This window comes from Alishewanella longhuensis (genome assembly GCF_014653435.1).
GTDB classification, from domain to species: Bacteria; Pseudomonadota; Gammaproteobacteria; order Enterobacterales; family Alteromonadaceae; genus Alishewanella; species Alishewanella longhuensis.
In genome coordinates, this window is record NZ_BNAO01000006.1 from 58,382 (window position 1) to 116,052 (window position 57,671).

Annotated in this window: 44 protein-coding genes and 1 other RNA gene (2 of these 45 running past the window's edge); 17 read left to right on the forward strand and 28 right to left on the reverse strand. The window is 48.3% G+C overall.

Going from position 1 to position 57,671, the window contains the following annotated elements:
- The 4 genes in view from IE163_RS12480 to agaR are tightly spaced (at most 15 nt apart) and all read right to left on the reverse strand, a layout consistent with a single transcriptional unit that may run on beyond the window.
- Positions 1–1,106: the 5' portion of an SIS domain-containing protein gene (locus IE163_RS12480; RefSeq protein WP_189433312.1), read on the reverse strand. 34 nt of this gene lie to the left of the window's left edge; 1,106 of the gene's 1,140 nt are visible here — the first part of the coding sequence; its start codon is at positions 1,104–1,106; its stop codon lies beyond the left edge, outside the window.
- Between the two features lies 1 nt (position 1,107).
- On the reverse strand, positions 1,108–2,385 hold the full coding sequence (locus IE163_RS12485; protein WP_189433313.1) for a class II D-tagatose-bisphosphate aldolase, non-catalytic subunit: 1,278 nt from the start codon (positions 2,383–2,385) through the stop codon (positions 1,108–1,110).
- Between the two features lie 15 nt (positions 2,386–2,400).
- On the reverse strand, positions 2,401–3,774 hold the full coding sequence (locus IE163_RS12490) for a Gfo/Idh/MocA family protein (RefSeq protein WP_189433314.1): 1,374 nt from the start codon (positions 3,772–3,774) through the stop codon (positions 2,401–2,403).
- A gap of 12 nt (positions 3,775–3,786) precedes the next feature.
- A complete protein-coding gene (gene agaR / locus IE163_RS12495) occupies positions 3,787–4,572 on the reverse strand; it encodes a transcriptional repressor AgaR (protein ID WP_189433315.1) in 786 nt (261 codons plus the stop codon).
- Positions 4,573–4,896: 324 nt separating this feature from the next.
- Between agaR and IE163_RS12500 the strand changes: the two genes are divergently transcribed.
- Both IE163_RS12500 and IE163_RS12505 read left to right on the forward strand, forming a co-directional pair.
- The gene (locus tag IE163_RS12500; RefSeq protein WP_189433316.1) at positions 4,897–7,725 is read left to right on the forward strand and encodes a TonB-dependent receptor; all 2,829 of its coding nucleotides are present in this window, start codon (positions 4,897–4,899) and stop codon (positions 7,723–7,725) included.
- A 53-nt stretch (positions 7,726–7,778) separates the two neighbouring features.
- Positions 7,779–9,104 (forward strand): DUF3472 domain-containing protein, encoded by a 1,326-nt coding sequence (locus tag IE163_RS12505; protein WP_189433317.1) that lies wholly within the window; start codon positions 7,779–7,781, stop codon positions 9,102–9,104.
- Positions 9,105–9,190: 86 nt separating this feature from the next.
- Here the strand turns inward: IE163_RS12505 and rnpB are convergent.
- Together rnpB and rsmI are read right to left on the reverse strand one after the other, a co-directional pair.
- An RNA gene (rnpB, locus tag IE163_RS12510) (RNase P RNA component class A) lies at positions 9,191–9,563 on the reverse strand.
- Between the two features lie 43 nt (positions 9,564–9,606).
- Positions 9,607–10,452, reverse strand: a complete 846-nt coding sequence (rsmI, locus tag IE163_RS12515) for a 16S rRNA (cytidine(1402)-2'-O)-methyltransferase (RefSeq protein ID WP_189433318.1) — start codon at positions 10,450–10,452, stop codon at positions 9,607–9,609.
- Between the two features lie 75 nt (positions 10,453–10,527).
- Here rsmI and IE163_RS12520 point away from each other — a divergent pair, with 75 nt between their 5' ends.
- From IE163_RS12520 to dolP, 4 genes are read left to right on the forward strand one after another with little or no spacing between them, the layout of a single operon-like run.
- Entirely contained in the window at positions 10,528–12,390 is a 1,863-nt protein-coding gene (locus IE163_RS12520; RefSeq protein WP_229833558.1) for a penicillin-binding protein activator, read from the forward strand.
- A gap of 22 nt (positions 12,391–12,412) precedes the next feature.
- Positions 12,413–12,757 carry a YraN family protein gene (locus IE163_RS12525; RefSeq protein WP_189433320.1) on the forward strand — a complete coding sequence of 115 codons (345 nt, stop codon included), beginning with the start codon at positions 12,413–12,415 and terminating at the stop codon, positions 12,755–12,757.
- A gap of 11 nt (positions 12,758–12,768) precedes the next feature.
- Positions 12,769–13,356 (forward strand): SIS domain-containing protein, encoded by a 588-nt coding sequence (locus IE163_RS12530; protein WP_189433321.1) that lies wholly within the window; start codon positions 12,769–12,771, stop codon positions 13,354–13,356.
- A gap of 1 nt (position 13,357) precedes the next feature.
- Positions 13,358–13,921 carry a division/outer membrane stress-associated lipid-binding lipoprotein gene (dolP, locus tag IE163_RS12535; protein ID WP_189433322.1) on the forward strand — a complete coding sequence of 188 codons (564 nt, stop codon included), beginning with the start codon at positions 13,358–13,360 and terminating at the stop codon, positions 13,919–13,921.
- Positions 13,922–13,971: 50 nt separating this feature from the next.
- Here dolP and IE163_RS12540 read toward each other — a convergent pair whose 3' ends face one another.
- On the reverse strand, positions 13,972–14,649 hold the full coding sequence (locus IE163_RS12540) for a DUF599 domain-containing protein (RefSeq protein WP_189433323.1): 678 nt from the start codon (positions 14,647–14,649) through the stop codon (positions 13,972–13,974).
- Positions 14,650–14,739: 90 nt separating this feature from the next.
- Positions 14,740–15,192 carry a thioesterase family protein gene (locus tag IE163_RS12545; protein WP_189433324.1) on the reverse strand — a complete coding sequence of 151 codons (453 nt, stop codon included), beginning with the start codon at positions 15,190–15,192 and terminating at the stop codon, positions 14,740–14,742.
- A gap of 128 nt (positions 15,193–15,320) precedes the next feature.
- Here IE163_RS12545 and recQ point away from each other — a divergent pair, with 128 nt between their 5' ends.
- From recQ to IE163_RS12560, 3 genes are all read left to right on the forward strand, one after another.
- Positions 15,321–17,132, forward strand: a complete 1,812-nt coding sequence (gene recQ, locus IE163_RS12550) for a DNA helicase RecQ (RefSeq protein WP_189433325.1) — start codon at positions 15,321–15,323, stop codon at positions 17,130–17,132.
- Between the two features lie 43 nt (positions 17,133–17,175).
- Positions 17,176–18,366: a 7TMR-DISMED2 domain-containing protein gene (locus IE163_RS12555; RefSeq protein WP_189433326.1), complete on the forward strand. Its 1,191-nt coding sequence runs from the start codon at positions 17,176–17,178 to the stop codon at positions 18,364–18,366.
- A 115-nt stretch (positions 18,367–18,481) separates the two neighbouring features.
- Positions 18,482–19,087, forward strand: a complete 606-nt coding sequence (locus IE163_RS12560) for a YkgJ family cysteine cluster protein (RefSeq protein WP_189433327.1) — start codon at positions 18,482–18,484, stop codon at positions 19,085–19,087.
- An 87-nt stretch (positions 19,088–19,174) separates the two neighbouring features.
- On the opposite strand, the gene IE163_RS12565 is transcribed toward IE163_RS12560, so the two are convergent.
- The 3 genes from IE163_RS12565 to IE163_RS12575 form a co-directional block, all read right to left on the reverse strand.
- Positions 19,175–20,194, reverse strand: coding sequence for a zinc-binding alcohol dehydrogenase family protein (locus IE163_RS12565; protein WP_189433328.1), 1,020 nt, complete (start codon positions 20,192–20,194; stop codon positions 19,175–19,177).
- A gap of 26 nt (positions 20,195–20,220) precedes the next feature.
- Positions 20,221–21,582 carry a sensor domain-containing diguanylate cyclase gene (locus tag IE163_RS12570; RefSeq protein ID WP_189433329.1) on the reverse strand — a complete coding sequence of 454 codons (1,362 nt, stop codon included), beginning with the start codon at positions 21,580–21,582 and terminating at the stop codon, positions 20,221–20,223.
- A gap of 144 nt (positions 21,583–21,726) precedes the next feature.
- Complete coding sequence (locus IE163_RS12575; RefSeq protein ID WP_189433330.1) at positions 21,727–22,698, reverse strand: DUF4862 family protein; 972 nt, start codon at positions 22,696–22,698, stop codon at positions 21,727–21,729.
- A 158-nt stretch (positions 22,699–22,856) separates the two neighbouring features.
- Here IE163_RS12575 and IE163_RS12580 point away from each other — a divergent pair, with 158 nt between their 5' ends.
- From IE163_RS12580 to IE163_RS12600, 5 genes are all read left to right on the forward strand, one after another.
- Complete coding sequence (locus IE163_RS12580; protein ID WP_189433331.1) at positions 22,857–23,537, forward strand: thiol:disulfide interchange protein DsbA/DsbL; 681 nt, start codon at positions 22,857–22,859, stop codon at positions 23,535–23,537.
- 260 nt (positions 23,538–23,797) lie between these two features.
- On the forward strand, positions 23,798–26,488 hold the full coding sequence (locus IE163_RS12585; protein WP_189433332.1) for a TonB-dependent receptor: 2,691 nt from the start codon (positions 23,798–23,800) through the stop codon (positions 26,486–26,488).
- Between the two features lie 177 nt (positions 26,489–26,665).
- Positions 26,666–29,233: a glycoside hydrolase family 3 protein gene (locus IE163_RS12590; protein ID WP_189433333.1), complete on the forward strand. Its 2,568-nt coding sequence runs from the start codon at positions 26,666–26,668 to the stop codon at positions 29,231–29,233.
- Positions 29,234–29,305: 72 nt separating this feature from the next.
- Positions 29,306–30,367 (forward strand): sensor histidine kinase, encoded by a 1,062-nt coding sequence (locus tag IE163_RS12595; RefSeq protein WP_229833559.1) that lies wholly within the window; start codon positions 29,306–29,308, stop codon positions 30,365–30,367.
- Positions 30,364–31,173: a LytR/AlgR family response regulator transcription factor gene (locus IE163_RS12600; protein ID WP_189433334.1), complete on the forward strand. Its 810-nt coding sequence runs from the start codon at positions 30,364–30,366 to the stop codon at positions 31,171–31,173. Before IE163_RS12595 ends, IE163_RS12600 begins: the two co-directional genes overlap by 4 nt.
- 7 nt (positions 31,174–31,180) lie before the next feature.
- Here the strand turns inward: IE163_RS12600 and IE163_RS12605 are convergent, their stop codons facing one another.
- From IE163_RS12605 to IE163_RS12640, 8 genes are all read right to left on the reverse strand, one after another.
- Positions 31,181–31,489: a hypothetical protein gene (locus tag IE163_RS12605; protein ID WP_189433335.1), complete on the reverse strand. Its 309-nt coding sequence runs from the start codon at positions 31,487–31,489 to the stop codon at positions 31,181–31,183.
- A gap of 193 nt (positions 31,490–31,682) precedes the next feature.
- Entirely contained in the window at positions 31,683–32,546 is an 864-nt protein-coding gene (locus IE163_RS12610; RefSeq protein ID WP_189433336.1) for a DMT family transporter, read from the reverse strand.
- A gap of 54 nt (positions 32,547–32,600) precedes the next feature.
- Positions 32,601–33,428 carry a MipA/OmpV family protein gene (locus IE163_RS12615; protein WP_189433337.1) on the reverse strand — a complete coding sequence of 276 codons (828 nt, stop codon included), beginning with the start codon at positions 33,426–33,428 and terminating at the stop codon, positions 32,601–32,603.
- Between the two features lie 602 nt (positions 33,429–34,030).
- A complete protein-coding gene (locus IE163_RS12620; protein WP_189433338.1) occupies positions 34,031–35,224 on the reverse strand; it encodes an alpha/beta hydrolase in 1,194 nt (397 codons plus the stop codon).
- Entirely contained in the window at positions 35,224–36,405 is a 1,182-nt protein-coding gene (locus IE163_RS12625) for a BaiN/RdsA family NAD(P)/FAD-dependent oxidoreductase (protein ID WP_189433339.1), read from the reverse strand. The genes IE163_RS12620 and IE163_RS12625 overlap by 1 nt, the downstream gene beginning before the upstream one ends.
- Before the next feature lies 1 nt (position 36,406).
- Positions 36,407–38,500 (reverse strand): lipid IV(A) 3-deoxy-D-manno-octulosonic acid transferase, encoded by a 2,094-nt coding sequence (gene waaA / locus IE163_RS12630; RefSeq protein ID WP_229833560.1) that lies wholly within the window; start codon positions 38,498–38,500, stop codon positions 36,407–36,409.
- A 9-nt stretch (positions 38,501–38,509) separates the two neighbouring features.
- Positions 38,510–39,640 (reverse strand): glycosyltransferase, encoded by a 1,131-nt coding sequence (locus IE163_RS12635; RefSeq protein ID WP_189433341.1) that lies wholly within the window; start codon positions 39,638–39,640, stop codon positions 38,510–38,512.
- A 121-nt stretch (positions 39,641–39,761) separates the two neighbouring features.
- Positions 39,762–40,502 (reverse strand): glycosyltransferase, encoded by a 741-nt coding sequence (locus IE163_RS12640; RefSeq protein ID WP_189433342.1) that lies wholly within the window; start codon positions 40,500–40,502, stop codon positions 39,762–39,764.
- Between the two features lie 239 nt (positions 40,503–40,741).
- Here IE163_RS12640 and IE163_RS12645 point away from each other — a divergent pair, with 239 nt between their 5' ends.
- Positions 40,742–41,695, forward strand: a complete 954-nt coding sequence (locus IE163_RS12645) for a glycosyltransferase (RefSeq protein WP_189433343.1) — start codon at positions 40,742–40,744, stop codon at positions 41,693–41,695.
- Positions 41,696–41,745: 50 nt separating this feature from the next.
- On the opposite strand, the gene IE163_RS12650 is transcribed toward IE163_RS12645, so the two are convergent.
- From IE163_RS12650 to prlC, 7 genes are all read right to left on the reverse strand, one after another.
- On the reverse strand, positions 41,746–42,219 hold the full coding sequence (locus IE163_RS12650; protein ID WP_189433426.1) for a peroxiredoxin: 474 nt from the start codon (positions 42,217–42,219) through the stop codon (positions 41,746–41,748).
- Positions 42,220–42,243: 24 nt separating this feature from the next.
- On the reverse strand, positions 42,244–42,993 hold the full coding sequence (locus IE163_RS12655; RefSeq protein WP_189433344.1) for a class I SAM-dependent methyltransferase: 750 nt from the start codon (positions 42,991–42,993) through the stop codon (positions 42,244–42,246).
- A 74-nt stretch (positions 42,994–43,067) separates the two neighbouring features.
- Positions 43,068–46,628 (reverse strand): ABC transporter permease/M1 family aminopeptidase, encoded by a 3,561-nt coding sequence (locus IE163_RS12660; RefSeq protein ID WP_189433345.1) that lies wholly within the window; start codon positions 46,626–46,628, stop codon positions 43,068–43,070.
- Positions 46,629–46,638: 10 nt separating this feature from the next.
- Positions 46,639–47,529, reverse strand: coding sequence for an ABC transporter ATP-binding protein (locus tag IE163_RS12665; RefSeq protein ID WP_189433346.1), 891 nt, complete (start codon positions 47,527–47,529; stop codon positions 46,639–46,641).
- A gap of 122 nt (positions 47,530–47,651) precedes the next feature.
- On the reverse strand, positions 47,652–48,353 hold the full coding sequence (locus tag IE163_RS12670) for a DNA-3-methyladenine glycosylase I (RefSeq protein WP_189433347.1): 702 nt from the start codon (positions 48,351–48,353) through the stop codon (positions 47,652–47,654).
- A 92-nt stretch (positions 48,354–48,445) separates the two neighbouring features.
- The gene (locus tag IE163_RS12675; RefSeq protein WP_189433348.1) at positions 48,446–48,925 is read right to left on the reverse strand and encodes a hypothetical protein; all 480 of its coding nucleotides are present in this window, start codon (positions 48,923–48,925) and stop codon (positions 48,446–48,448) included.
- Between the two features lie 87 nt (positions 48,926–49,012).
- Positions 49,013–51,100, reverse strand: coding sequence for an oligopeptidase A (gene prlC / locus IE163_RS12680; protein ID WP_189433349.1), 2,088 nt, complete (start codon positions 51,098–51,100; stop codon positions 49,013–49,015).
- 160 nt (positions 51,101–51,260) lie between these two features.
- On the opposite strand from prlC, the gene gorA reads away from it, so the two are divergent.
- Together gorA and IE163_RS12690 are read left to right on the forward strand one after the other, a co-directional pair.
- Positions 51,261–52,616, forward strand: a complete 1,356-nt coding sequence (gene gorA, locus IE163_RS12685) for a glutathione-disulfide reductase (protein ID WP_189433350.1) — start codon at positions 51,261–51,263, stop codon at positions 52,614–52,616.
- Positions 52,617–52,739: 123 nt separating this feature from the next.
- Positions 52,740–54,086 carry a GGDEF domain-containing protein gene (locus IE163_RS12690; protein WP_189433351.1) on the forward strand — a complete coding sequence of 449 codons (1,347 nt, stop codon included), beginning with the start codon at positions 52,740–52,742 and terminating at the stop codon, positions 54,084–54,086.
- 61 nt (positions 54,087–54,147) lie between these two features.
- Here IE163_RS12690 and IE163_RS12695 read toward each other — a convergent pair whose 3' ends face one another.
- The gene (locus IE163_RS12695) at positions 54,148–57,021 is read right to left on the reverse strand and encodes an insulinase family protein (protein WP_189433352.1); all 2,874 of its coding nucleotides are present in this window, start codon (positions 57,019–57,021) and stop codon (positions 54,148–54,150) included.
- 265 nt (positions 57,022–57,286) lie between these two features.
- Positions 57,287–57,671, reverse strand: partial view of a TonB-dependent receptor gene (locus tag IE163_RS12700; protein WP_189433353.1) — the end only. It continues 1,670 nt past the right edge of the window; only the last 385 of its 2,055 coding nucleotides appear in the window; its start codon lies beyond the right edge, outside the window — the gene reads right to left on this strand; it ends in the stop codon at positions 57,287–57,289.

Sequence of the window (57,671 nt, forward strand, 5' to 3'; positions counted from 1 at the left end):
TGTACTACCCGGTTTACCTGACCACCCGGGCAAGGATTATCCGGTGATACGCCAAGTGCCATTGCTTTAAAGCATGCCAACGCCTGACACCACACCACCATAGGTAAAAGTAACCATGCATCACTGAGTTGGGCGTCACTACCCAAAGTCGCTAATGATAAAGACGCCAGAGCCAGAGCTTGTTGATCGTGTTTTAGTTCTGCTGCCAGATCCTGATCATATTGGCGGCTATAGGGTTGAGCACTTTCTAAGAGCAAAATAAAGGTGTCGCCATCGACCAATGATTTGGGCCCATGCCGAAAGCCCAGTGGGCTTTCGTAGTGACTTAAAATGGCACCCGCCGTCAATTCCAGATATTTAAGCGCAGCCTCTTGTGCCAACGCCTGTAACGGGCCACTGCCCAAAAATACCACACGCTTACAAGGTAACAGTGCTTGCTGTTTGATGGTTGCTAATTGCGTACTAAGCACCTGTTCAGCCAGCGCAATAACCGTGTTTAAAGCCGCCGGCTCAGGGTTAAAACTGAGTAAGGTTGCCAGATACATACCACTAAAACTGCTGGTCATGGCGAAACTTTGATCATGTGCTGCGGCAGGTAAGGCATATAAGTAACTGCGGTCAGGCTGTTGTTGGCAAAATTGCGCTAATTTGCCCTCGGCATTACAGGTAATCACCAGATGGGCACACTGCGGCAGTAGCTGTTCGGCTAAGTCGACTGCGGCAATACTTTCCGGACTGTTACCCGAGCGCCCATAAGAAATTAGCAAAGTGGGCGCGCGTGCATCCAAATAGAGGGTGGGATGACTAACCAGATCAGTAGTGGCAATCGCTTCTACCCGCTGCCCTAGTGTTAACTGCTGTTGTAACGTGGCGGCCAGCGCCTTGCCGATGTAGGCAGACGTGCCTGCCCCGGTTAAAATAATCCGCAAATTCGGCTTGGCTAATTGCGCATGTAAAAACGCATTCAGTGCAACACCGCGGCCTTGGTGTTCACTGGCAATTTGCTGCCATAATGCTGGCTGCTGGCTGATTTCCCGTGCGGTCCAATACGCCTTTTTTTGCTGTAATTCCGCTGCAGATAAAGATAAATAATTCTCGGTTGCCATCTTAATGCGCTCCCTCAATTGGCGTTAAGCCACAGGCCTTAGCATAACGCGCCAACACCTGATCGATATGAAATAACAACACACTCTGTGCATCATTGCGGATTAGACCTTGCTGCACCGCCTGATAGGCCTCAGGCAAATATTGCAGCAGTAAAGGTAAAGGCAAGGCATTTGGAAGATTTGCCAGTAGCTGAGTAACGGCCTGTTGCAGCTGCGGCTCAGGCCAATAATAACGCACCCGATCGCTATAGCTATAAAGTAGTTGCCAGTCCGCTTGCGGATAGAAACTTTGCCAATACGCAGGCTTACGCAACATCACTTCCCGGCATGTTGCAATCAGATTGGCACGCGCCGCCACAGGCAATAACTCAGCTTCGATATGGCTTAACGCAAATAAGGCTTCACGTAGTGCAAAAGTTAACTCCGGCCCCACCTTTAAAATGGCAAATTGCCCTTGCACCAGCTGTTGCAGCGCCTGAGTTGTTTGATAATCGGTAGAGTGCGCTTCAAACACCACCTGGGCGTGTTGTCGAATAAAAGCCGACAGCCCGCTTGCCGCGCTGACATCAAATTTATGCACCTGGCTATTGTCAAACTCCACCCCAGGTTGCACCACCACCGCTAACACCTTTTGCCAAACATCCGCTGCCAATCCCTCGGCGGCAAAGGCGTGCTGATGCGTTTGCAATGTTAGCTCAACCGAGCTAACTGCCGTTGCATGCAGCTGCTGCTCTAACTGCTGCACACCACCCGGCGCCGGCACTTCAGTACCTATTACATAACTTAGCGGCTGCTCGGCACGGGCATAGCGCTCGGCTACCGCACAAAGCCTCGCGGCTCGGTTGGCAATGGTTTGCTCACTTAGCACTGCCGGATCATCAGCACAAGGCATACTGGTATCCAGATGGATTTTGCTAAAACCTGCCTGCACATAAGCCGCAATTAAATCTTCTGATTTTTGCATCGCCGCTGCGGCTGGCTCATTGCGCCAACACACCGGCCCCAGGTGATCACCGCCAAATACCAGCTGACTTAGCGGTAAACCTAATTGCCGCGCCAATTGCCGAACATTGGCAATAAAATCGGCTGGGGTTTGCCCGGTATAACCACCAAACTGGTTCACCTGATTGGCTGTCGCCTCAATTAACAGCAAACTCTTATCGCGTTTGGCCCTTAATATAGCGGCCTGCAGCACCAGCGGATGCGCCGAGCACACCGAGTAAATGCCTACGGCCTTACCCTGCTTGGCTTGTTGCATTAAACTAAAAAGTGTCGTCATTCGCCTGCTACCTAGTTAACTAACGATGCCAAGCGGTTTGCCTGTTTGCCAAACACCGCGGGTAAAATCCGGGAAGTCTTTAGAATTACCGCGATCGGCTACGGAGTCGACCGACAACGGCAATACTGCCGACCAGGCTGCACCATCGTAGACATCCTGATCCAGTGGCTCGGCATTACGCAAACAATAGATAATGCGCCAACACATTAAGAAGTCCATACCACCATGACCACCATTTTTCTCGGCTTCGGCCCCCATGCGGATCCATAGTGGATGATCATATTGTTTAAACCACTTTTCCATATCGTAATCCCAGCTATGGAAGTCACCGCTGCCGCCATGTTCTAACGCAATACGATTAGGGAAACCGGCAAAAACGCCATTGGTGCCCTGAATTAAATTATGCCGGCTATATGGACGCGGCGTGGTGGTATCGTGCTGTACCATAATGGTGCGGCCTTTTACGGTTTTTATCAGGCTGGTATTGATATCACCGTGCACATACTTTAATTGATTGCGCGGATGATCGGCTGGGAATTCGCGTTTAGCGTAGGCAGCACGCCCCAGCGCCGGTGAGCTCATCGAGTTCATATAATCAAAACGATCGCCGCGGTTAATATTCATATATTGCGCCACCGGCCCTAAACCATGCGTTGGGTAAATATTGCCGTTATAGCGGGTATGCATATGGGTGCGCCAGGAGCCGGTTTTGCGGTCCATTTCTTTCATTTGCCAGCGCAATTCATGAATATAGGCCGCTTCTCCGTGCAGTAGCTCACCAAAGACGCCCTGACGCACCATATTCAGCACCATCAGCTCTTCGCGGCCGTAGTTCACGTTTTCCAGCATCATACAATTGCGCTGCGTCGCTTCGGCGGTATCCACCAGATCCCACATTTGCTCTATCGTCAACGCCAGTGGGACTTCAACAAAGGCGTGCTTGCCGGCCAGCATCGCCTCTTTCGCCATGGGGTGATGCCAATCCCAGGGGGTGGCGACGATCACAATATCCACATCTTCGCGAGCGAGTAATTCGCGATAGGCATGCTCGCCTTTGCTGTAGAAGGCGACATTAGGCTGACCATAATCGGCCATAATTTTTTGCGCTCGGGCAATCACTAAGGGATCGGTATCGCAAATAGCCGTCACCCGGCTACCTTCAATATTATTAAAGTGGTGAATAAAGCCGACACCCCGTTCGCCGACACCAATAATGCCAACTCTGACCTCATTCATTTGGGGTACAACCAGGCCCATAACCGATTTACCCAGCGCCTTAGGTGTTACGCCTGCACTGGCTTGTGTGCTTTGTGCACAGGCTGCTAAAGCTCCGACAGCAACGGCTCCCATGGAAGCCTTTAAAAATGAACGACGATCAAAATTTGACATAAGCTACCCCGTTTACAAGTTATTTTTTTCTATAATGTGCAATTGCACACCTTGCTTAGTTAACGCCTCGACGTAAGCCTGTGGTATGCCGCTGTCAGTCACCAAGGTATGGATGGCACTGGTGGCGCAAATCACATGAAAGGCTTGCTGGTCGAACTTCGACGAATCTGTTACCACAATAATTTCTGTGGCGATGTCACACATCAGCCGGTTTAAACTGGCTTCTTTTTCAAAATGGGTGGTTAAGCCGCTGCGTAAATCAAAACCATCCACGCCCAGCACCAATTTGTTAAAGTTGTAATCACGTAAGCTTTTTTCGGCGAGGCTGCCATAAAACGACATCGATTTTTTGCGTAGCAAGCCGCCGGTGAGCATCACCTCTACCTCATCACTTTGCGCCAGCTCCATGGCAATGTTTAAGCCATTGGTCATCACAATCAGATCTTTGTGATACCCAAGGTTGGCGGCCACTTGCTGCGTGGTGGTACCCGAGTCCAGAATTACCCTATCGCCATCTTTAATCAGCGCCGCAACCGCTTCTCCCAGCTGTTGCTTTAGCGCCGAATAACAGTGCCGTTTTTCCTTTAGCGACAGTTCACGACTTAACTCACTGTTGACCATGGCGCCGCCGCGCGAGCGCACCAGCAGTTTTTTCTGATCTAAAATGGCCAAATCGCTGCGTACCGTCACTTCTGATACTAAAAAACGTTCAGCCAATTCTTTTACCGACACCTTGCCCAGTTGCTGAGTTAACCGCACGATCTCTTGTTGCCGCTCAATGGTGTTTAACTGTTCCATTTGCCTTCTCATCTATTAGCTAATATCAGGCTGAACATAACATGCCCGATTTTCTTTCGAAAGCTTTCGAAAGCCAGAAGCAGGGTTTCATACCTTTAAGTGCCTGATATTTAGTAAAAAACAGCAGCAACAGCCCGGTCTTTTTACTTTCACTTGTCCCTAGCATGGCAGAAAACAAAACAATTTAAAAGTTTTTTTTAACTTCGATGTTGATTATTGACTAAATATAGCGCTATAAATAAGACAGTGAAAGCAAATAATCTTGCTATAGCTTTCACTTAAAGAAAACTAAAACAACATTACGCAGCAAGACGAGGGAGAGAAATGAACAAACTACACAAACCCGCACTATTGAGTCTGGCAATTAGCGCCGCCCTGGCAGCTATGCCTGTAGCTGCGGCAACCAGCGACGATGACACCAGCAACACTAAAGCCCGGCAAGTCACCGAGCAAGACGTTGAAGTGATTAAAGTTTCCGGGATCCGCAGCAGTATTAAAGAGTCGTTATTTCAAAAGCAAAACGCCAGCAGCGTGATCGACCTGGTGGTAGCCGATGATATCGGTAAGTTTCCGGATGAAAACCTGGCCGAAGCCCTGCAGCGTATTCCGGGGGTGACCATTACCCGTAACGGCGGCGAAGGCCAGAATATTTTGGTGCGTGGTTTGGGCGGCGGCTATAATGTGACGACCTTAAATGGTCGCAAACTTGCCTCGGAATATGCCGGACGCGATTTTAACTTTGACACCATAGCATCGGAGCTAGTCAGCGTGTTAAAAGTATATAAATCGCCCGAAGCCAGTTTGTTAGATGGCGGTATTGGCGCCATTATCGATATCGAAACCCGTAAACCTCTGGCGATGGAAGGCCGTACCATTGCGGCCTCAGCCAAAGGGATCTACGAATCACGTACCGAAGATACCCATCCCCATGCTTCCTTTATTATTGGTGATAAAACTGCAGACGGCCGCTTCGGTGCTCTCTTCTCCGCTGTCTATTCCCGGAAAACCTTGCGGGCAGATACCTACTCAGCCTCTGGCTTTTTTGATGAAGACGAAGGCTGGGGTGTAGACAGTGCTGGTGTGCCGGTCGACACTAACGGCAATGGCATTATCGATGCAGATGAAACCTATGCCTCCAAAATCCCCAGTTATATGTATTTTGCCAATGCCCAGGATGTACGAGAGCGGCTAGGTGCGACGTTAGCACTTCAATGGCAACCTACGGATCAGCTGGATATCAATTTTGATGCGCTGTACTCCCGCTACAATACCGACGGTAACCGTTATCAAATCGGTTTTGTAAACTACGATGAAGAATGGACACCCGGCACGCCGGTGTTTAGCAATGCCACCTTTGATGACTTAGGTCGGGTGGTGGCGATGAGACAAACCGGCGAAAATACCATGGTGGAGCTGCTGAATATTAGCACCCCGCGTAAAACCGATACCTATCAGCTGGGCTTAAATACCAAGTGGCAGCTGAATCCGGAATGGTCAATCACTGCCGATGCCGCCTATTCAGCCGCAAAAAACCAAAACGCCGGTGATAACCGCTTTATTGTGGCCCGTGGCTTTGTTGATGCTATTGATATTAACTACAACACCGGCAACATCTTACCCGATGTGGTGATTAGCCCAGGTTTAACCGCTGATCAGGTCTATGGCGCCCACTACAGCTATAACTCTGGCACTGGGGTAGACGATAAAATTACCGATTTAAAGTTGCTTAGCCAATACCAGCCAATGGAGGGTTTCTTTAGCCGCATTGATACAGGGTTAACCTACCTGAAGCAAACTAAGGCGCAAAACCAGTTTGCCTCTGCCAACCCCAGCCAATTTAGCCGTGGTGGCTTTTACCTGACACGCGATGGCTATAGCTTTGATAACAGCACCGTATTTACCCGAGGCGAATTTGAGCTATTTCAAATCCCCAACAGCGCCTTCGTGGCACCCAACTTTAAAGACTTCTTAAAAGGTGAAGACAGTATTAGCCCTTCACCTTGGCCGAGCTTTAACTATGACGCCTTGCTTGATTACTATCGTAGCTTAAATGCCGAAGCAACAGACAAGAGCATTGTTGCGGTGCCAAATCGCGCCGGTAGCTATCAGGTAGCGGAAGAAGTGACCACCGCCTTTGTGCAATTTACTATTGAAAAAGAGCTCTTTGAGCTGCCCTATATGCTGAATTTTGGCTTACGCGGCAGCAAAACAGAAGTAAGCTCTACCGGTTATGCGTACGATCTATCCAAAGTTGTGCTGGATAGCGCCGGTAAGCCAACCAATAATACCTGGCGACAAACTTCGCCGATGACCTTTACCGATAGCTATACCAATGTACTGCCGAGCATGAATCTTAGGCTAAATTTACAAGATAACCTGCTGTTCCGCTTTTCTGCCGCTGAGGTTATTAGCCGACCAGAGTTGTTTTATCTTCGCTCCTGGATAGCACCAAACTTTGATACCCAGAAAAATGGTTTGCCACAATTGTCACGCGGCAATCCGGGCGTACCAGCAGAAAAAGCCCGTCAGGCCGATATTACATTGGAATGGTATTACGCAGAAAGCAGTGCGCTAAGTGGCGGCTTGTTCTTAAAAGATATTAAATCCTTTATTGAAAACAAAGAAGGCCGTGCCGTGGTTGACGGCAATGAATACTGGTTAGCGCAGCCCGAGAGCGGCCAATATGGCGCAATCGTGCGCGGCATAGAAGTCGCCTGGCAGCATTCATTGGCTGAGATGCTACCCGAACCCTTTGATGGCTTAGGCTTTCAACTTAACTACACCTATGTGGATAGCGAATATGATGATCCGGCCCGCAAAGCACGCAATCTGCCATTTCAGGGGATGTCAAAGAACTCTTACAACGCGGTGCTTTACTATGAAAAATATGGCTTCCAGACTCGCTTAGCCTATAACTGGCGCAGCAAGTTCCTGACGGATCCTGAGGCCTGGGGTGGCGCAGCCTGGATTGCCGATTACGGCCAACTGGATGCCAGTGCCAGCTATGAAATAAATAAGCATTTCACCGTTTACGCGGAAGCCTCTAACCTGACTAATAAACGTTATTGGGGCTATGTAAAACGCGAAGATCAGGTGAATTACCTGGAGCGCTTTGGTACCCAGGTCGCTTTTGGTATTCGCGGTAGCTTCTAAGCTTATTGTGCAAGGTGGTAGCAAGCTGCCACCTTATTTAACGAGAGTCTTTTATGCTGATAAAACAACTTATGACTGTCGCCTTGCTTGGCGGCAGCTTTCTGCTGTCCGGCTGCGGTGGCGACAGCGCCACTCAGGCAGCAGATAGCAACCAGCAAGCCCCAGCCCCCATTTTGCCGCATTCACTCGCACTGGCGGCCAATAGTTGGGTGAAAGCAAACCCTGCAGCAAGCAAAACGATTATGCAGGAAGACGGTATTCGCAACTGGCGCTATGGCGACCAGGTCATTAGTAGCTTTATCCATTTATCGCAAACTGGCGAGCTAGAGCTAGCGATAAGTGGCAAAATCGCCAGCGGCCAAAGTACGATTGAAGTCAGCCTCGCCGGCCAAACCAAGAGTGTGACGCTAAACAGCAGTACCGAGCAGCAGTACGCTATTGGTACATTTAGCATTAGTACGCCAGGTTATCAGGAAATTCAGCTACGTGGCGTAGCCAGCAGCAGCGATACCTTTGGCGAGTTAACTCGCCTGAGCTTTGGCGGTAGCGCAGCCAGCGGCGCCAGCTTTATTCGCGATGAAGTGTATTGGGGCCGCCGTGGCCCCTCGGTGCATCTCAGCTATCAATTACCCGAGGCAACACCGATCCGCTATTTTTACAGCGAAATGCAGGTACCCGCAGGGCAAGATGTTATTGGTAGCTTTTATATGGCCAATGGTTTTGCCGATGGTTACTTTGGTATTCAGGTCAACTCGGCCAGCGAACGCCGGGTGTTATTTTCGGTATGGAGCCCTTATCAAACGGATGATCCCAGCACTATTCCCGCACACTTACAGGTAAAACTGCTGCGTAAAGGCGAGCAGGTAGTCACCGGCGAATTTGGCAACGAAGGCTCTGGCGGACAAAGTTTCCTGCGTTACCCTTGGCAAGCCGGTACGACCTATCAGTTTTTACTGAAAGCCGAACCTCAAGCTGATAACTATACCCATTATACCGCCTGGTTTTTTGCGCCAGATCAAGCAAAATGGCAGCTTATTGCCAGCTTTAGCCGACCGGAAACCCAGCGTAATATTGAACGGCCACATGCCTTTTTAGAAAACTTTATTCCGGAGATGGGTGATACGACCCGCAGCGTCTATTTCCCCAGTCAATGGTTTGCCGATGCCGCTGGCAACTGGTACCCAAACCTACACGCCAGTTTTAGTGTAGATGATACAGGTCGGCGCGGTAATCGCTTAGATTTTGCGGGTACTTATACTGAGCAAGGGTTAATGCTACAAAATTGTGGTTTTTTCAACCAAAGCACCCAGCCAGGGATGCAATGGCAAGTCACACCGAAAAGACCTCAGCCAGCGATTGATTTCACCAAGTTACCTTAAGCCTGCCCCAGCTTAATTTGCAGTGCCGCCAGGGCTCGCCAGAAACAATTACGCCTGCCACGTAGACAGGCGTAATTGTTTACAAAAGAGGGAGTCAGCCGATAAGCCGGGTTTTGTGCTCTGTTGCCAGAGTAGCAATCATTCCTCTAGGACTTAGGTCACCCTAAGCCTCAAGCAATCTACCCGCCCCCAACGCGGGCCGCGCCAAAGGGGGCCTATTTGATCTTGCTCCGGGTGGAGTTTACCGTGCCACGAACTGTTGCCAGCCGCGCGGTGCGCTCTTACCGCACCCTTTCACCCTTACCTGATCCCGAACTTACGAACGGGCCATCGGCGGTTTGCTCTCTGTTGCACTGGTCGTAGGCTCACGCCCCCCAGGTGTTACCTGGCACCCTGCCCTATGGAGCCCGGACTTTCCTCCCCTTGCTTGCGCAAGCAGCGATTGCCTTGGCCGACTCCGTGGCAGATTATACGTGAGAAAACCGGCGCTGGCTAACCTTAATCAGCTTTGCCAGCTTAGTGCCAACTGATAGAGGGCATTTTTCTTTTCGTTGTGAATTTGTGCCGTTAAGGCTGCCGCTTGTTTCAGCGGTAATTCTGCTAGCAGAATTTTTAAGGTCCGCTGCACCTCTTCGCTTATCTCGGCATCGGCTTTGCTTGGCGCAGGGGCAATCATTAACACCATTTCGCCCTGGCAACGCTGTGGGTCTTCGGTTAACCACTGCGTAATTTCCGCAGCAGTGCCACAGGCAAAATGCTCAAAGGTTTTGGTGAGCTCTTTTGCCAGTACCAATTGGCGCTCAGCACCAAACACCGCTACCACATCTTGCAAGGTATCCAGAATACGCCGCGCCGTGTCATAACTGATGATGGTGCCTGCACTATCAGGTACTGCTGCCAGCTGGGTTTGCCGCTGGCTGGATTTGGGTGCTAAAAAGCCGATAAACTGAAATTTATCGGTAGGTAAGCCCGCTGCACATAACGCGGTAATTAACGCACAAGGTCCGGGTACTGGCACTACCGGCACCCCCGCTTCGCGACATAGCCGCACTAAGCTATAACCCGGATCGCTGATCAATGGCGTACCAGCGTCAGAAATAAGGGCAATATCCTCACCAGCCAGGCATTTTTCAATAATACTGGCTGCGCGCTGTTTTTCGTTGTGATCATGCAGTGCCAGTAATCGATTGCTAATACCCAGGTGCTGTAAAAGTTTACCACTATGCCGGGTATCTTCAGCTGCGATACAGCTAACCTGTGTTAGGGTGTTAATGGCACGTTGGCTAATATCGGCTAAATTGCCAATTGGCGTGGCCACAACATATAAAGAACCGCTTTGTTTGGTCATATTTCGCTATTTATTTGAGCTTAACGGGTAGTGTCAGTAAGATAACACCATTCAAACTCTATGGTACTGTGCATTGTGAAAACCAGCAAACTTAAGCCACTCTTTATTGTCACTTTGGCAGCACTGCTTAGCAGTTGTGCACAAAAATCACCACCACCTACGCCAGTGGCAGATACTGTCAGCACTACACCTTTGCTGCAGCCAGAAATTGGCCCGGCAGAAACACTAAGCGCCGCAGCGCTCTATGCCCGTGCCAGTCAATATCAAGGTGAAGCACAACAACTCTATTTACTAAACGTAGCAACGGCTGCACTGCAAGAGCAAAACAGTGAATTGGCACTTGCCATTACCGACACGTTGCGCCAGAGTGACTCCTCTGAGGTCCGCCAGCGCAATCAGGTATTGTTATTACAAGCTTATCTGCAACACAATGAATTGGCCTTAGCCGAACAACTTGTGTTGCAAACCCCGTTATCGCAAATTCCTGCGGCCGACCAACCCCGCTTTTTGTGGACCAGTGCCAGCTTATACCAGCGCCAACAACGCCCTTATCCGGCAGCCAGAAACTTACTCCAGCTTGACGCGCTACCAAGCCGCAATAGCAATGTTTTGGCTACATACCCAGAATTACCTGAACGTTTATGGCAGCAACTTAGTGCTGTTAGCAACTCTGAATTAGCTAATTTAAAAGTAGGCGCCAACCAACGCACTTTAGGCTGGCTGAACCTACTGGAAATCGTACGCAGTCATTTGGGTTCACCAGCACAACTAAAGTTGGCACTGGAGGATTGGCAACAGCGCTATCCACAACTGCCTAAACTTGCGCAATTACCTGTCACCTTGCAACAACAACTAGCGCTGGAACCCTATCAGCCCAAACGGATTGCGGTTTTATTACCGCTAGCAGGCCAATTTCAGCAGCATGCCAAAGCTATCCAATACGGTTTACTGGCGGCAGCAACCCAGGAGAACAGTAGTCAGCGACAGTTGATTTTTATTGACAGTCAACTGCCGTTACCTGAGCTGCAGCAACAACTGACTGCGCAGCAAATTGACTTTGTTGTCGGCCCTCTACTCAGAGAGCAGGTAGAAGCCGTTAATCAATTGACCGACTGGCACTATCCAACCTTATTTCTAAACAGTCGCGACAACCGCTGGTCACCACAACCAGACCGTTTTTACTTTGCGCTGAATATGGAAGACGAAGCCACACAGATGGCGCAGCTCTTCTCACAAAAAAATTATAAACGGCCGGTAGTGATCAGTGCCCGCAACAGTATCAGTCAGCGGATGCAACAACAGTTTGCCAGACAATGGCAAACCTTAGGACATGGCATCCCGGAGAGCCATCAGTTTGATGCTAAAGAAGAGCTGGAAGCCTTAATCACTAAGTTATTAGAAACTGATAGCAGCCGCGAGCGGATAAGACTAATATCCAGTTTAATTCCGGGCAAAGTAGAAAGCGAGGCGCACAGCCGGCAGGACATTGATGCCATATACTTGCTAGCAGACCCTGTCCAAACCCGGATGTTTAAACCTTTCGTTGATGTTTCAGTAAACCCAAATGCGCCACGTTTACCTATTTACGCTAGTTCACGTAGTTATAGTAGTGGTGGTGATGCGAATGATCTACGGGACCTGAACGGTCTAACCTTTACCGAAACCCCCTGGCTGTTGAATGAGCAACATAGCGCAGCCGTGCGGCAGCAATATCTACAGTTGTTCTCAGAGCAAGATGAAACCCTACAACGATTGTTTGCTATGGGCTTCGACGCTTATCAACTTATTGGTAGCCTGAAACAGCAGCAACAACTGCCCACCCTGAGTTACCCAGGATTTACTGGCCGTTTGAGTGTAAACAGAGACGGTAGTATTAACCGACAACTAAGCTGGGCCAGTTACCACAACAACCGCTTAAATGCAGTGCAGGAGCCTTAACGTTACAACGGGAACAGCCACGATGAATGAGCAAGGGAAGTACTACGAACAATTGGCGTTAGCCTATTTACAACAACAAGGGCTCACCCTTGTTACGCAGAACTTCAGCTGTAAAGTCGGCGAAATTGATTTAATTATGCGCCAGCAACAATCCTGGGTGTTTGTTGAGGTAAAATACCGGGCCAGTAATGCCTATGGCGGCGCGCTGGCGGCAGTTAGCCGCAGTAAACAACAAAAAGTGTTGCGTGCCGTACTCTATTACCAACAATTGCATCGCATTACACAGCAACCTTGCCGCATAGATGTGCTGGCAATTGAAGGGCAAGCTCCCTACCAATACAATTGGCTGCAAAATGCCTTTAGTTAACAGGAACCGGAATGCAAGAACATATCAGACATCTGTTTAGTGAAAACATTCAGACCATGATCGCCACCAGCGAAGCACTGGCAGGCCCGATAGAAAGCAGCGCTCTGATGATCGTTAATACGTTAATCAATGGGGGTAAGATAATCTGTTGTGGTGAAGGTGCCAGTGCCAACTTAGCCAGCCACTTTGCACAATTATTATTGGACCAATTTGAAACCGAACGTCCCTGTTTACCCGCTTTTGCCTTACAACGCGATAATTCCAGCTTGCAGCCGGTAAACCAACAAAACCACGATTATCTGGCACGTCAGGTTCGGGCTTTAGGGCAGGCCGCTGATATTTTAATCGTGATTTCGCTTAATGGCGCTGAACAAAGCCTTATTCGAGCAACCGAAGCAGCGTTAACCAATGATATGAAAGTGATCGCGCTTACCGTTGATAACAGCAGTGAATTATCGGGTTTACTTAATCAGCAGGATATTGAATTAAAAGTACCTGCCCACCGTCCAGCCCGGGTAATTGAATGCTACACCTTTTTACTACATTGCCTTTGTGAACTAATCGATATGACGCTGTTCCCACAGCAAGGAGAGTTTTAATATGCTTAAAATAGCTGGAGTTTTCGCCGCGATACTGGTATTGCAAGGTTGTGCTGCTGCTGTTGTTGCCGGTGGTGCCACGGCCGTGACCGCTGCCAATGATCGCCGCACTTTAGGCTCGCAGATTGATGATAATGGCATTGTTATCCGCGCGCGACGGGCACTGAACGACGATCAACTCACGGCCAAAGGTAGTAATTTAAATATCACCAGTTACAACGGTGTAGTGTTATTAACCGGGCAAACCACCAACGAACAGGTACGTGAGCAAGCACAACGCCTGGTGCAAGATATGCCAAGTGTAAAGATGGTGCATAATCAAATTCGTATTGGCAACAATACGTCTTTGACTACCCGCACCAGAGATAACTGGATTGGTACTAAAGTCAAAAGCCAGCTGCTGGCTGATGAACAAGTGAGTGGGCTCAATATTAAAGTTGTCACCGAAAATGCTGAGGTCTTTTTAATGGGGTTGGTAAGTGGCGCAGAGGCAGATAAAGCTGTAGATATAGCGCGTAATGTGGAAGGTGTTGTAAGGGTAATTAAAGCTTTTGAAGCACCTTAAGTCAGCACTGAGATCGATAAAGCACGGTTAACTACCGTGCTGTACTTTTATTAACACTGCTGCAAGGATTTCAGCACCTTAGAATGAAACTCACGATGTTTCAACACCAGTAATACCACTACTGTAGCTGCTATAAATAAAATATTATCGATAAACCAGGTTAAGGCAGCCAGTGAAAAATAGACGGCTCTTAAGCCATAGTTAAAGGAATGCCCGGCCTGATCAATCACCTTGGCCGCACGATTAGCATAAGTCTCTTGTTCTTCTGCTGGCATAGCACGACCATCTGGCGCTGCCCCTATTAATACACCGCAAAATCCATACTGACGTAGCGACCAGGTAAACTGAAAAAAAGCAAAAACATAAATAAAAGCCAGCAACAGGATCTTAATTTGAATTTGCGTTTCCGTTTGCATACTCCACGGAATAAGCCCACTTAGCATTACACTCAAACGCTCACTGGAGGTCAGTACGGTCAGTAAACCGGCTAATATCAACAAGCAGCTGGAGGCGAAGAAGGTGACATTCCGCTCTAGCGTAGAGATCAGACCCACATCGGCCATTTTATTGTCACGTTTTAGCATTTGCTGCATCCAATGGTTACGCTTGCGGCGCATTTCAAAAGACAAGCAGCTTACAACTTTAGCCCGGCGTTTGGCATAAAGAGTATACCCCCCCCAAAGCACGCTAAACCAAATTAGAGCAACAATATCAATGATATTCAGCATAGAGGTTCCATCCTAGGACATATTGATGTTTAAAACACTAGTTTACACCTAAAGCGGGTACCATTAGACCCCAACCCACTAAAATTTTGGTTAACCAACCAAATACGTGCCTGTACCCAGTGCAATATGTATTCCCTGCTCGTTATGTAATTCCATGCGGCACACCGCAACTTTATTGCCGGCACGGATAACTCTGGCCGTCGCCGTAAATTGCTGCCCACGGCCCGGTCTGAGATAATCAGTGCGAATATCAATGGTACTCATTTTACCAAAGCGCTCGTGCAGCTGCTCAGGTGCTACCTGGCTTACCCGCCCTAGCGCACTGGATACTGCCATTAAACCACCGGCAACATCTAATACCGAAGCAATCACGCCACCATGTAAGATCTGCTGTAATGGGTTACCAACCAATTGTGCTGACCAGTCAAAACGTACCTCAGCGACCTCTTCATCAAACCGAGTGACTTGTAAGCCAATTAATTTATTAAAAGGCATTTCATTAAACACGCTGGCGATATAAGGCAATAACTGTTCTGGCGTCATATTTATTCCACTGGTTTGACCATTTAACTTAGTGTACTGCCAGTATCCTCTCATGCAAAGCCTATTGGGGTATAACTTTAGGCAATTTCTGCTTACAATACGCTACTTTTATAGGGGAACCTCTGCGCGTGCTTGAGCAACTGCTACCAGCCTTAAAACAAACTTTCGGTTACGATACCTGGCGAGATGGACAAGCTGAAATTATCAGCGCCACGCTTAGCCAACGTGACTGCTTTGTGCTGCTGCCTACCGGCGGCGGGAAATCGTTGTGTTATCAGCTGCCAGCCTTACATTTGCCTCAGGTTACTGTTGTAGTTTCCCCTTTAATGTCACTGATGAAAGATCAGGTCGATGCATTAATTGCTAATGGTATTGCGGCCGCTTTTATTAACAGTAGTCAGAGTCGGGAAGATATTTTAGAGGTATTCGCGCAGCTGCGGCGTGGCGAGCTTAAATTATTGTATGTAGCACCGGAGCGATTGTTGCAGCCCAGTTTTTTAGCGCGTTTAAGCGAGGTTGGCGTTAGCCTGTTTGCCATAGACGAAGCGCATTGTGTGTCGCAATGGGGGCATGATTTTAGGCCAGACTATATGGCCCTGGCGCAGCTGAAACAGCATTTTCCGCAAGTGCCGATGATGGCATTAACGGCTACAGCTGACCCCGGTACCCAGCAAGATATTGTGCAGCAGCTGGGCTTGCAAGGTCCACTGATTTATCGCGGTAGTTTTGACCGCCCCAATATTCGCTATACCGTTCAGGAAAAATTCCGACCTCTAGAGCAATTACTGGCCTATCTAAAACAACAGGAAAATAATAGCGGTATTATTTATTGTAGTTCCAGACGTAAAGTGGACGAGCTAGCCGCGCAACTGCAAGAGCGAGGCTTTAAAGTAGCGGCTTATCACGCGGGCCATGATGCGATTAATCGTGAGCAGGTACAAGATGCCTTTAAACGCGACGATATTAACATTATTGTCGCCACGGTTGCCTTTGGTATGGGGGTAAACAAGCCTAACATCCGCTTTGTGGTGCATTTTGAATTGCCCCGCACTATCGAGGCCTACTATCAGGAAACTGGCCGTGCCGGGCGCGATGGCGTTGCCGCCGAGGCTTTATTGCTGTTTGATCCTGCCGATATTGTGCGAATGAAGCGCTGGTTGGAAGCGGAAGAAAACCCAGAGCGCGCCGAAGTGGCCCGGCAACGCTTTCAATCCATGGCGTCTTTCGCCGAGGCACAAACCTGCCGGCGCTTAGTGCTATTAAACTATTTTGGCGAAGCCAGACAGCAACCTTGTGGCAACTGCGATATCTGCTTGAATCCTCCCACCCAATTTGATGCCACCGAAACCGCGCAAAAAGCTTTATCTTGCGTGTATCGGGTTAAGCAAAACTTTGGTCTGCACCATGTGATTGAAGTGCTACGCGGCAGCCAGAACCAGAAAATTCAGGAATACGGCCACGATAAACTGTCAACCTGGGGGCTGGGTAAGGCCTTGAGTCACGATTACTGGCTAAGTATCTTTCGACAATTAATTCATTTTGGTTTGTTACAACAGGATATTACACAGCACTCGGTGCTACGATTACTGCCCGCTGCCAGACCAATCCTACGCGGTGAACAACCGCTAATGCTTGCCGTGCCCAGACTGCAAACGCCGCAAAAATCGAGCGCCAAACCCAGCCAACAGCAGTATGACCGCGCCTTGTTTGCTCGCTTACGTAGCTTGCGTAAAGCCTTGTCGGAACGCGATGATGTGCCGCCTTTTGTCGTATTTAGTGATGCAACCCTGATTGATATGTGTCAAAAGTTACCTACTGACAACGCAGCCATGCTAGCGGTATCTGGTGTCGGTTACACTAAACTGAGCCGTTACGGTAAAGAATTTATTCAGGAAATTGGCGATTATCTGGCAAACTCAGTTACCTCTCTGTTAGAGTAGGTGTAAATAATTCGTTTAAGCAGCGTAAGCGGGAGGTTTTCGATTGTTAGCATTTACCCGATTCTGGCATGTTACCACTTTGCTGCTGGTCACCCTGCTATCTTCGATGCAGCTCACTTATGCTACTCTTGCCTTATCGCAGCAATTGCCGTTAGCTCAACCTGAGCTGCATTACCAGATCACCGAAGCAACATTAACCATCGAAAGCTTAGTGAGCAACCCTGCCTTGCTGCACAACTTTAGTGAGCTGACACCACAACAAGCAACCATCCGGACTACTGAACAACAAACAGTTTGGTTATTGGCTAAGGTTACCAATCCCTACCCAGAAGCCTTATCTGCTGTGCTCAGTTATCATTTTCTACCCGCTGATAAAGTCAGCTTTTATAAATTAGCCAGAGATTTACCCTCTGCGGAATTGCTCGGACATATGGGGAGTGATTTGCCTTTTGCCGAGCGGCCTTTACCATTACATAGTTTCTCACAGCCGATCCAGTTGGCCCCGACAGAACAAGCCACGTTCTTGCTACGCTTACAAGATGCCGCTTTATTGGGAACCGAGCTGACACTTGCGCCATTGCCGCAACTTCTAAGAGATAGCCAACGCCAGTTGGCATACGACAACGTCGTTAACGGTGTCTTGCTACTGCTTGTGCTACTAGCATGCTATCGTGGCTTGCAGCAGCGACAATTTGCTCTGTATCCGTTAGCAGGGTTTTATTTAGCCTTTTTATTAGTATTAAATACGCTGAATGGTATGGGTTTTAGCTTGTTATGGCCAGAGAACCCTGAACTTAACCCAGTGCTGCTTTATATCAGTGTGGGTATAACCCTGGTATTTCTTACCCTGTTTAATCGGGCCACACTGGCAGACAAATCAGGACGTTTTGCGCTCTATATAAACACAGGTTGTTTGTTAATTGCTCTGACTCTGCTGTTTAGCCCACTTTATGCAGATGGCCCGTTAAAACTAAAGCTGTTATTTTCCTGCGTTTCTTTTATCCTAGCCGCTACTGTGCTGCAGGCGCTCTATACCAGTTTAACCAGCAACTTGCGCTACAGCTCGCGTTTTTCGTTGTTAGCTGCAGCTGCAACGCTAAACTTATTGCTGGTGCAAACTCGCTATTTGAGTAGCTTTGCACATTGGCTCAATGCCGGGCTATTTATTTTACTGGCGCTCAGCGCTGTATTGTTGCTCAGTATCCCTAAACACACCAAAAACAGGGTTAACTGACTATATTTTCAACCGCCTATTGCGTATTACTAGCAGCCCCCCATAGAATAGCCGGGCGGCAAATCGCCGGTTCTAAGTACACATATCTTTTATTGTTATTTCGTTCGGAGTCTTTATGCAACGACTGCGTGAATTATCGCGTCGTGTTGAGGCTGTGTATGGCGAAATGGCGGATACATTTTCAGGCTATCAGCAAGCAAGCGGCCTAAGTTGCCGTAGTGGTTGTGGTGAGTGTTGTACTCAGCCCACCATTGAAGCGACAGTGCTGGAAATGTTACCGCTAGCGTTACATCTGTTTGATCAGGGTAAGGCAGAGCAGACACTGACACAACTCGAAGAGTTACCAGAAGTATTGAGCTGCTTTTTTTATCAACGTTTATCATTTGATGGTAAACAGGGGCAGTGTTCAGTGTATCAACAAAGACCCAGTATTTGCCGGGTCTTTGGCGTTGCAGGCTATCGCGACAAACTGGGTAAAACCTCTTTGTCGGTGTGCAAAACCATTAAGGCAGATAAAGCAGAAAAGTATCAGCAACATCTGATTGTGCTGGGTGAGCAACCACCACCGATGATGATGAGCGCCAAAGAACAAGTTAATGAACTGGATTATAGTTTAGGGGCTAAACATTATCCTATTAATGAAGCTATCCGGCTGGCGTTGGAAAAGGTGCTCTTTAAAGCCTATTACAGTAATTTTACTGATGATCAGCAGATAGCCTAACAAGCCCTTTCCATGCCTAATTACGTAATCATACGGCAATTCTAGCTAATCAGGCATAGCCATAAACTATGCCTGATTGTCACCTTATCAGAACCCACTTAGCACAATCTTGCCCATGGCTTTACCACTTTCCAGTAAAGTGTGAGCTTGCCGCAAGTTAGTTGCATTAATCCGTCCGTAATCTTGCTGCAAGGTACTTTTCACCTGGCCTTGCTCTATCAACCGCGTTAAATCGGTTAGTATTTGATGCTGTGTGTGCATATCCGCTGTGTTAAACAAAGAGCGGGTAAACATAAACTCCCAATGCAATGAAATGCTTTTTTGTTTTAGCGGCATAATGTCTAAACCACCGGCTGGATCATCAATCAAGGCCAACTTGCCTTGCGGTGCCAGTGCCTGCACCAAGGCAGCATAATGTATATCGGTATGTGTTAAGCTGGCAACATGGCTGACTTCATGAATACCCAGACTCTGCAGCTGCGGCATTAAGGGCTGGCTATGATCGATCACATAATGCGCACCTAACTGACTCACCCAAGCCTGAGTTTCTGGCCGTGATGCAGTTGCCACAATGGTAACGGACGTAAGCTGGCGAGCCAATTGCACCAACACTGAGCCAACCCCCCCGGCGGCACCGGTTACCAATAACACTGGCTTAGGGTGTTTTAAACTTGGGGTAGCCAACTCCAATCGGTCAAATAACAACTCCCAAGCGGTAAGTGCCGTTAAAGGCAGCGCAGCGGCTTCAGCAAAACTTAAATTAGCCGGCATTTTCCCCACTAAGCGTTCGTCAACCAGTTGATATTCAGCATTAGAACCTTGCCGCTGCAAAGCGCCAGCGTAGTATACCCGGTCTCCAACTGCAAAACGTTCCACCTGTTCGCCCACGGCAATCACTTCTCCTGCCGCATCCCAGCCTAATACTTTATATTCGCCGGCGGCCGGTTGTGCGCGCTTGCGGATCTTGGTGTCAACCGGGTTAACCGAAATAGCAGCAATTTTCACCAAAATATCGTGCCCGGTTGCAACCGGCATAGGTAACTCTATATCCAGTAAAGCGTTGAGCTCCGTAATGGCTAATGATTGTTGATATCCTACTGCTTTCATTGTTTCCCCTTAGTAAATTGTTACTGTTAAATAGTCGCCAACTGCACTTGATTACGTCCTTGCGCCTTCGCTTGATAAAGCGCTTGATCGGCACGGTTAATCAAGTCAGCAGCATTCATTTTTCCATCTTCACTTACCGCCACCCCCAGGCTGGCCGTTACTTGAACAAGCATACTATCAATCATTATCGCTTCTTGCTGTACCATCCGCCGCATACGCTCAGCCACTTGCATAGCTCCGGCAATATCAGTATCTGGCAGCACAATCACAAACTCTTCGCCACCGTAGCGGGCGACAAAGTCTGCTGGTCGCTGCAAAGTCGCCTGCATTAAGCTGGCAACATGCTTTAAACACTGGTCGCCGGCTAAATGACCATAACGGTCATTAAAACGTTTAAAATGGTCGACGTCCAGCAAGAGTAATCCTACACAGTTTTGCTGCCTGGCAGCCATCGCCAGCTCCTGCGATAAACGCTTATCCAGGTAGCGTCTGTTAAAACAGCCAGTTAGCGCGTCACGCAGGGTTAGTTGATACAACTGTTCGTTGTCTTTTTGCACATCGCGGTATAGGCGGTTCATTTCCCAAAGCAGCACCCCAAGTAACACCGTGGCCGAGCAGGTACTACTTACTCGGGCTGCGTACCAACCCAGGCTATAGCGTTGGCCAGCTAGCAAGGTTAGCGTTACATCCAGTAAACTGGCAAACAATGCCAGGCTAAGCCAAACCGGCATAACGCCGCCCGCTTTACTACGCCGAATCATCAATAGTAGTGCCAAACTATTTACCAACCAAACGATTATCGCATAGGGGCTACGTAATAACTGTTGATAGCTATTAGCGGCAATTAAAACAGGCAATATATCGCTGTGCCAGGTTGCCAATAATGCCATTGCTGTTCCAACAGCTAAAGGGGCCAATACAAAGATCCAAGCCCAACGAATACGCTTATCAGGTGCGGCTTGTAACTGTTGGCCGTGTCGCTCAGTTAGCAGGGTGAGCAGCATAATACTGGGAAAACCACCATGCCAGAATACCCAAATCCAGACCGCACTTTGCGATCCGGCATTCAACAAGCCGCTTGGGCTAAATACACCAGGAAAGACCAATAATTGTATAATAATTAACGGCAACATAAACAAATAAGCGGTTGCAACGGCGCCAAAGTAAAGTACTCTGTTGCTCAGAAAATGGGATAACAACAGATAGGCCGTTAGCCCTTCGAGTAGCACTATGCTGGCAGCATAGATAGGTAAAAAAGGTTTTATTTCAGGTAAAGGCGTACTCAGAAAAGGTAGCAACCCTAAAGCCAGGATTAATAAAACCCCAGCCATTATCAGCGCCAACCGGCCATGTTGCTGCTGATGCTGATAACTAAACAGTGTTGACATAAAACTACCCGCTTACAGCCCAATATGACACTGATATGCTACTTACAGTAGCAGAAAGGCAACAGCAACACGAACTTTGTTAAAGTGAAACTGCATTAACGCGGTTAACTGCTCGGCGGCACTGCGGCTTTCACTAGTCTGAGGTTACATCGACACTCTGTGTCTGACTAAAATAGCCAGCTGCGCTCTTAGGTAATTGATACGCTCAGCCAAGGAGGCGGTTAGCGGGCGAATACCAATTTTCAGGCCAAGCACTGTTAGGTCAGCCCCAGCACAAGCGAATAAACACTGCTGTATCGCTTCCTCTGTTAACCAGGATCCTGGTTCACCAAAGGGCACGAGCTCGCTACTTTGAGCCGGTTGGTGGCTATCTTGCCAAGCACCATAAGCATTCGCCTTGTCTGAAATACCCGAGAACATCAGGCCTTTTAACAAACCTTGGGCTTTGGCGGCTTGTAAATGCGCCAAGGCACCATCTGGTGTACGCGTTTCCAGCACTGAGCGGCCCCAATTAATCACAACGCCAAGTGGCCTTTCGGGTTTAAGTGTTTGGTTTAGATCAGCTAAAACTGACAACTCCTGTTCCAGGCTTAAAAAGCCTTTTGACGGTTTCTGCCCAGGCAGCAAGGCATCACAATGCTCCAACAATACACTAGCGCCGTGCCAGTCCCAACTGAGCAAGGTGGTTAACGAAGCTTGAAAGGCTTGTTCCGAGCTGCTCGCATGCTGACGTGCAGGTGCACTATGCAACATAATGGCACTAACAGCCTGGCGGCCTAAATGCTGATTAAGCTTTGCAATTGCCTGATTAGCCAATTGCATAAAATCGATAGCGGCCTGGCGGCCTACCTGATCAGTGGAAGCCAAACCAAAGCGCGGATTCTGCGCCAGCGCATTCATCACCCCCGGGATAGTGGTAAATACATAATTCCACGCAGGATCGATATTCGCCAAAAACCAGCTGTCATCATGCGGGTGCAAGTTGCCGGTAAACGGATGCTCTAACCCTGAGAGCTGAGGCAAGGTTTTTAGTTGTTGATAATAGGCCGTTTCCAAAGTCGGATCCCAGCCAGTGACATTTGGTGAAGCCGCGTAAGCACCAAGCAATAACGTCATAACTCTTACTTAGAAGAAATAGTATGGCCTATCATAGCGTTTCTGAATGAAAAACGGCAGCCTAGAATATAAGGTACATGACAATTGTAACTACTTGCTAAACTGATTAAACTCCATCGCCTGATAGCCATTTTACTCGTTTAACCGAAGGATACCGCATGCGCCTACTACGTTTGTTAATGCTAACCATGGCCAGCATTTTTCTGCTAACTGCCTGCTCAAAAGAACCCCAAGCACCAGAACTTAATGTCGCGCAAAGCGCATCTGCTACACCAGGCAGAGTATTCACAGAAGGCCAGCACTATAGCATGCTGCCAAGCCCGGTTACTGAGCCTGAGTTAAAGCATTATCTAACAGAGTTTTTCTGGCTTGGTTGCCCGCACTGCCAGAACTTTGAACCCTTGCTTAAAGGCTATCTGCAAGCCAATCCTCAGGTAACCTTAATACGCAAACATCCAGCATTGGGTGAACGTTGGGCCATTGATGCCAGTGTTTTTTATGGATTACAGCTCAATGGACATGGTCATCTGGTAGAGGACTTATTTGCGCTTTACCGGCAAACCCGCATCGAAAAAAACGCTTTACCCGATCTAAATACCATTAATGCCTTCTTAAGGCAGCACAACATTGATCCGGTTACATTTAGTGACTTAGTTAAAACTGAAGCGGTTGCCAGTGCCATGGAACAAGCCAATAGAGAAATGCTGGATAACCGCATTTCTGGTGTACCAAGCCTGATAGTTAAAGGTAAATATCTGGTTAAAGGTGAACAACCTGCAGATGTAAAAACTGCCGAAGACTATTACCAACTATTAGATTACTTACTTAGTAAAGAGTAACCCGAGCACCAGCTTAGAACACGCCTTTAACCGATAGGCCGTTATTTCATCGTAGCGGCCTACTCGTCTTTACCCTTCCCGGTTTGCGCCATAAAACCGCTTTATAGTACGCGCAACTCGCCTTAGCGAATTATTGTAGCCTTGCCCTTAAGCGCAGGAATAGATTAGCGCTGACAATAATAATCGCGAAACAGTCATGCCTCGACTTACACCATGTTAAAGACACAATAATAATGAATTACACCCTGGGGAGGGTAGACATGTACAAACTCAATGCTATTACACTAGCCATATTACTGGCTGGCGCCATGCCTGTTATGGCACAACAAAGTGCCACCGACAGCAAGGAAAGCCCACAGCCGACAACAGCAGAAAATGAAAAAGCGATTGAAGTGATCTCGGTTACCGCCACCAAACGTCGCACTAAGTTAATGGAAACACCGGTGGCGATTACCGCCCTAAGTGAAGCCCAACTGCGACAAAGTGGTGTCAACAATATTCGGGATATTGCTGATTTAGTACCCGGCCTCGATATCTCTACCGCCACCGATCAGGCGGCACCTGTTATTTCTATGCGCGGTGTACGTTCAACTAATATTACCGAGCTGGGGGATCCCGCTGTCGGGGTTCACCTGGACGGCATTTATTCCCCGCGGATGCAAGGCGCACTGGCGCTGATGTATGACGTAGAGCGGGTAGAAGCGCTACGCGGCCCACAAGGTACGCTGTTTGGCCGTAACTCCACTGTGGGTAGCATTAACGTGATCTCGGCTAAACCGGACTTAAGTGGTTTTTCCGGCAACCTGAATGCCGAAGCGGGCCGCTTTAACAGCAAAAATGTCGGCGGTTTCTTAAATATTCCAATTAACGATGAATTTGCTATCCGGGTAGCGGCAAAAGGCTTAAAACGCGACTCTTACCTGGAAGGTTACTGGGATCCTAACCAATATGACACCCGCCATTTAAGCCAGGAGGTATTAAATGCCCCGGTGATTTCTGAAGATTCTTATCAGGGCATTGGCTCTACGGTAACCCAACGTGAAAACTGGTGGATAGACGCCGCCGGCACTGACCCAGAAGCCCAACGGGTACGGGCACTCACCCCGGCCAACAAAAAAGACTTTTATAACAATGCTAACGAGCATTCATTTCGGATCAGTGCCTTATGGCAGCCAGCCCATGGTCTTTTTACTAACCATACGGTCTTTCAGCAATATGTTAACAACAGTGCAGGTTCGCTCGACTTAGTTAACTGCGATCAACTGCGGGGCCGGCCACAAGAATACGGTGGTGACTGTTCCAGCTTTTTACCCAGCGACAATACCTATCAGGCGGTCGTGAATGTGCCGGGTGAGCTGAATCTGGATATTACCTATCTTCGTAACACGCTGAATTATAACTTAAGTGAAGAACTAAGCCTGGTTTGGCAGCTAGGATACGAGAATATGGATCGCTCGTCACAGCAAGACAGCGAAGTAGGTTTAGATCCCTGGGATGGTGCTATTTACTTTTTGAAAGGCACTGGTGCCACCTCTTACTCTACCGAAGTACAGCTGCAATCTGACGAGTTTGGTGACTTTGTTTGGATCAGTGGCATTAATTACTTCTATGAAAAAACCACAACCCTGGGTTACTACGATAACCCTATGGATGATAAAGCCTTTTGGGATCAACCAGACCGCTCAACGAAAGCTTATGCGCTCTTTGGTCAGGGTACCTACAAGTTAACCGATAAACTACACGGTACCCTTGGCTACCGTTACAGTAACGAAACCAAGCAAGATAAAGGTGGCCGCACCTATCGGTGCTCTAATGCTGATGGCTGTGCACCCGGCTGGTTTAACCGCACAGTGCTAAGTAACTTGCCGGTAGATTACTTTTACGATCCGGCAATTTACGCGTCGTATTTTGCTAATGACAACAAAGGCCAGTGGCAAAACCATGACTTTAGACTGGGTTTAGACTACAACCTGAGTCAAGACACCATGCTATACAGCTACCTGGCCTCTGGCTTTAAAGCCGGCGGTATAGGTGATGTCTTTGAAGTCGTCAATGATCGCACTGGTGAAGTCAGCCGCTTTGAAACACAGTTTGACCCAGAAAAAGTACTGACGCTGGAGCTGGGAGCAAAATCCAGTTTCCTAAATAACTCGCTAAACCTGCAAGCCGCGTTGTTTTATACCGATTATAAGGATATGCAATATGCCTCGGTTGGCTCTATAGGTAATGTTGAGCGGCTCTCGCCGGTGGAAGACGCCAACGGCAGCCCGATACTGGGACCAGATGGCATGCCTATTCTGGAGTTCCAAAATAAACCCGTTATTGCCTACTACACCCAAAACGTACCCGGCTCTACCATTAAAGGACTTGAGCTGGAATTTGATTGGAAACCCTACGCCAATGGCCGCTTCTCTGGCTACGCTACCTGGACCCAGGCTCGGGTCAGCGAGGACTGGATCACCAAGTGGGACTTTGACCCTGAGTACCTGTTTAATCTGTCGTATGAAGAGTCGATGGATCCAGAAAACAACCTGCTAACCACCAATTTAAAAGGCAATGATCTGGCCATGACACCGCGTCTGGCCGCCAATATCAGCTATACCCATAGCCTGGATTTGGGCAGCTATGGCTTTATCCACGGCTGGTTTAACTGGAGCTGGAAAGGTAAATCCTACACCACTATCTGGAATCTGGATAAACATCTGGACGATATGAACTTTGCCGTATCGGATGAAGCGGCTCTGTATATCAGCGACAAACGCGGTGCCTACAGCATGCTAAATGCCGCCTTGAAGTATGAGCCTCAAAACCAGGCTTGGTATGCCGAAGTGTTTGTCAGTAATGCCACCAACGAGTTGGTACAGTACTGGAATAACACCGGCAAAGGCATACCGAAAGGCAGCTTTGGCATGCCCCGTTACTATGGTGTCAGGGCAGGTTTTAATTTCTGATAAAAGCGCTGGGAGTCGCTGCTAAGACGCGGCTCCCAAAGTGTAAAAGTGCCCGGCCGGGCACTGCTGCAACTGCGCAAAAGAACCGGCCAACGCGTTTTATTGTTGATCATATTAGAGACACGCCAGTGCCAACGCAATTTGCCTTAAGTACACACTGGCGCTAAGGATATCGCTATGTTTTTTCAGGTCTTTCCTCGCCCTGTCCGCTGCCGTTTTACATTATCAGCACTTTGCCTGACGCTCGTTAGCGGTTACGGCACCGCCGCGGCCAATAATAACAGTGCAAGCTCCGGCAGCACGGCAACCTGGCCCAAAGTGCACAGCACACTGCAGCTGGATCCTGCCATCGAACAGCAAATCGATAAACTGCTCGCCAACATGAGCATTGAGCAGAAGGTCGCGCAAATTGTACAACCCGAAATAGGCTATTTAAGCGTGGCGCAAATGCGTAAATACGGTTTCGGTTCTTATTTAAATGGCGGTAATACCGCGCCCTACGGCCAAAAACAGGCCGACGCCAAAACCTGGCTAAAATTTGCCGATGAAATGTATGAAGCCTCAATCGATGACAGCGAAGATGGCAGCAGCATTCCTACTATCTGGGGCACCGATGCCATGCATGGCCATAGCAATGTATATGGTGCCACCTTATTTCCACATAATATTGGTTTGGGTGCGGCGCGTGATCCAGAGCTTATTCGGCGTATTGGCGAAGCGACCGCTAAAGAAGTGGCCGCCACGGGTATCGAATGGATGTTTGCCCCTACCGTTGCCGTAGTGCGCGATGATCGCTGGGGCCGCACCTATGAAAGCTACTCGGAAGATCCAGAAATTGTGGCCAGCTACGCGGGGCCGATGATCGAGGGTGTACAAGGCGTTATTGGCGATAATTTTCTGACTGGTTTTCACCGCATAGCTACCGCTAAGCACTTTATCGGCGATGGCGGCACCGAAAATGGCATTGATCGCGGTGACACCCTGCTAGATGAGGCCACCCTGCGCGATGTGCACGCAGCGGGGTACTACACCGCTATTGCCGCAGGGGCGCAATCTGTGATGGCATCCTTCAATAGCTGGAACGGCAAACGGGTACACGGCGATCATTACTTACTTACCGATGTACTTAAACAACAAATGGGCTTTACCGGCTTTGTGATCAGCGATTGGAACGCCCACAAATTTGTCGATGGCTGCGACCTGGAACACTGCGCAGCGGCTTTTAACGCCGGGGTAGATGTGATGATGGTGCCCGAGCATTTTGAAGCCTTTTATCACAATACCGTGCAACAGGTGAAAGATGGCATTATTAGCCAAGCCCGGCTAGAGGATGCGGTAAGGCGCTTTTTACGGGCCAAAATTCGCTTCGGCGTGTTTAATCGCGGCAAACCTTCCAGCCGGGCCGAATCGGCCCAGCCAGAGTGGTTTAATGCCCCGGCCCACCGCGAGTTGGCGCGCCAAGCCGTAAGGCAATCGCTGGTGCTGCTAAAAAACAACCAGAACATTTTGCCTATTGCAGCCAACAGCCGGGTACTGATTGCTGGCGATGCTGCCGATAGTATTGCCAAACAAGCTGGTGGCTGGAGCGTCTCCTGGCAAGGTACTGATAATACTAATGCCGACTTCCCCAATGCGACCTCTATTTATGCCGGTTTGCGCCAGCAAATCATCGCTGCCGGTGGTCAGGTAGAGCTCAGTGCCGAGGGTAAGTTCACGGTAAAACCCGATGTTGCTATTGTAGTGATTGGTGAAGAACCCTACGCCGAGTGGTTTGGTGATATTCAGCGCTTAGAATATCAGTATGGCACTAAAACCGATCTGGCCTTGCTGCAACGTTTACAAGCGCAGCAGATCCCGGTAGTTACCGTATTTTTAAGTGGCAGACCGCTTTGGGTTAATAAAGAACTTAACGCCTCTGATGCGTTTGTGGCGGCCTGGCTACCCGGCTCTGAAGGTCAGGGCATTGCCGACGTCTTATTAACCGATAGCAGCGGCAACATTCAGCACGACTTTAGCGGCAAATTAAGTTTCTCCTGGCCTAAATATGACAACCAGTTTGTACTGAATGTGAAAGATGCCACTTATGATCCGCTGTTTGCTTACGGCTACGGCTTGCGTTACCGCGATCAGGTTAATCTGGCGACTTTGCATGAAAACACCAGCCCCGCGCCCGAAGCCAATCCAGATGGACAACAGGCCCTGTTTGTAAAAAACCTTGCCGACGGCTTAGCCTGGCAACTGCTCGATAATAAAGGGGCCACTGCCCGTTTATACGGGGCCACCGGGATCAGTGCCGATGGCCAAAGTTTAACGATGCAATCGGTTAATCTGGCCTATCAGGAGGATGGTCGTAAATTTGTTTGGCAAAACGCGGCGCCCGCCAGCGTGTTATTGCAGTTTGCCGCGCCGTTAACCGATAAAAAGCAACTCGACCGGCTTGCAAACAAGGCATTACAACTTAGTATTAGGCAAGATCAGGCAGCGAGTGCAGAGGTAATGCTAGGTGCAATATGCGGGGCAACAGCTTGCCAACATCAGCTGGCATTAGGCCCCTTGCTAAGCACCTTAGCACCAGGTCAATGGCAAAGCATTGCCTTACCCCTGAATTGCCATGTGCAGAGCAATAGCCCTATTAGCACAGCGTTGCGCCTTAGTAGCAATGGCAATTTTAGTTTGGCGCTGGCCAATATCGCACTGGTGAATGAGGTGAGCAGTCATACCCTGCTACTCGACTGTCCACAATAAATAGGTTATACCCAGTTAGGCCTGCGAACGCATAGGTTACAGGCCACTGGGTAAGGGAGCGCGCATAGCAAGGTGATAAAATTAGACTCAAAAACCCAGTTATTCTGGCTTTGCCAGTATTGTGGCTGGGCAGCCTATGCTCTGCTGACTGAGCTAATGATTAAACTCCCTGGCCCTGAGCCCATGGCCATTCACTTACCACATTTGTTGCTAGACACCTGCTGCGGCTTTTTTATTACCTTATGGCTTAGGTATTTATATGCTAAGGCCAGACAACGCTCTACGGCCTTAAGTATTACAGCACATATCTGTTATTTGCTGGCCGCCTCGTTGCTATGGACACAATTTAAATGGGTCACCCTGCAATGGTCATACGGCAGTTGGTGGCAAACAATGAGCTGGTTTGACTTTGGCACCTGGACCTCGGCGTCATTCACAATGTTAGCCACCTGGACCGCAGGCTACTACGGCATAAAAATTTACTTAGATAATGCCGAGCAACGACATAAAGCGGCAGAAGCAATTAATCTGGCAAAAGAATCACAGCTAAAGATGCTGCGTTACCAGTTAAACCCGCATTTTATGTTCAACAGCATTAACGCCATTTGTACATTAATCCTAAAACAGGACAATAGCCACGCCGTAGTCATGCTGGAAAAATTGTGTGATTTATTGCGTTACGGTTTATACACCGATCCCCTCGCCAAAATTACCGTGCAGGAAGAAATGACGATACTGCAAACCTATGTCGATATTGAACAGTGTCGTTTTCAAAACCAGTTACAAGTAAAAATAGACTGCCAGCCAGGTTGCGAGCAACTGCTTATCCCATCCCTCTTGTTGCAGCCATTAGTAGAGAATGCATTGAAACACGGCACAAACACCGATAGCAAGATGGCCGTAACGGTAAGCTTTAGTCGTCAGCAGCAGTACTTACAAATTATGATTAGCGACAATGGCTCCGGCTTTCAGCATACTAGCAGCAGTGCCGGCGGCATAGGTATGAAAAACTGCATGGAACGACTACAACTGATTTACTCCGGCAACAGTACCTTTAGCTACGGCAATCAGCCACACGGCGGCGCGTGGATTTGTATTAACTTGCCATGCGAGCATGCCGAGGACTCTCGATGAAAACGCTAAAAACCCTGCTCGTTGACGATGAATACAGCGCTATAGAAGGGTTGGCAATTCGGTTGGCGGCCTTCCCACAAATTCAGGTAGTGGGCCACGCTACCCATGTCGATGCCGCTTTGCGGCTAATTAACCAAACTGCACCCGATCTGATCTTTTTAGACATTGAAATGCCCGGCAAGTCCGGTTTCGAACTGATTAAGCAATTACAACCTGAAACCTGCCCGGCCATTATTTTTGTTACTGCTTTCCACCAATACGCAGTACAAGCTTTTGAAGTACGCGCTTTGGACTACCTATTAAAACCAGTAAAAACACAACGACTGGCCGAGGCTATAGCGCGTGTTTCCAGTGCCAGCGAAACGCAGATAGCAACTAAACAACAGCTACTTGAGGTGCGCGATATTTTGCTGAATGGCCAGCTCAATCAGGGTAAAGATAGCCCGCCAATTTACCGCATAGAGCAGGAAAAACTGGTGATTCAGGACGGACATCATCCGGCACAATTAGTCCCCTACGCTGATATTTTATGGATTGATGCCGCAGGTGACTATATGTGCGTTCACACTTCAGCAGATACCTTTGTGATGCGCGCCCGCTTAAAAAGTTTGATCAAAGAAACACTACCAACCGATTTTATACGCATTCATAAATCCACTATTGTTAATCTGGCACACGTTACCAGGCTGGAGCCATTGCCCAACTCCGAGTACAACGCCATCTTAATCAATAATAAATCTCTAAAAGTCAGCCGCACTTATAGCCGGCCGCTTAAATGCCGCCTGTTGCAAAAAACTAAAGACTAACGCACTGTTACTCCTCTGGCCCACTTAATGTAAACACCAGATGTTTACGTAAGTCTTTTAGTACTATACCTTTTTTTAGCAATAAACCACTTAGCCGTTTTTGCCATAGCAATAACTGCGGCTGCGCATTATCCAAAGCCGCTTGCTCCGCCATTTGTACCCGCACCAGTAAGGATCCTGGAAAAGCTTCGTACTCCATACTAAACCAGCATTGCACCGTGCCGGGCAACTCGGTTAAGGCTTGCTGTTCCAGCGCAGTTACCGCGGCCAATACAGCGGCTTGTTGTTTAAGTTGTACTTTAGAGAGTTTTTTCATCTGTTAAACCTAGGGCGTGTTGACCTTTGCTGGTTGTTTTTGCAGCCGTTTGGCTGGTGTTTATACAAGGCAGAGCTTGTGATATGTAGTTATTCTACATGAATAGCCGCTAAGGCAATAGAAAGGCTCGCCATCTGCTGTCCGAGGAGGCTCTGCTGCAGCTCGCATGCTGCAGCTCTATAGTGCAATACGTTTAGGTCGGACGGCCTTTAGCAAAAATTACCAAGGTAATGCCGAAACAAATTGCCAGTGCCGCTAACACCAGGCGCACAGTAACAGGCTCTTGCAACAACAGTATGCCAGCTACCGCCGCTAACAAGGGTACGCTTAATTGCAATGTCGCAGCGCTACTAGCCGTTAACTGCGGCAACACACTGTACCAGATAGCATAGCCAACACCGGAGGTCAGGATGCCAGATAACAACGCATAACATAGTCCGATAACATCAAAGCGAGCGTTGGCAAAGAATACCAGGCTGAGCAGCAAAGCCATGGGCACGGCCAGCACAAAGTTACCGGCAGTCACCTGCAACGGATGACCAGCGCCTTTACCGCGCAGCGAATACAGGCCCCAGGCCATGCCAGCAGCCAACATTAACAACGCCGCCGGCAACGAGGCACCAGCGTCACCCGGCCATAACAGCACTGCCAACCCCAATAAGGCTAACCCTAACCCCAGCCATTGCCATAGTGCCAGGCGCTCACCGCGCCAAATACCATAGCCAATCATGGTCGCTTGTACTGCACCAAATAAAATGAGCGCGCCCATGCCGGTATCCAATTGGGTATAGGCAAAAGAAAAGCCGGCGGCATACCCAAATAATGCCAATGCCGAAAGCCAATTGCCCTGCCCTACAGCAGCGGTTTTGGCATAATGCAGCCGCGCCAGCAGCCACAACACCAAAGCGCCAGACACTAAACGCACTGTGGTAAAACTGGCGGCATCAATAGTGGTATGTGCCAGCGCCAACCGACATAACAACGAATTACCGGCAAACGCCAGTAGCGCCAAAAAAGTGAGTAGCGCTAAACGCATAGCAGGAAGTTTGCCAGTCATTACTATAAGTATCCTATAACAGCACCGTTTTAAAAGCACTGTTACCTTAACTGCTTAGAAAACGTAAATAAAGCCGATACCTACTTCTGCTTCAAAGTCACCACGGGCAATCGGGCTTTTGCGAACAGCACTGCTAAAATGCTCATACAGTGCCTCGCCGTAAATCTGCCAGTTATCGTTTACATAATGGCGATAATTATAATTGATGCCGATAGAGCGGAAGCCACCCCCCATATCGGTTGCTGCTAAACCCGATGCCGCCGATTGCTCAGCGGTGATGCCGAAATCTTTATTGGCATATTTACTATCGTGAAATACCGCAACAATATTCACTTCAGAGCCTGAACCATCAAACTTCTCGCCGAACCGACGACCCACACCGAATAAGCCCAGATTACCATTCCCACCGGTGACAACACGACCCACCAGCCAATAGCGCCAATCGGCTGCAAAGGCGCGACGGCTTTGCAGAACTAATTCAAAGCCCTCGTCACTTTCACCAAGCCCATCCAGATAGCCTTTTTTAGAATCACTTTCAGCACGCCCCTCATCAAAGCCAACAAGGGCTTCGAATAACCAAGTGTCTGCACGTAAGCCGCGCCAGCCTATGGCCTCACCGACCCAATAGAACACGTCATTGCCGCGCCGCCATTGCAAACCACCGGCCGGTTCAAGCTCCAAACCAAATTCGTCCGATCCTTCGTAGGCGGTTTCGTACTCAATACCCGCACCTAACGCAAAACTCCAGCCATCTTTGCCCCGACTAAAATCATCAATAGATGGCAAAGGCACCAAGGCGGTTTTTGTATCTTGCGCTAGCGCTGATGGCAAGAGCAAGCTATGGATGAATAAGGTTGTGCACAACACTATCAGTTTCTTCATAAAATATTTCCTGTACTAATTGAACAAAGTGCCAACTAATCTATACATTAGCATTTACGAGTTTTCCTACTAAAAGATCAGATAATTACAAATCATGTTTGAACGTTAGAGCAGCATTGTTATTCTTATTAGTATGCCACGAAAGGCGAGAGATGACCTGCGATGCTTCATTTACCGGCATAACGGTATAGCTTTCGGTGGCAAGCGCCTTTCCAGCCATTGTTGATTTCCCAGATCAGACTCAGAATAGCAACATGCTTGTGGCTGAATTTAACGGTCACTAAACAGCTCATCTTGCTATCTTCCAACAGTTCACGGTGTTTTTTTTGATTCAGTGTCAGGAGTATGACAAAGCTAATGTGACTAAAATGTCTCGGAATTTACGACATCTAGTTATGACTTTTTTGCTGCTCTAGCAGCCTGGTAATGCGAGAAGATAGGGTGGCTTTGAGCGCAAAGCGGTTCACCGATGCGTTGTAGATGTATAGACTCCCATCCCTTAGGGAGAATATGGTGAAGGTGTCATACCACCCAATGTTGATGTGAACGGTTTGCGCTACCGCAGTAGCGCAACTGTCAGGCAATGTGCATTTTGAATTATATTAGATGCCTGCTTGCAACCATTCCAGTGCCGCAGGGAATCGGCGCGACCAGTCCACTTCGCAGTGTCGTCCAACATCATCCTTCACCAACTTAAGATTTTCCGGGTTAAACCCCTGTTTGAGCAACAGGCTATTTAATTGTTCAATCTGCTCGTAATTGCCATATTCCATCTGCCCTATATCAAAATATATTTTGCTATTACCGATAGTTTGGTGGTGCTTGATGGCTTCGAATAACACATTTTTTCCGTCCATATTTTCAATCGCTAAAGCCGGTGAAAATGCGGCGGTAAAACCAAAGGTGTCGCTATGCGCCAGTGCGGCATAGATGGCCATTAAGCCGCCCAGTGAGCTGCCCGCTAAACCGGTGCTGGCGGGCTGTGGATTAGTGCGGTAGCTGCTGTCGATAAAGGGTTTTAGTGTGTCCTTAATCGAGCGAATAGTTAATTCACCCTGGCCTTGTCTGGCCTTGCCATCGCGATCTTTAAAATCCCAGGGGTTGTATTCAACCCAGCGCTGGGCGCTATTGGGCACCGCCACCACAATCATTTCATCCAAAGTGCCAGCGGTGGTCAGATCTTCCAGCAGCTCATCAATGCGCCATTCATCGCTATGTGCTGAGTGAGCGTTAAAAATATTTTGGCCATCCAACATATATAAAACCGGGTAGGTTTTGTGAGTGTTGTGTTGATAGGATTTGGGAAGATAAACGTATATATCACTGCTGCGAGCAAATTGTGGCAGAGTAAAATCTTTATGCTGTATTATGCTGCCGCTTAAACTCGGCTCAGCTGTTTTTAATGGCTTATCGCCGGTCCAAAGCGGAATATGCACTGCCATTTCGGCATCGCTACCCGTTGCCTGATATAGATAGATACATTGGCTTTTTGCCATTTCGTTGGCGGGCATCAGTTGCCAATCTTTGTTTTTTACCAAGGTGAAAAATACATTTTTTTCGGTGACGGGAATGGTAGCGCTCAGCTCCCCCTTGTCGGCTCTAAGTGGGTAAGCCTTGTCCCCCTCCAGCGCCCAATCATTAAAACTGCCGACCAGATGAACAGTTTCATCGACAGAGTAATCAGCGGGTGGTGTCACCTTGATGGTTAAGGTAGGTGCTGCCGGATTTTTGTCGGTGCATGCGCTTAGGGCTAAAACAGCGGCGATTGTCAGGAAGGTTTTGTTATGAGCCATCATCAACAATACTGCCCTGCTACCCAGCCGGAGGCCCAGGCCCATTGGAAGTTATAGCCCCCTAACCAGCCAGTCACGTCCACCACTTCGCCAATAAAATACATGCCGGGTTGGTTTTTCGCTTCCATGGTTTTAGAGGAGAGCTCATTGGTATCTACGCCGCCAAGGGTCACTTCCGCGGTACGATAACCCTCGGTGCCATTGGGTTTAAAGATATAGCAGCTTAAGGCTTGGTCGAGTCGCTCAATATTTTTGGCATGTAGCGCTTTTAGCGGTTGGTTTTGAAATACCTGTAGCTCCAGCAGTTTTTCCACTAAGCGTTTCGGTAAGATCTTGGCTAAAGCGGTTTTTAGCTCTTGCGCCGGATGCTGTTGCTGCTGCTCGCTTAAAAAGCTGGCGATAGCCTGCTCTGGTGCCAGGTTAATCGTTAGCTCATCCCCCGGTTGCCAGTAATTAGAAATTTGCAAAATGGCTGGGCCACTTAGGCCACGATGGGTAAACAGCATATCTTCTGGGAACACGACATTATTGGCTTCGGCCGTTACCGGCAGCGACACACCGCTAATTTCTTCAAATACGGCTTTATCACTGGGTTGCCAGGTGAGCGGCACTAAACCGGCGCGCACCGGCAGCACCTTTAAGCCAAATTGCTCAGCCAGTTGAAAGCCAAAAGCAGTGGCGCCTAAATTGGGCAAACTTAAGCCGCCACAGGCCACCACCAGGCTTTGACATTGCCGGGTGAGCTGGGGGGTTACTACCTGATACTGACCATCAGCAAAGGTCACGTTGCTGATCTCTTGCTGTAGGGCAATTTGCACGCCGGCTTTATCACATTCCTGCTGCAGCATATCGACAATATCTTTGGCGCTATTATCGCAAAATAGCTGCCCCAGCGTTTTCTCGTGATAGGCAATGCCATATTGCTGCACCAGAGCAATAAAATCCCACTGGGTATAGCGGCTTAAGGCCGATTTACAAAAATGCCGGTTTTCCGATAAGTAATTAGCGGGGCTAGCGTAGATATTGGTAAAGTTACAGCGACCACCGCCCGACATCAGAATTTTCCGGCCGATCCGTTTGCCGTTATCCAGCACTAAGGTTTTACGGCCGCGTTTCGCCGCTTCAATGGCACAAAACAAACCGGCAGCACCGGCACCTATTACAATAACATCCCACTGCTGCATCTTATTTCTGCTCTGTTGTGGTTAAGGGCGTGGCTGCCGCTAACTGCTGTTGATAACCTTGTTGCAAGCTTTGCCAATCGGCTTCCTGCCAGTGAAACACCGCTAACTTACCCTTTTCTTTATTCAAGGAGCGCAATAAACGCGCTAAATTCTGCGCTGTCCATTCCCCCGGTGGGCGGCGGTTACATTTATCAAAATCAATCAGCCACACTTTACCGGCGGCATCGAGCATAATATTGCGGCAATTTAGATCCGAGTGATATACCCCCAGCTGATGCATTTGCGCAATAGCGGCGCCCACCGCTTGCCACTCTAAGGTAGTAATAGCGCGCTGCTGTAATATCGCGGCTAAGTCTTTGCTGTTTGGAATAAGCTCAATTAGTAAATCGGCGCGGTAAATCAGGCCGCTACGCTGATAACTGGCAGCAACCGGACGCGGTACTGCTAAACCTTGCGCGCGCATCCAGCTTAATAATTGGTATTCCTGCATGGCGCGGCTTTTGGCCACTGGCTGTAACCAGAATTGATCGTGCAAAACCTTCCCAACTAAGCCACCGCGATAATAATGCCTAAGCACCAGTTTATGCTCGCCATGCTGCAGAAAATAGGCGGTATTACGGCCGGTAGAGCTGCCAATTATCGCTTGCTGTTGTTGCCACCATTGGCTTTGAAAGTGCTTGGCCGTGACGTCGCTAAAAAACTGTGGATCAAACCAATAACTGCTGCCCGCTTGTGTAATGCTTTGATAAGCCGCTGGCACCGAAGGCTGTATTCTTGGAGGTGTAGCTAACTGATGTTTGGACATACCGCTTCCTGATAAAAGTGCATCTATTGCCGCCAGAGTACGCGCAGTGGCGCCCTGTTGCTGCAAGAAAAAGTGTTGCGCTCTTTGCCCTTGTGTGTGGCGGGCGGCCGCATCGGCCAATAACATTTGGCAATTGTTGAATAAGGCCTGACTGTCGGCTACCAGCGCTACGGCTTGCTGTTGCTGTAATTGCCGGTAGGCGTCTTTAAAATTAAAAATATGCGGCCCGCTCTGTACGGCTTTAGCAAAACAGATAGCCTCCAGCGGATTATGGCCACCACGGGCAATTAGGCTACCGCCAATAAACACCAGATCGGCCAATTGATACCAGGCCAGCAGCTCGCCCATGGAGTCGCCCAGAGCAATATCAGCAGTAAGCTCTGGCAACACTGCCGTTTGCTCTGCCGCGAGACTACTACGCCGCCATAAGCTTAACCCTGCCTGCTGCACCAGCTCGGCTACTTTATCAAAACGCTCTGGATGGCGCGGCACCAGTAGCAGCAATAACGACGGAAATTGCTGCTTTAACCTGGGATAAAGTGCCAGCAACTGTTCGTCTTCACCGGCATGCGTACTGGCTGCTACCCAGACTAACCGCCTGGCAAAGGCCGGCTTAAACTGTTCAAGTAACCCAGCGGTGGTGGCGGGAATAGCCAGTTCAAACTTTAAATTACCGCTCACCGCTAAGGCGCCATTATAACCCAGCGTACGAAAGCGCTGGCTGCTAGCCTTATCCTGGGTTAGCAGCAGGCTAATATTGCCAAGTAACGGTTTAGTGAGTGCTGCAAAGCGGCGGTAGCCTTTGGCTGACTTGGCAGATAAACGGGCATTGACCACCACCACCGGAATAGCGCGCTTGGCACAGCCCGCTAGCAAGTTGGGCCAGAGCTCAGTTTCCAAAATAACCAGCAACGCAGGCTGTAGTGCTGTTAAAAACCGCCTAACCGCACCAGGATAATCCAGCGGTAAGTAACAATGCTGTACGCTGCTACCAAAACGACTTTGAATAGTGGCAGAGCCGGTTGGCGTGGTGCAGGTTACTGTGATGCTTTTTCCCGGGTATTGCTGTTGTAACTGTTGAATCAGTGGCGTGGCCGCGATGACCTCGCCGACCGATACCGCATGCACCACTATCCCACCCGGTGTTAGCTGTTTAGCCTTTAATCCAAAAGCAAAACGCTCCGGCAAACGCTGCCGATAGGCGGGATCTTTGCGCGAGCGCCAGTAAAAATAAGCCAGCAAGCACGGGCAAGCCAGATATAGCAGTATGCGATAAAACTGTAATGTCACCCTTGCCACCTAACGACCAGAAGTCTCATGCTCTGGCCTTGCCAGTTTCCTAAATAAGGCTTCATAGTGCTGATTCATACGCTCCCGACTAAACTCTGTTAATGCTCTGGTGCGACCATTATCAGCAACAACCTGCAAGCTTGTTGCATGTTGCAGACAGTGTTTAATGCGCTCGGCTAAAGCTCTGGCATCATTTTCAGCCACTAAAAAACCATCTTCACCATTACGCAATACTTCCTGAATACCCGGTACTGCAGAACCAATAGCAATGCAACCAGCCGCCATACCTTCCAGTAACGCAAGCGGCATTCCTTCATAATGTGAGCTAAGCACTGCCAACTGATTTTGCTGCAACAATGCTGGCACATTGCGTACCACACCTAAAAATTGTACTTGCTCTGCAATACCTAATGTAGCGGCTAATTTTTCGAGTGGTTTACGGTGCAAAGACTTTCCGCCACCGGCTAATAGCAGCTTAGGCGTTACGCCTTGTAGTTTTAACAAGGCGAGGGCTTGAAACAAGGTTGCATGATCTTTTTGCTTTGAGAAGCGCGACACCATAACTATGTCAGGATTACGTTCAATCAAAGGAGGCACGGCCATCTCAAAGGGCACTGTATTAATACCATTGGAAATAGCATAACAGCGCTCAGCAGGCATACCTTGTGCAAGTAATACTGCTTTTACACCTTCAGAACAGCCAACAATAGCGGCTGTGCGCTGGCTTAACCAACGCGACTGGGCTAAGCGCCAACGGTTGTAACGCTCTTTTGTATTATGCTCCACGTGCACCAGCACAGGTACCTTGGCCAATAAGCCTGCATAACGGCCCCATAAGTGTTCACTAAAACCATGGGCAACTAATACATCGGGCTGTTGCGCTTTGCACAATTTAACTAACGCCAGTATGGTGGCAATCTTACTCCACCCCGGCACAACCGCTAATGGCAGACCTTGCTCTTGTAGTTCTCGGATACGAGCAGGATCACCGCGACGTTTTTTCCGTAATACCAACATCGGACTGATATGCTCAGAATCGAGCGCGGCACGTACAAGCGAAATAGCTACCTGTGTAGCACCACCCGAAAAGCCGCCAGTGACAAAATGCAGAACACGGATTTTTCCTGCAGTATCAGGCATAAGGTCCTCAATCGACTAAAAGTTACACAGATTTAAAAACTAAAAATCCCCAGTAATGCTTACAGGGGATTTAGCGCACACTTCTTTAATTTCAACAACAGCTTGCCAGAAGGCGCTTAATTTATCGCCACAAATCAGCGACCCACTGCACAGGCATAACCCGGCGATACCACTTACCGCTTACCCCGGCAATAGCGTCAGGCGGGTTTGGCTTACCATGAAACGCCACTATTTTAGCACCTTTAGGGATAGTGGCAGGTTTAAACCAGCACATCAGCGCGCCAGGTAAACAATGCCGCTTAAAGCTGACGCACCAGCCTTCTGGCCAATATTGTAGTTTGCCTTGCTTAGACAGGTTTTGCGTTACAAACTCTTGCTCGTTACGCACCTTTGCCAACTCGCGCTCTTTATGGTTTTTCAACAAATCAATTAAGTCGCTGTGAGAACCAATATCGTAGCGGTATACCGAGGTATTGCCGGTATCGTCCGATTTATCCCACTCTTTAATCACATAGAACTCGCCTTTAGGCTCAAAGAAACAGTCGATATTATCAACAATCACCACATCTAAATCGATAAATAAGGTGGGGCCCATTAAGTCATACAGGGGATCAGCAAAACTGGTCACTTTTAACCAACCATGGCCAAAGGTCCAGGGCTGGCGTTCGTCAAAGTCTTTAAAACCAACGGCTGGAATATCTTTTACTTCAATATGGCTATCAATACCTACGGCATCATCGGTTAAACAAATAAACCGAAAAGGCAAGGTCAGATTGCGACTTACCATAGCATGCAGCTTGTTGACATACTCAGGGCCATATTTTTTGCCCCACTTAATACACAGTACATTTACTGTTGTCATAGAATCCTCGGTCACAGATAGCGCTATTGGTCAGTTCAGATCCTAATAGGCTAAATTGGTTCGGTCAAATTGCAATTTTTTTGCTAATGCTGTCAATCATACCCGTTAACCGCCCAGTTGGCACAAAATTTTCTATTTTTGGGTATTTTATGCCCAAGCAATGCAAGGCAGTAATGAACTGTTCATACTTAACTGCTAACATTACGCTTGCATTTTATTTCTTGATTAGAAGCCTTTTGATGGACCAAACAATCTATTTATCCTTAATTATTCCCTTTTATAACGTTGGCGAGAATTTTAAGCCGTTATTGGCTTCTCTTGAGCAACAATTAATCCCCGGCGTCGAAGCCGTTTTAATTTGTGATGGTGCCACTGATGGCAGTTTAGAGGTTGCCCGGCAACATCTAGCGGAGTCTGCGGTACCTTTTCGTTATCAACTTATTGCGCAAACTAATGCTGGGGTAAGTGCAGCCCGCAACAAAGGTATAGCACAAGCGCGCGGCAGCTATATCGGCTTTGTTGATGCGGATGATGTGTTATTGCAAGGCTATAGCAGCACCCTGCTAGACGTTATTAAACAGCAGCAACCTGACCTGATTGAAATGGGTTTTAAACGTTTTAGCAAGACGGAACAGTTAGCTACTGCCAAGTCGCGCTATCTGCACAAAAAAGAAGGGCTACAAGCTTGTCATAAAGTGGCTTTGGCTACGTTTAAAACGAACCGCTGGTATCCTTGGCTACGCGTTTATCGCAAAGCTATGATAAATAATTTTGCCTTTCCTTTGAACGTAGGTTTTTGCGAAGATCTAATGGCTATACCTGCGCTATACCAACATGCCAAAACGCTGTTCTGTATAAGACAACCGCTGTATGGTTACAGGGAGCATGCGGCTAGCGCAACGTTTAATGTAAAACCTGAAGCCTTGCTAGCACTGAAACACTTTAGTCTGGCGATAAGTAAAGGTGAAGACTATGCCGACCTTCCATCGAAATGGCGATCTGTACTGCAATTCAATCTGGCGTACTTACTGTTAAAAATGCATAAAACATCGCCCGGCAATCAGCAGTTATCACCTGTACTCACTGCCCATTTACGTACTATGGGGCGCCGACATATGCTTACACCGGGTATGTCACTGCGAAAAAAGCTACGTTTGGCTTTTCCAAATGCCTTATACGCCGCTAAAAGCTAAATAAAAAGGGAGCGGTATGTCGCTCCCTTTTATCAGCTTACCTCTTTATGTTAAAGCGCTGCCAATACCACTTCGGCTTTGCTTACTTCAAAACTCTTTGGCGCTTCTACATTTAACAAGGTTACCACACCGTCTTCAACTATCATGGCATAGCGCTGTGAACGTAAACCACCAAAATCACCGGTTTCCATAGTTAGATCAATAGCTTTATGGAAACTAGCGCCACCATCGGCTAAAAAGGTAATCTCTTCTGCATTTTGGCTATCTGCCCAGGCTTTCATCACAAAAGCATCATTTACCGCTATACAAACAATGCTATCAACGCCTTTCGCCTTTATTTGGTCGGCCAGCGCAATATAGCCTGGTAAATGCGCGGCAGAACAGGTTGGGGTAAAAGCACCTGGCACTGCAAACAACACCACTTTTTTACCGGCAAAAATATCACTGGTGGTGGGATTCTGCATACCGTCGGCCGTTAATTGTGCAAAGGTTGCTGCGGGTAATTTATCGCCTACTTTAATCATCATTATCTATCCTTATTTAGAAGCTTATTTAATAGCTTGTTTAATATAAACATCAAATCGGTTGTTCTTACCCTTTACCACCAGTTGTGGTGCAGTACCAGCCAGCACTTCTGCATAGCCCGGGCGCTTTACCACCACCCGATATTTCGCCAACGCTAAAGCCGGTGCTAACAAGGCATCGGCGTCTGTATCACTACCGACCACATCATGAAAGGCCCGCATTTCTTTTTTTACCAGTGCCGATTTGTCACGCGGCGGGAACATAGGATCTAAGTAGACCACATCCGCAGCAGGCAGTTCAGTTAAGGCCATTAATGCTGGCGAAAAATAAAGCTGCATCCGCTCGGCCAGCTCCGCCGTCTTAGGATCTAAAGTGGCACGCCTTAAGCCATCATGCAATAGCGCTGCGACCATGGGGTTACGTTCTACCAGAGTAATACGGGCGCCCAAACTTGCCAGCACCAACGCATCCCGCCCAAGGCCAGCGGTGGCGTCTACAATGTGTAAGTCGCGCTTTTTATTCAAACCACAGGCTTTAGCGATAGCCTCATCTTTACCGCCGCCAAACTGCCGCCGGTAACTGGCGGCAGCACTGGCAAAATCGACCAGTATATCGCCCTGTTTCGGTAAATCGGCATGGCGTAGCACTAAGACATCGTCGATATAGGCCAGATGCCACTTCGCGGCCTGCGCTGTGGGCGCTAAGCCAAACTGCTGACAAAGCGCTGTCAAATAAGGATCAATAAATGCTGTTGGGCAATACAGCGCAGTCATAACACACCGTTAGCTAAAAAACTGGCGCACAGTGTAACTGCGCGCCAGTGGTGAATGCCAGTATTACGGCAGCTTTATCGGCTGATACGGCGAATATTATCCGCACTATCGCGATCAATTAACGTGATAAAAGGGTCAACCCCAGCAAATGCCGGCAAGGTGTCTACTTCCAGCTGCAGCTGATTGCTACCACTGACCAGCTGATACTTCTGCTGGTGCAGCACACCAGAATCGGCACCCACTTTATCTGGATCCTGACTAAACAGCGCTACTGTTACTTCTTGCTGCATAGGCACCTCTTGTTGCCGCCCTTGTTCGTCCGCTTGCAGTTTAGCGGCATGGATGGTTAAGTTTATTTGATAACGGCCATCTGCCAGCTCAGTAGCACTGGCCTGTTGCAAACGCAGATCATACAAGGTGATTTGGTTAAATTGATCGTCAATAAAAGCCGCCTCTGCCGCAGTCGTATCACGTTTTAAGTAGGCTACCAGATCCAGCGTGGTTGGGAAGGGATCATTCCGATAACGATAGCGCTCAGTAAAAGCACGTAGATTGGCATTCAGCCGTGCTTCGCCCAGCAAATCCCGGATAGCCATCATCACCACAGAGCCCTTCTGATAGTGAATATAACTTTGTTCTTCTGAGCGTAGTAACGGCATCTCTGCCATACGCTCCGCTGACCGGCCGCGTAAGTAACCATCCAATTCATGACGGATAAACTTGCGGATATTAGCCGCACCATATTTATGTTCCAGCACCATAATGGCCGCATACTGCGACAAGCTCTCTGAGATCACGGCGCTGCCTTGTACATTGGCTGCGCCAACCTGATGCCCAAACCATTGATGTGCCACTTCATGCGCTGTTACGTAATAAACCGGATCGATATTATCTGGGTTACGTAAATCCGTAATAAAACCAATTTGTTCAGAATAAGGTACGGTGTTAGCAAAGCTTTGGGCAAAGCCACGGTAGCCTGGAAATTCGATAATCCGCATCTGCTGATGCTGATAAGGACCAAATTCAGCACTAAAATAATCCAGAGAATCCCGCACAGACTCTATCATTCTGGCGATATTCCATGGGTGCCCCGCATGATAATAGACTTCAATATTAACGCCATTATGTTGCTCTCGCGCCACTTCATAGCGACCAGAGCTAATGGAATAGAAATTCACCATCGGCTTGTCCATTTTATAATGGAAAAATTGCCGCTCGCCTTCGCGCCATTGTCGCTGTAAATAGCCTGGTACCAGCGCTATTTGATCGGCAGCAGTGGAAACAACGGCTTCAAACTCGATAAAATCGCCATCGGGCCCAAAGAAGTTTTGCTGGTAAAAGCTTTCGTCTTCCAGTTTATTGGCCCGTGCGCGCGGTGCCAGCCCTCTTTTTTGCCGTTCGTGTCGATCATTAAGTTCAAAACGGTTCTGATACCCAAAGCTGGGTAATAACTCCCAGTTATTGATAAAGGTACCGTTTTCCACCAAGGCATAATCAATGTTGTTTTCTTTAATTCCCTGGTTGCGCCGTTGCAAGCTAATCTCTCCGGTCAAGATTGCTCCCGGTGCTATCGGCTCAGCAAAATGCAACCAACTGACACGAAAATGCGGATCGGCTTCACTCAATTCTGCGCCAGCAATGTTGATAACAAGCTGTTTAGTATTAGCCGGCCAATTTACCAACAACTTACTAATAGGCTGTGAACTCTTATTTTGCCAGGTAAATTCAACCCTGGCGTTAAGTTGGCGCTCGGCCGGATAAAGATCCAGATAGGCCATAACGTTGGTCGTAATCAGCGTCGGAGCTGCTTCTAACGCCTTAAACTCTTTCTCATAGTCAGCCTGTAAGTCCATCAGCTGCTCGGCCGTTTGATACTGATTCACTACACGGGTTTGCTGAAACAAAAAGGCCCCACTTAGCACAAATACCAGTGCGCAGGCGCCTAGCGCAGCAAAACCCTTAGTGCCCAGCTGATAAGATAACTGCCGGATCCGGCTGCGTAACGGCTGTGCCGGCCCCCGGTGATACAGCCCGTAACCGATAATAAACAGCATCAGGCTGAATGCCCCCCAATACAGCATGTACCAACTATGGCTGTATAGGGTCCAACCGTAACCATTTAGATCAGAATAGGCATTCACCGGCGACATGCCAAAGTTATACATACTGTGGCCAAAGCCCCAGGACATCATCACAAAGGTGGTCAGGTAGTAGCCGACAAAGAGCCCCATCCCAACATATTTATTCGGACTTATCACCTGCAAAAAGAACGCTAGCGTTACTGTAAGCATAAAGGGCAAGAGTGTAAAAAAGCCCAAACGAATGGCGTACTGACTTAACTCTAGGTTATCTATGCCTTTAATTAGCTGAAACCCTATTGTTGTCAACATAGCCAGCAGATAAAGTAATGCCATCACCAAGGCTACTGCGACATACTTAGTTAACCAGAAGGTTAAATTGGGTACCGGCAGGCTATCAATAATATCGCCCATGCCACTGCTGCGCTCACGCCAAACCACTTCAGCACAGTAATATACCGCCACTACAATCATAATAATGCTCATAGCGCCTTGAATATCGAACACCATGCTCTGGGTTAATGGCCAACTTGAGGTACCGTACCAGCCAAAATCATCAAACATGGGCCCCACTAAGTTCACTATGGTTATCAGGCCCAATATCAGAAAGGGAGCGGTAAATAAGACTTGCCGGATCTCAAAGCCGAGCCGGGTTAAAAATGGCGGTAATAGCGAGTAACCCACCGCCTTTTGTTGCAAGCTGCTCAGCGCCGGCGGGGCAAGCGCCGCCTCCACTTTCTTGCCTTTAGCTTTATCGGTTTTCGCCTGACTAGGCATGCGAAACAATCCTGATACAGCCAGCAGTACCAAAGCAACAGCTAACCAAAGCGTGCGGTTTTGTAATATTTGCCCCGTTAGGCTAACCAATTGTTCGTTTTTCTCAATAATGGTCCAATACCGGGTTACATCATTATAAGTGCGCAAAGCAAAAGGATCTAATAAAGCAGCCAGTTCACGGTACTCCGGCAACGAGGCAAAATTTCCGGCAATAATATAAAGCACCAGCAACAACACAGCCGTTAGATACAATGCCATCATCGAGCGGAACTTACGGGCCATAGCGTAAAATAGCGCGGATAAAATAAACAGGTTAGGTACCGACAACAACATAAAAGGCTGCCAGTAATTCACCAGCCGAGTTGCACCAAAACGGCTGGCATCAACCCAGGGCATAAAGCTCCCCAGCAAAATACCCAAAGGTACTGCAGCAAATACCAGTACTACCACCAGATAGCTACCAAAAAAACGACCTAACTGATATGGCAATGGTTGCAACGGTTTACTGTGTACCAGTTCTTCCATCTGCCAGGCACTATTACGCAAGGCACTGGAGCCGACAAAGTTTACCACCAGAAACATCGCAAAAATTCCCAGGGTTAATAACACTGCGCTAATAGTATGAGGGCTGTTTTTAAAGACTTCACCACCGCCACCGATAACCACGGCATTGGATACGGTAGCCAAAAAGCTCACCAAAAATAGCAACAGGCAAACGACATAAAAAGAAGGCTGTCGTAAGAAATAACGCAGCTCAAAACGCAGCATAGCTGTAAACATAACTACCCCCTTAGGCCGCCTGCTGCGCAGCAATTTGCCGCTGACGCTGTAAGGTAGAGAAATACACATCCTCCAAACGAGCCGGACAGGCAGTAAAACCTGTTGGGGGCGTGCTTGCCTGAATATTTAGTACAGTGCGACCAGCAAATAACCGTTTTGATAACACCGGTACTTGTTGCTCTATGGCTACCGCCTCTTGCTGCGATACCGTAATGCTCCAGATTTGACCTTCTAACTGCTGTACTAACTGTTGCGGATTACCATGCAGCAAAATTTCGCCCTGTGCCAACACCGCCATTTGCGGGCAAAGCTCGGCCACATCATCCACAATATGGGTAGATAAAATAATAACTTTTTGCTCGCCCAAACTTACCAGCAAATTATGGAATCGGTTACGCTCTTCCGGATCTAAGCCCGCAGTGGGTTCATCGACGATAAGTAAGTCAGGATCACCTAACAGCGCCTGGGCAATGCCAAAGCGCTGGCGCATACCGCCGGAGAAGCCACTCACGGCTTTATTTTTGTGTTGATACAGATTGGTATGCGCCAGCAAACCAGCAACAATTTCTTTGCGCTGTGCTTTATGCTGCAGGCCTTTTAGAATAGCCAGATGATCCAGCAAATCCCAGGCGCTGATCCGAGGATAGACGTGGAAATCTTGCGGTAAGTAACCCAGCGTTTTCCGAAGTGCAGCCGGATCAGCTAATACATCAATATCATTAAACAGAATGCTGCCACTATCGGCCTGCTGCAAGGTGGCAATAGTCCGCATCAGTGAAGACTTACCTGCACCATTGGGCCCTAACAACCCAAAAAGCCCGTTTGGAATGCTCAGGTTGACATTGTTTAGCGCCTTAACGCCGTTACTATAGGTTTTGGACAGTCCGGTAATGGTTAGCATAGTCTTTCCTTGTTGGTGAAATTAAAACCAACCTAACATGCTGACCAGTGCAGTACTAGTTTCAATTCTTTAACAAGGAAAAAGAAATGTAACAAAACTTTAAGGCTGTCACATTTTGCCGCTTATTGCTGCATCCCGACGATATTTTCGCCCACACTATAAGAAACAATTTGACTAATTTCTTGCAAGCTTAAACCTGACTCGGCTTGCCACTGCGTAAACTGCTGCTGAATTTGTTGCTGGCTGCGTTTGCTATTAATGCCACCGTCAAACACGCCATAGGCTCTTAAATAGGCTTCTACATCCTGCGTTAATAAAAAGGTATCTTTACCCATAGCTCTAAGTGCGTAAGGCCCGGTATTACCGCCCAAGCGGGCGCCGTGTTTCTTTAGATAGCCCCACAGGCCAATGATATCGGCACTCGGCCAGTCGGCAATAAAGCGGGCAAAGCTGCCATGTTCGCGTTGCAGGTTATAGATCATTAGCGCATTGTCGCGGATAGTAAACACTTTATTCAGATTACGGATAATCCGTGGATCCCGAGCTTTTTGCTCTAGCATTTCGTCACTCAAGAGTAGTATTTTTTCGATATCAAAATCAAAAAACACCTCACAAAAACCCGGCCACTTTTGTCGCACTACCCGCCAAACAAAACCCGATTGAAAAACTTTTTTAGTTAGCTCAGCCAGCAGTAGATTATCGGATACTGCAGCAAGTTGATGTGCTGGTAAAGGCTTGCTTAACAACGCGGCTAAGGCCGCCGGCCCACCTTTGCGAGCTTGCGCCCGCTGCATAATAGCTGCAAATTTTTCCACCTGCCGCACTGACTGCCCCTTAAGCTAATGTATTAAAATAAGGGGCTGCCTTCGGCAACCCCCCTTTACTGTTATTTCTGTTGTCTAAGTTGATACTGCTTTTACTGCGTACTGGCGGCTACCAGTTCACATTTGCCGTTAACTAACTGCACGGCCGGTTTTTCTACCACCGCACAATCCGACATCAAACCTTTGCGTGAGTTTTCCGCTTCCATAGCTTGATTGTAGCCACTGATTTTTTGCAGCAAACTGCCTTCGTCTTTGCCTTTAATTGATACTGCAATGTACTCGGCCGGGCCACCACAAGGTTTACTGCCCAGCGGCAATACTAAGCATTGCTGCACATTATCGGCCGTTTTATCACGGGTTAGCCTTAATACTTCAGCGCGCAATCTGCTAACATCGGTCAGATCTGTGCTTTGTTGCTGCCGATGCGCTTGCACTGCACCAACGGGATCTTTTTGTGGATCTATTTGCTCTACCAGAGGTGCTGGCGCGCTGCGCTCGCCACCTGTGTTTTGCATGCAGGCACTTACTGGTAATGCCAACAACAGCAGCGCTGCCAATTTACTATATCGCATAACGTATTCCTTAATTGTCTGCCAACAATATACCCTGCCCTGCTTAACCTTACTCTGGCCTTAACCAGAGTAAGGTAGTGTTCGGGCTTAGCTGGCGATCCCCATATGCCTTAACAAGGCTTCGTTAGACGGTTCGCGGCCACGGAAACCTTTAAACAGCTCCATCGGCTCAGCACTGCCGCCACGCTCCAAAATCCAGTGTAAAAAATCTTGTCCGGTTGCCGGATTAAACACCCCTTCTTCCTCAAAGCGGCCAAAAGCATCGGCGGATAACACTTCAGCCCAGAGATAACTATAGTAGCCCGCAGCATAGCCCCCGGCAAAGATATGACTAAAGCTATGTTGAAAACGATTAAAGCGTGGTGGCACTATCACTGAAACCTGAGTACGCACCTCATCTAATAATTGCTGTACTTTATCTCCAAGCTCAGCGCTAGCGGCAGTTTCAGGCTGATATTCAGCGTGTAAACGCATATCAAACAGGGCAAACTCTAACTGCCGAATTAAAAACAGTGCCGACTGAAAGTTTTTCGCCGCTAGTACTTTTTGCAGTAAATCCTCGGGTAAAGGTTCGCCCGTTTCATAGTGACCGGAAATTAATGCTAAGGCTTCCGGCGTCCAGCACCAGTTCTCTAAAAACTGGCTAGGCAATTCTACCGCATCCCAAGCGACGCCATTAATACCGGCAACCGCAGCAGCATCGACCTGAGTTAACATATGGTGTAAACCATGGCCAAACTCATGGAATAAGGTAATCACTTCATCGTGAGTAAACAACGCCGGTTTGCCTGCCACAGGCTTATTAAAGTTACAGGTTAAATACGCCACTGGGCTTTGCAACTCGCCATTAGCTAAAATGCGCCGACCACGACAATCATCCATCCAGGCACCACCGCGCTTTTTGCTACGGGCATATAAATCTAAATAGAAACTGCCACGCAGTGTGCCGTCAGCAGCAAAAATATCGTAAAACTGCACATCAGGGTGCCAAACATCCACCCCCTCACGCACCTTAACTCTAATGCCAAAGAGTTTATTTAACACGGTAAATAAACCGGGTACCACCTTGGTAGCGGGGAAATAAGGCCGCAGTTGCTCATCCGACACCGCATAGCGAGCTTCTTTTAGCTTTTCGGCATAATAGGTCACATCCCAGGCGTTTAGCTCCGTTGCACCATATTGCTCTTTAGCAAATTGCTTAAGCTCAAGCAGATCGCGCTCGGCCTGGGGTTTAGCCCGGCGTGCCAGATCGGTTAGAAACGCTAACACCTGCTGCGGCGACTCGGCCATTTTCGTCGCCAAGGATTCTTCTGCGGCGTTAGCGAAATCCAGTAATTGCGCTAATTCATGCTTTAATGCCAACGTCTCAGCAATAATGGCGGTGTTATCAAATTGCCCGGCTGTGGGGCCCTGATCAGAGGCACGGGTACAATAGGCACTGTAAAGCTCTTGCCGCAGCGCCTGATTATCGGCATAGGTCATTACCGCAATATAACTGGGGAATTCCAGAGTGAAAACCCAGCCGCTAAGTTCACGGCTTTGCGCTTCTTCTGCCGCAGCCAGCTTGGCATCTTCTGGCAAACCCGCCAGTTCGGCTGCATCAGTAATATGCTTAAACCAGGCTTGGGTGGCATCCAGAGTGTTATTAGAAAAGGTCGAACTTAAATCGGATAAACGGCTTTGGATCTCACCATAACGCTGCTTTTTCTCAGCAGGCAAGCCAATACCCGACAGTTTAAAATCACGCAGGGCATTGGTTATTACTTTTTGCTGGGCACTGCTTAAGCTGGCGAACTCGCTGCTATTATGCAGTTGCAGGTATTTTTGATATAACCCTTCATGCTGCCCTAGCCAGGTACTGAAGTCAGACAATAATGGCAGACAGCTCTCGTAAGCCGCACGCAATTCCGGGCTATTAGCCACCGAATTTAAGTGTGATACCGGTGACCATAATTTACTTAACCGGTCACTGTCTTGCTCCAGTTCGGTGATCAGGCTATGCCAACTTACCTCAGTTGCAGAGACCACCCGCTCAACGGCAGCTTGCGCGGTGGCAATTGCCTGCTCTACCGCAGGTTTAATATGCTCAGGCTGAATAGCGGAAAAAGGTGGTAAATCGATGAAACTTAATAACGGATTAGTCTGCGCCGAAGCGGTAGTAGCCAGTTCTGACATAACAAGGAGTTCCTAAATAATAGCCGTATATTATGGATCTTGGGTTTTGGCGCTGTTTTATCAAGGTAATGCCCGTTATTTGCACTAAATTTTAGCCTTGTAATATGCCACCAAGAACCTCATATCTGTTCTCTCTTCTTCACGATCTACAGGCCTAGTTATGACACGTCATTATCATTATCTTGCTATCGGTGCCGGCAGCGGCGGTATTGCATCAGCCAATAGAGCCGCTATGCGTGGCGCTAAAGCTGCAGTTATTGAAGCGAAAGCTGTCGGCGGTACCTGCGTTAATGTCGGCTGCGTGCCGAAAAAAGTGATGTGGTTCGGAGCCCATATTGCCGAAGCTATTAAATACAGCAGCAGCTACGGCTTTGATTTAACCCAGCAAAGTTTTGACTGGGCAACCTTAGTTCGCAATCGTGAAGCCTATATTGAACGTATTCATGCTGCCTATCACCGTGGCTTTAGCAGCAATGGCGTCGAATATATTGAGGGCTTTGCTCGCTTTGTCGATAAAAATACGGTGGAAGTGAATGGTGAGCTGATTACTGCCGATCATATCACTATCGCAGTAGGTGGCCGGCCAAGTCGGCCAGCTATTCCAGGTGCAGAACTGGGTATTGATTCTGATGGCTTTTTTGCTTTAACCAAACAGCCAACCAAAGCGGTGGTGGTAGGCGCCGGTTATATCGCAATAGAAATTGCCGGGGTGTTGCATGCCCTGGGTACTGATACCCATTTATTGGTGCGTGGCGACCGGCTTCTTAAAAACTTTGATACCGATATTACCGATGCACTGCTGCAACGCATACAACAAGATAAGCTGCAGTTACATACCCAAAGCGAAGTGGTGAAAGTAGAGGCCGCAGCAGAAGATCGTTTAACCGTCTATCTGAAAGACGGCACCATCCTGTTTAATGTTGACTGTTTAATCTGGGCCATTGGCCGCGAACCGGCTACCGATAAACTTAACCTGGCCGCAGCCAGCATCGCTACCGATGCGGAGGGATTTATCCGTACCGATAAACACCAGAATACCAATGTGCCAGGCATTTACGCCGTGGGTGATATTACCGGTGAGGCCCAGCTTACCCCCGTTGCAGTAAAAGCTGGCCGCATGTTGGCCGAACGCTTATTTAACCCAGCCATGCCCAATGCCCATATGGATTATTCACTGATCCCAACGGTTGTTTTTAGCCACCCACCCATTGGCACTATTGGCTTATCCGAAGCAGAGGCCATTGCTAAGTATGGTAAAGATCATATTAAAGTCTATCGCTCCAGCTTTGCCGCCATGTATAACGCCATTACCCCGCATCGCGCCTTAAGTACCTTTAAGCTGGTGTGCCAGGGCGCGGATGAAAAAGTAGTGGGTTTACACGGTATCGGTGAGGGCATGGATGAGATACTGCAGGGCTTTGCTGTGGCCATTAAAATGGGTGCCACTAAAGCCGATTTTGATGCCACAGTAGCACTGCACCCAACCAGCGCTGAGGAATTTGTTACCATGCGTTAGGGCGAAGATGCCGGCCATAGTGTGGCCGGAGCCTTACTTTCGCACACTTTTTTTCGCAGAATCGCTGGCCAGCCCTGATAAGTCTGGTTACAGTAACCCTATTGTACTTTGTTTAAGTTGAGCATGGACAAAAGGTCAGAACTGGTTAGCCCCTCTACCGAACAGTTGTTTGGCCCTTTGGCCGAACTGGCGCGGCATTTACCTTGCTTTTTATATCAGTTAAAGCAAACGCCAGATCAACAGTTTCATTATGTTTATGCCTCGGAAAATGCCGAAGCCTTATTTGGTATTCCGGCACAGGCGATTATGCAGGATGGCAACCTGCTACTTGATCGTATTCATCCGGCTGATGCCGAACGGGTGTATCAAACGTCAGCTGAATGCGCGGCCCAACTCAAGCCCTGGCATGCAGAGCTGCGGATTATCCGTCCAGACCAGCAAATAGTCTGGTTGGAAGCTTTTGACTTTCCACGTCAGCTGCCTGACGGCAGTATTCTGTTTAGTGGCTTTGCCAATGATATCAGCCAGCGGAAAAACGCCGAATTAAAACTGCAGCAAAGCGAGGCAGAGTTTCGCGCTCTGGTAGAAAGTGCCAACGACATCATTTTTACCATGCTGCCAAACGGCACTCTGGATTATGTTTCGCCCTGTTGGCAGGATATTCTGGGCTCTCATCCAACGGAAGTGATGGGCAAAACCTTTGATCATTTTGTGCATCAGGACGATCTGGAGCGCTGTTTTGCCTTTATGCAAAGTCTGCTGCTTACCGCAACCCAGCACGGCACTATCGAGTACCGGATTTTTCATAAAAATGGTCAGCTGCGCTGGCATACTTCGACCGCAGCCCCCATCCTCGATACGGATGGCAGTTTAATCAAATATGTTGGCATTGCCCGCGATATTACCGAGCAAAAACTGCAAAATCTCGAGCTGGCCCGCCAGGCTTATTATGATCCCTTAACCGGACTGGCCAACCGCACACTGTTCCACAAAATGTTGGAACAACAAATGGCCTTGTGTCAGTTACGCGGCGATACTCTAGCCTTATTGTTTATCGATTTAGACCGTTTTAAACCCATTAATGATTGCTATGGACATGCCATTGGTGATGTGGTGCTGCAACAGGTCGCCCAGCGCTTACACCAAAGTACCCGGGCGGCTGATTTAACCGGAAGGCTCAGTGGTGACGAATTCGTAGTGGCTTTAACCGGCTTTACTGCGAGCCAATCTTTAGTGCCGCAAATTCTGCCGTTAGCCAGCCACATCCAACAACAGCTCAGTGCCCCCTACCAGGTTGCCGAACATCATCTCGATATCTCTTGTAGTGTTGGCATCGCCTTATTTCCACAAGATAGTCTGGATCAGCAACAACTATTACATTTAGCGGATATCGCTATGTATCAGGCGAAAAAACGACCGGCGCAAGCCGCTGTTGTGTTTTGCCAAGCACCAGTGGCCGAGCGGCCATAAAAAACATCCCTGCGCTTTGTCAGCCGCAGGGATGTTGCAGTGTGTTCACCTTTATTACTGATTATTGCTTCGGCATATTCCGCTGGAACTCAGCAATATCTTTAACAACTTGCTGGTTTGGCAAAGTAGCAAACGGCTGCTCGCGGAAGCTGGTACCGCGCATTTGTACCGAAATACGCGCTGCCTGTGGATTAAGCAAGGTTTGCTGATAGAACGCTTGGACATCTTGCAGTGTTACTTGCTCAACTGCTGCTATGAGTTTCGCTTTGCTATCAAAATCAAAACGCTCACGGTACCAATCACTGACTAACGGCTGCATTTCTTCAAACAGGTTTTTTGGTGGCTCGTTTAAGCTAACTAATAAACTCTGCTTTAAGGTAGCAAATTGCTCAGGCGTGACTTGCTGCAACGTTTCCCAGTACTGCGTTTTAAACTCATCAAAGCGTTGCTGCATATCAGCCGGGCCTTTTACTGGCGTTTGAATATACAAGCCAAAACCGGTGTAATCATTCAGATCAATAGCCGTGCCACCTACTGCATAGGCTAATTGCTCTTCAGTACGCAGCTTGTCAAAGGCCTGGTTAGAGAAATGCGATGCCAAGACACTGGCAGCAGCACGCTGCGCCATACCTTTTGCTGGATGCACATGCATGTCCACCAAGGCGACATCGGTCACATCAATATCACGCTGCAATACAATGGTTTGGCCTGCAGCAGGTAACCAGAATGGGCTTTGCGTATAGTCTGTGGTTTGCCGCTCAGTTGGTAAGGCTTTGCTCAGCTTAGCAACCAAGTTAGTCACATCTTGTTTATCGTAGTTACCAAAGGCAAATACCCGCACTTGGTTAGCTTTTAAGGTTGCCGCAATAAACTGCTGTAAATCAGCTGGCGTCATCGCATTGGCCGTGGCAATTAACTGCTCTGGATTATAGTTACCACCACGGTACAGGCTATTAAAGGCCCAAAATGCCTGGCGGAACGGTACTTGCCGGCTTTGGTTAGCCAAACCACGCACATAGCGGTCTACCGCTTGAGCAAAGCGCTCTTCTGTAATTTGCGGCGTTAAGCCAGCAAGTAACTGCTCTAGCAGTTGTGGTTGTTTATCAGTAAAGCCATCCAGATTTAAGGTTAAACCATTACCATCACTTAGCCAGACATCAATACCAGCAGCCTGGGCTTCGGTGCGCAGTGCACTTTGCTCTAAGTTGTATAGATCGCGCCATAAGGAGAAGGCAACCCGGGCTTTACTATCCTGCTGGGCCGCTGGGCTATTTAATACAATATCTAAACGGCCTTTGGGCTGATCAGCAAACACCTGGCTTGGATAAATCCAGGCTTTAATGCCTGCTTGTTCTAACACTAACTCTGGCTTTTGTTGGGCTGCACGGGCTTTAATAGCAAAGCTTTCTGGCAATAAGCGATTTACCTGCGGCAAGTTCAGCGCGACCACTGGTTGCTGCCAGGCGGCTTTTTCTTCGGCGCTAATATCGACAATTTTATATTTACCCACATGGCGTACTAGCTCGGTATCATGTGGCTCTTGCTTGCTGATATACCAAATGCGTAAGTTTTGTGGTGTCAGTTGTTCAAGTACGTTATTGATGGCTGCCGCATCAAAGCGCTCATAAATATAAGGCGCAGCTACAGCATGTTTTACCGGCTGTTTTAACATGGCGGCAGCCAACTGAGAGGCATAACCAAAGCCATCGGTTTTTTCTAAAAACTGGAATTGGTTATTCAGGCTGGTCTTAATTTCGCTGTAGTATTTGCTATCAACACCTTGCTGCTTTATCAAATCCAGATACTGCATCACGACCGCCGTAATGGCTTCGCGTTGCTGCATCCCTGCGTCGGTCAGGTTAATATCGATGGCGATATTGCCATAATTACCAAAGAAATCTGGAGTAGCCGACACATTTAAGCTAGAAATCAGCCCGGCGGCTTTTAACTGGGCCGCTGCCGTACCCGGCATTTCGGAGCCCAACAGATAAGTCACAAATTCATTGGGTTTAACCGCATATTGGTTTGAATTATCACGAATAGTAAAGTCTAAACGCAACTGTTTAATATCCTGATTTGGCACATAATGAATACGTTTATTACCAAATAGGCTGTTATCCAATTCCGCTGTTACGGTTGGAATAGGAATGTCTTTGTTTTCAATCGCCGCAAAATGTTTTAAGGCCAGTAGCTCCATTTCTGCCAAAGATAAGTTACTGACCATTGCCAGCTTCATATTGTTGGCAGAGTAATAATTGGCGTAATACTTAAGCATTTCATCGTGCAACTTGCTGCCGGGTTTATCGCTTAAGCTCTCTAAACTGCCTGCCAGAAAACGATTTGACGGGTGCTCACCAAACATGCGGCGCATTAACTCAAATTGCCCTAAAAAGTCCATCTCACGGCGCATCGATTGCTCGGCGTTTACCGCGTTACGCTCTTTGTCTGAGTACTCTGGATAAAACTTGGGAGATTTGAAAAAGTCGGAGAAGCGATCTAAGGCCTCATCGTAAACATTATTATTAATTTCAAACATATAGTTGGTAATATCCAACCAGGTGTAGGCATTATATGCGCCATTATGCTGACTCATAAAGCCAGCATACTCGGCTGGATCCGGGTAACGCTCGGTGCCCATAAACAGCATATGTTCTAGATAGTGCGCTAAACCTTGCTGAGTCATCGGATCTTGCAGCATACCTGCGCCGACACTCAGTGCCACCGCCGATTTTTCTGATGCCGGATCAGAGACTAAAATCACTTCTAATTTATTAGGCAAGGTCAACGTTTTATATTGGCGCTGATCGTTAGGGCTGACCACGATAGCAGATGCTTGTGGTTGCTGAAGCTCGGTTAACGCTGGGGTGCTACCCTGTTGCGCACAGCCTGTTATTACCGCCAAGGCTACTGCACTGATTACAAAAAGCTTTTTCATTAGACTATCCTTTTTTACCTGATATGTAAAAATAACGTAGCGTAATACTAACGAAATGGCTAACAAGAGACCAGCTTCTGCCTGGTCACATTTGTAAGAAAGTATGTCTTAGTTGATGTAGCAAGCTCAAACAAGGGAGGTATCTTAGCAATTTAGAGGCGGGTTGAACGCCCTGGCTTTTGCCAGGGTCGTAGCATAGTGAAAACACCCTTGAGCGGGCAAGGCGCAGAGCCAGAGGCAGCAGCGCCTGTTGCCAGATGAGGCTTTAAAAGTTTAAGCGAAAGCCAAGCACCAATTGACGCCCAGGCAGCGGCGCATCTTCTTTAATAAAAGAGCTGTGCACAAAGCCTAGGCGATTCGTCAGGTTTTGCAGCTTAGCAAAGGCCATTAGCTCGTACTGTTGCCAATCGAAATAATAGTTTACGCCGGCTTCTACCACGGTATAACCCGCTGTTGCCGTTTCATTTTCAGCTAAGCGATCTTGTTTGCCATAATGCGTCAGTCCAAGCTGCCCGCCCCAGCTATCAGCCCGATAAGCATACTCGGCGCCTAAACGGTAGGACGGAACCCGCGGTAAGTAACCACCATCACGCAAACGAGCCACTACAGTATCACCAATCAAGGTGACTTGATGCTCTGGCGTAATTTGC

What these genes read in the sequence shown, in the direction of transcription:
- IE163_RS12605 (WP_189433335.1), bottom strand. Translation starts at nt 31,489, where the DNA reads ATGAAAAAACTCTCTAAAGTACAACTTAAACAACAAGCCGCTGTATTG.
- gorA (WP_189433350.1), top strand. Translation starts at nt 51,261, where the DNA reads ATGACACGTCATTATCATTATCTTGCTATCGGTGCCGGCAGCGGCGGT.
- IE163_RS12530 (WP_189433321.1), top strand. Translation starts at nt 12,769, where the DNA reads ATGCAAGAACATATCAGACATCTGTTTAGTGAAAACATTCAGACCATG.
- IE163_RS12485 (WP_189433313.1), bottom strand. Translation starts at nt 2,385, where the DNA reads ATGACGACACTTTTTAGTTTAATGCAACAAGCCAAGCAGGGTAAGGCC.
- IE163_RS12565 (WP_189433328.1), bottom strand. Translation starts at nt 20,194, where the DNA reads ATGAAAGCAGTAGGATATCAACAATCATTAGCCATTACGGAGCTCAAC.
- IE163_RS12580 (WP_189433331.1), top strand. Translation starts at nt 22,857, where the DNA reads ATGCGCCTACTACGTTTGTTAATGCTAACCATGGCCAGCATTTTTCTG.
- IE163_RS12590 (WP_189433333.1), top strand. Translation starts at nt 26,666, where the DNA reads ATGTTTTTTCAGGTCTTTCCTCGCCCTGTCCGCTGCCGTTTTACATTA.
- IE163_RS12600 (WP_189433334.1), top strand. Translation starts at nt 30,364, where the DNA reads ATGAAAACGCTAAAAACCCTGCTCGTTGACGATGAATACAGCGCTATA.
- IE163_RS12490 (WP_189433314.1), bottom strand. Translation starts at nt 3,774, where the DNA reads ATGTCAAATTTTGATCGTCGTTCATTTTTAAAGGCTTCCATGGGAGCC.
- dolP (WP_189433322.1), top strand. Translation starts at nt 13,358, where the DNA reads ATGCTTAAAATAGCTGGAGTTTTCGCCGCGATACTGGTATTGCAAGGT.
- rsmI (WP_189433318.1), bottom strand. Translation starts at nt 10,452, where the DNA reads ATGACCAAACAAAGCGGTTCTTTATATGTTGTGGCCACGCCAATTGGC.
- IE163_RS12585 (WP_189433332.1), top strand. Translation starts at nt 23,798, where the DNA reads ATGTACAAACTCAATGCTATTACACTAGCCATATTACTGGCTGGCGCC.
- IE163_RS12575 (WP_189433330.1), bottom strand. Translation starts at nt 22,698, where the DNA reads ATGACGTTATTGCTTGGTGCTTACGCGGCTTCACCAAATGTCACTGGC.
- agaR (WP_189433315.1), bottom strand. Translation starts at nt 4,572, where the DNA reads ATGGAACAGTTAAACACCATTGAGCGGCAACAAGAGATCGTGCGGTTA.
- IE163_RS12660 (WP_189433345.1), bottom strand. Translation starts at nt 46,628, where the DNA reads ATGTTTACAGCTATGCTGCGTTTTGAGCTGCGTTATTTCTTACGACAG.
- IE163_RS12620 (WP_189433338.1), bottom strand. Translation starts at nt 35,224, where the DNA reads ATGATGGCTCATAACAAAACCTTCCTGACAATCGCCGCTGTTTTAGCC.
- IE163_RS12500 (WP_189433316.1), top strand. Translation starts at nt 4,897, where the DNA reads ATGAACAAACTACACAAACCCGCACTATTGAGTCTGGCAATTAGCGCC.
- IE163_RS12695 (WP_189433352.1), bottom strand. Translation starts at nt 57,021, where the DNA reads ATGAAAAAGCTTTTTGTAATCAGTGCAGTAGCCTTGGCGGTAATAACA.
- IE163_RS12665 (WP_189433346.1), bottom strand. Translation starts at nt 47,529, where the DNA reads ATGCTAACCATTACCGGACTGTCCAAAACCTATAGTAACGGCGTTAAG.
- IE163_RS12650 (WP_189433426.1), bottom strand. Translation starts at nt 42,219, where the DNA reads ATGATTAAAGTAGGCGATAAATTACCCGCAGCAACCTTTGCACAATTA.
- IE163_RS12615 (WP_189433337.1), bottom strand. Translation starts at nt 33,428, where the DNA reads ATGAAGAAACTGATAGTGTTGTGCACAACCTTATTCATCCATAGCTTG.
- IE163_RS12655 (WP_189433344.1), bottom strand. Translation starts at nt 42,993, where the DNA reads ATGACTGCGCTGTATTGCCCAACAGCATTTATTGATCCTTATTTGACA.
- prlC (WP_189433349.1), bottom strand. Translation starts at nt 51,100, where the DNA reads ATGTCAGAACTGGCTACTACCGCTTCGGCGCAGACTAATCCGTTATTA.
- IE163_RS12675 (WP_189433348.1), bottom strand. Translation starts at nt 48,925, where the DNA reads ATGCGATATAGTAAATTGGCAGCGCTGCTGTTGTTGGCATTACCAGTA.
- IE163_RS12560 (WP_189433327.1), top strand. Translation starts at nt 18,482, where the DNA reads ATGCAACGACTGCGTGAATTATCGCGTCGTGTTGAGGCTGTGTATGGC.
- IE163_RS12610 (WP_189433336.1), bottom strand. Translation starts at nt 32,546, where the DNA reads ATGACTGGCAAACTTCCTGCTATGCGTTTAGCGCTACTCACTTTTTTG.
- IE163_RS12635 (WP_189433341.1), bottom strand. Translation starts at nt 39,640, where the DNA reads ATGCCTGATACTGCAGGAAAAATCCGTGTTCTGCATTTTGTCACTGGC.
- IE163_RS12625 (WP_189433339.1), bottom strand. Translation starts at nt 36,405, where the DNA reads ATGCAGCAGTGGGATGTTATTGTAATAGGTGCCGGTGCTGCCGGTTTG.
- IE163_RS12570 (WP_189433329.1), bottom strand. Translation starts at nt 21,582, where the DNA reads ATGTCAACACTGTTTAGTTATCAGCATCAGCAGCAACATGGCCGGTTG.
- IE163_RS12505 (WP_189433317.1), top strand. Translation starts at nt 7,779, where the DNA reads ATGCTGATAAAACAACTTATGACTGTCGCCTTGCTTGGCGGCAGCTTT.
- IE163_RS12545 (WP_189433324.1), bottom strand. Translation starts at nt 15,192, where the DNA reads ATGACGCCAGAACAGTTATTGCCTTATATCGCCAGCGTGTTTAATGAA.
- IE163_RS12645 (WP_189433343.1), top strand. Translation starts at nt 40,742, where the DNA reads ATGGACCAAACAATCTATTTATCCTTAATTATTCCCTTTTATAACGTT.
- IE163_RS12540 (WP_189433323.1), bottom strand. Translation starts at nt 14,649, where the DNA reads ATGCTGAATATCATTGATATTGTTGCTCTAATTTGGTTTAGCGTGCTT.
- IE163_RS12525 (WP_189433320.1), top strand. Translation starts at nt 12,413, where the DNA reads ATGAATGAGCAAGGGAAGTACTACGAACAATTGGCGTTAGCCTATTTA.
- IE163_RS12640 (WP_189433342.1), bottom strand. Translation starts at nt 40,502, where the DNA reads ATGACAACAGTAAATGTACTGTGTATTAAGTGGGGCAAAAAATATGGC.
- IE163_RS12690 (WP_189433351.1), top strand. Translation starts at nt 52,740, where the DNA reads ATGGACAAAAGGTCAGAACTGGTTAGCCCCTCTACCGAACAGTTGTTT.